This window comes from Amycolatopsis iheyensis, assembly GCF_024703995.1.
GTDB lineage: Bacteria > Actinomycetota > Actinomycetes > Mycobacteriales > Pseudonocardiaceae > Amycolatopsis > Amycolatopsis iheyensis.
In genome coordinates, this window is record NZ_JAMXQV010000014.1 from 224,764 (window position 1) to 272,942 (window position 48,179).

At 71.3% G+C, this 48,179-nt stretch carries 47 protein-coding genes (1 of these 47 running past the window's edge); 29 read left to right on the plus strand and 18 right to left on the minus strand.

From position 1 onward, the window contains the following. A protein-coding gene (locus tag M8542_RS26405) for an AfsR/SARP family transcriptional regulator (protein ID WP_257922925.1) crosses the window boundary here: on the minus strand, positions 1-2,607 show its 5' portion. It extends 483 nt beyond the left edge of the window; only the first 2,607 of its 3,090 coding nucleotides appear in the window; the start codon lies at positions 2,605-2,607; the stop codon falls past the left edge of the window. Between the two features lie 127 nt (positions 2,608-2,734). On the opposite strand from M8542_RS26405, the gene M8542_RS26410 reads away from it, so the two are divergent. The 4 genes from M8542_RS26410 to M8542_RS26425 are packed head-to-tail and all read left to right on the plus strand — an operon-like array spanning position 2,735 to position 6,659. Further along, positions 2,735-3,868 carry a DegT/DnrJ/EryC1/StrS family aminotransferase gene (locus tag M8542_RS26410; protein WP_257922926.1) on the plus strand — a complete coding sequence of 378 codons (1,134 nt, stop codon included), beginning with the start codon at positions 2,735-2,737 and terminating at the stop codon, positions 3,866-3,868. Positions 3,869-3,890: 22 nt separating this feature from the next. Beyond that, positions 3,891-4,820: an NAD-dependent epimerase/dehydratase family protein gene (locus tag M8542_RS26415; RefSeq protein WP_257922927.1), complete on the plus strand. Its 930-nt coding sequence runs from the start codon at positions 3,891-3,893 to the stop codon at positions 4,818-4,820. 32 nt (positions 4,821-4,852) lie between these two features. After that, positions 4,853-6,049 carry a glycosyltransferase family 4 protein gene (locus M8542_RS26420; protein WP_257922982.1) on the plus strand — a complete coding sequence of 399 codons (1,197 nt, stop codon included), beginning with the start codon at positions 4,853-4,855 and terminating at the stop codon, positions 6,047-6,049. Beyond that, positions 6,036-6,659 carry an acyltransferase gene (locus tag M8542_RS26425; RefSeq protein ID WP_257922928.1) on the plus strand — a complete coding sequence of 208 codons (624 nt, stop codon included), beginning with the start codon at positions 6,036-6,038 and terminating at the stop codon, positions 6,657-6,659. Before M8542_RS26420 ends, M8542_RS26425 begins: the two co-directional genes overlap by 14 nt. A gap of 1 nt (position 6,660) precedes the next feature. On the opposite strand, the gene M8542_RS26430 is transcribed toward M8542_RS26425, so the two are convergent. Beyond that, entirely contained in the window at positions 6,661-7,257 is a 597-nt protein-coding gene (locus M8542_RS26430; protein WP_257922929.1) for a hypothetical protein, read from the minus strand. Between the two features lie 2 nt (positions 7,258-7,259). Then, a complete protein-coding gene (locus M8542_RS26435) occupies positions 7,260-7,853 on the minus strand; it encodes a hypothetical protein (RefSeq protein WP_257922930.1) in 594 nt (197 codons plus the stop codon). 141 nt (positions 7,854-7,994) lie between these two features. Here M8542_RS26435 and M8542_RS26440 point away from each other — a divergent pair, with 141 nt between their 5' ends. The 3 genes from M8542_RS26440 to M8542_RS26450 are packed head-to-tail and all read left to right on the plus strand — an operon-like array spanning position 7,995 to position 10,640. Further along, the gene (locus tag M8542_RS26440; protein ID WP_257922931.1) at positions 7,995-8,501 is read left to right on the plus strand and encodes a SigE family RNA polymerase sigma factor; all 507 of its coding nucleotides are present in this window, start codon (positions 7,995-7,997) and stop codon (positions 8,499-8,501) included. Continuing rightward, positions 8,498-9,208: a hypothetical protein gene (locus M8542_RS26445; protein WP_257922932.1), complete on the plus strand. Its 711-nt coding sequence runs from the start codon at positions 8,498-8,500 to the stop codon at positions 9,206-9,208. The genes M8542_RS26440 and M8542_RS26445 overlap by 4 nt, the downstream gene beginning before the upstream one ends. Positions 9,209-9,248: 40 nt before the next feature. After that, positions 9,249-10,640: a M20/M25/M40 family metallo-hydrolase gene (locus tag M8542_RS26450; protein ID WP_257922933.1), complete on the plus strand. Its 1,392-nt coding sequence runs from the start codon at positions 9,249-9,251 to the stop codon at positions 10,638-10,640. Here M8542_RS26450 and M8542_RS26455 read toward each other — a convergent pair. Continuing rightward, complete coding sequence (locus M8542_RS26455; RefSeq protein ID WP_257922934.1) at positions 10,637-11,593, minus strand: Gfo/Idh/MocA family protein; 957 nt, start codon at positions 11,591-11,593, stop codon at positions 10,637-10,639. The genes M8542_RS26450 and M8542_RS26455 overlap by 4 nt on opposite strands. Further along, positions 11,590-12,696 (minus strand): DegT/DnrJ/EryC1/StrS family aminotransferase, encoded by a 1,107-nt coding sequence (locus M8542_RS26460; RefSeq protein WP_257922935.1) that lies wholly within the window; start codon positions 12,694-12,696, stop codon positions 11,590-11,592. The genes M8542_RS26455 and M8542_RS26460 overlap by 4 nt, the downstream gene beginning before the upstream one ends. A gap of 149 nt (positions 12,697-12,845) precedes the next feature. On the opposite strand from M8542_RS26460, the gene M8542_RS26465 reads away from it, so the two are divergent. From M8542_RS26465 to M8542_RS26495, 7 genes are read left to right on the plus strand one after another with little or no spacing between them, the layout of a single operon-like run. Then, positions 12,846-13,565 carry an acyl-ACP--UDP-N-acetylglucosamine O-acyltransferase family protein gene (locus M8542_RS26465; protein ID WP_257922936.1) on the plus strand — a complete coding sequence of 240 codons (720 nt, stop codon included), beginning with the start codon at positions 12,846-12,848 and terminating at the stop codon, positions 13,563-13,565. A gap of 11 nt (positions 13,566-13,576) precedes the next feature. Beyond that, positions 13,577-13,819 (plus strand): acyl carrier protein, encoded by a 243-nt coding sequence (locus M8542_RS26470; RefSeq protein ID WP_257922937.1) that lies wholly within the window; start codon positions 13,577-13,579, stop codon positions 13,817-13,819. Further along, positions 13,812-14,543 (plus strand): SDR family NAD(P)-dependent oxidoreductase, encoded by a 732-nt coding sequence (locus tag M8542_RS26475; protein WP_257922938.1) that lies wholly within the window; start codon positions 13,812-13,814, stop codon positions 14,541-14,543. The genes M8542_RS26470 and M8542_RS26475 overlap by 8 nt, the downstream gene beginning before the upstream one ends. Continuing rightward, entirely contained in the window at positions 14,540-15,934 is a 1,395-nt protein-coding gene (locus M8542_RS26480; RefSeq protein ID WP_257922939.1) for an AMP-binding protein, read from the plus strand. Before M8542_RS26475 ends, M8542_RS26480 begins: the two co-directional genes overlap by 4 nt. Continuing rightward, positions 15,931-16,983, plus strand: a complete 1,053-nt coding sequence (locus tag M8542_RS26485) for a LuxE/PaaK family acyltransferase (RefSeq protein ID WP_257922940.1) — start codon at positions 15,931-15,933, stop codon at positions 16,981-16,983. The genes M8542_RS26480 and M8542_RS26485 overlap by 4 nt, the downstream gene beginning before the upstream one ends. After that, the gene (locus M8542_RS26490) at positions 16,980-18,224 is read left to right on the plus strand and encodes an acyl-CoA reductase (protein WP_257922941.1); all 1,245 of its coding nucleotides are present in this window, start codon (positions 16,980-16,982) and stop codon (positions 18,222-18,224) included. The genes M8542_RS26485 and M8542_RS26490 overlap by 4 nt, the downstream gene beginning before the upstream one ends. 12 nt (positions 18,225-18,236) lie before the next feature. Further along, positions 18,237-19,193, plus strand: coding sequence for a lysylphosphatidylglycerol synthase transmembrane domain-containing protein (locus M8542_RS26495; RefSeq protein ID WP_257922942.1), 957 nt, complete (start codon positions 18,237-18,239; stop codon positions 19,191-19,193). A gap of 84 nt (positions 19,194-19,277) precedes the next feature. Here M8542_RS26495 and M8542_RS26500 read toward each other — a convergent pair whose 3' ends face one another. Next, positions 19,278-21,152, minus strand: a complete 1,875-nt coding sequence (locus M8542_RS26500) for a DUF6541 family protein (protein ID WP_257922943.1) — start codon at positions 21,150-21,152, stop codon at positions 19,278-19,280. A 162-nt stretch (positions 21,153-21,314) separates the two neighbouring features. Between M8542_RS26500 and M8542_RS26505 the strand changes: the two genes are divergently transcribed. From M8542_RS26505 to M8542_RS26515, 3 genes are all read left to right on the plus strand, one after another. Next, positions 21,315-22,979, plus strand: a complete 1,665-nt coding sequence (locus M8542_RS26505) for a DUF8728 domain-containing protein (RefSeq protein ID WP_257922944.1) — start codon at positions 21,315-21,317, stop codon at positions 22,977-22,979. Then, positions 22,976-24,412: a glycan biosynthesis hexose transferase WsfD gene (gene wsfD / locus M8542_RS26510; RefSeq protein WP_257922945.1), complete on the plus strand. Its 1,437-nt coding sequence runs from the start codon at positions 22,976-22,978 to the stop codon at positions 24,410-24,412. The genes M8542_RS26505 and wsfD overlap by 4 nt, the downstream gene beginning before the upstream one ends. Before the next feature lie 70 nt (positions 24,413-24,482). After that, positions 24,483-25,211 carry a lysophospholipid acyltransferase family protein gene (locus tag M8542_RS26515; RefSeq protein WP_257922946.1) on the plus strand — a complete coding sequence of 243 codons (729 nt, stop codon included), beginning with the start codon at positions 24,483-24,485 and terminating at the stop codon, positions 25,209-25,211. Here M8542_RS26515 and M8542_RS26520 read toward each other — a convergent pair. Continuing rightward, complete coding sequence (locus tag M8542_RS26520; protein ID WP_257922983.1) at positions 25,208-26,005, minus strand: HAD family hydrolase; 798 nt, start codon at positions 26,003-26,005, stop codon at positions 25,208-25,210. The two genes, M8542_RS26515 and M8542_RS26520, sit on opposite strands and share 4 nt — an antisense overlap. A gap of 96 nt (positions 26,006-26,101) precedes the next feature. Here M8542_RS26520 and M8542_RS26525 point away from each other — a divergent pair, with 96 nt between their 5' ends. Beyond that, positions 26,102-26,983: an LLM class flavin-dependent oxidoreductase gene (locus M8542_RS26525; RefSeq protein WP_257922947.1), complete on the plus strand. Its 882-nt coding sequence runs from the start codon at positions 26,102-26,104 to the stop codon at positions 26,981-26,983. 150 nt (positions 26,984-27,133) lie between these two features. Here M8542_RS26525 and M8542_RS26530 read toward each other — a convergent pair whose 3' ends face one another. Next, positions 27,134-29,149, minus strand: a complete 2,016-nt coding sequence (locus M8542_RS26530) for a DUF6541 family protein (protein WP_257922948.1) — start codon at positions 29,147-29,149, stop codon at positions 27,134-27,136. Positions 29,150-29,228: 79 nt separating this feature from the next. On the opposite strand from M8542_RS26530, the gene glf reads away from it, so the two are divergent. The 5 genes from glf to M8542_RS26555 all read left to right on the plus strand — a co-directional run bounded on the left by glf (position 29,229) and on the right by M8542_RS26555 (position 34,442). Continuing rightward, positions 29,229-30,452, plus strand: a complete 1,224-nt coding sequence (gene glf, locus M8542_RS26535; protein ID WP_257922949.1) for a UDP-galactopyranose mutase — start codon at positions 29,229-29,231, stop codon at positions 30,450-30,452. Continuing rightward, positions 30,445-30,963, plus strand: a complete 519-nt coding sequence (locus M8542_RS26540) for a phosphatase PAP2 family protein (protein WP_257922950.1) — start codon at positions 30,445-30,447, stop codon at positions 30,961-30,963. Before glf ends, M8542_RS26540 begins: the two co-directional genes overlap by 8 nt. Continuing rightward, positions 30,960-31,946 (plus strand): decaprenyl-phosphate phosphoribosyltransferase, encoded by a 987-nt coding sequence (locus tag M8542_RS26545; protein ID WP_257922951.1) that lies wholly within the window; start codon positions 30,960-30,962, stop codon positions 31,944-31,946. Before M8542_RS26540 ends, M8542_RS26545 begins: the two co-directional genes overlap by 4 nt. Before the next feature lie 110 nt (positions 31,947-32,056). Next, the gene (locus M8542_RS26550) at positions 32,057-32,842 is read left to right on the plus strand and encodes a hypothetical protein (protein WP_257922952.1); all 786 of its coding nucleotides are present in this window, start codon (positions 32,057-32,059) and stop codon (positions 32,840-32,842) included. 73 nt (positions 32,843-32,915) lie between these two features. Then, a complete protein-coding gene (locus tag M8542_RS26555) occupies positions 32,916-34,442 on the plus strand; it encodes a hypothetical protein (protein ID WP_257922953.1) in 1,527 nt (508 codons plus the stop codon). Here M8542_RS26555 and M8542_RS26560 read toward each other — a convergent pair. The 9 genes from M8542_RS26560 to dprE1 all read right to left on the minus strand — a co-directional run bounded on the left by M8542_RS26560 (position 34,423) and on the right by dprE1 (position 41,715). Next, positions 34,423-34,929 carry a YceI family protein gene (locus M8542_RS26560; RefSeq protein WP_257922954.1) on the minus strand — a complete coding sequence of 169 codons (507 nt, stop codon included), beginning with the start codon at positions 34,927-34,929 and terminating at the stop codon, positions 34,423-34,425. The genes M8542_RS26555 and M8542_RS26560 overlap by 20 nt on opposite strands. Beyond that, positions 34,926-35,537, minus strand: a complete 612-nt coding sequence (locus M8542_RS26565) for a VC0807 family protein (RefSeq protein WP_257922955.1) — start codon at positions 35,535-35,537, stop codon at positions 34,926-34,928. Before M8542_RS26565 ends, M8542_RS26560 begins: the two co-directional genes overlap by 4 nt. A gap of 51 nt (positions 35,538-35,588) precedes the next feature. Next, complete coding sequence (locus tag M8542_RS26570; RefSeq protein ID WP_257922956.1) at positions 35,589-36,209, minus strand: VC0807 family protein; 621 nt, start codon at positions 36,207-36,209, stop codon at positions 35,589-35,591. 70 nt (positions 36,210-36,279) lie between these two features. Beyond that, positions 36,280-36,879 carry a hypothetical protein gene (locus M8542_RS26575; RefSeq protein ID WP_257922957.1) on the minus strand — a complete coding sequence of 200 codons (600 nt, stop codon included), beginning with the start codon at positions 36,877-36,879 and terminating at the stop codon, positions 36,280-36,282. Next, the gene (locus M8542_RS26580) at positions 36,876-37,571 is read right to left on the minus strand and encodes a hypothetical protein (RefSeq protein ID WP_257922958.1); all 696 of its coding nucleotides are present in this window, start codon (positions 37,569-37,571) and stop codon (positions 36,876-36,878) included. Before M8542_RS26580 ends, M8542_RS26575 begins: the two co-directional genes overlap by 4 nt. Then, a complete protein-coding gene (locus M8542_RS26585; RefSeq protein WP_257922959.1) occupies positions 37,568-39,049 on the minus strand; it encodes a WXG100 family type VII secretion target in 1,482 nt (493 codons plus the stop codon). The genes M8542_RS26580 and M8542_RS26585 overlap by 4 nt, the downstream gene beginning before the upstream one ends. Beyond that, positions 39,046-39,531: a YbaB/EbfC family nucleoid-associated protein gene (locus M8542_RS26590; protein ID WP_257922960.1), complete on the minus strand. Its 486-nt coding sequence runs from the start codon at positions 39,529-39,531 to the stop codon at positions 39,046-39,048. Before M8542_RS26590 ends, M8542_RS26585 begins: the two co-directional genes overlap by 4 nt. A gap of 61 nt (positions 39,532-39,592) precedes the next feature. Then, entirely contained in the window at positions 39,593-40,348 is a 756-nt protein-coding gene (gene dprE2 / locus M8542_RS26595) for a decaprenylphospho-beta-D-erythro-pentofuranosid-2-ulose 2-reductase (protein WP_257922961.1), read from the minus strand. Further along, on the minus strand, positions 40,345-41,715 hold the full coding sequence (gene dprE1, locus M8542_RS26600; RefSeq protein WP_257922962.1) for a decaprenylphosphoryl-beta-D-ribose oxidase: 1,371 nt from the start codon (positions 41,713-41,715) through the stop codon (positions 40,345-40,347). Before dprE1 ends, dprE2 begins: the two co-directional genes overlap by 4 nt. A gap of 125 nt (positions 41,716-41,840) precedes the next feature. Here dprE1 and M8542_RS26605 point away from each other — a divergent pair, with 125 nt between their 5' ends. Beyond that, the gene (locus tag M8542_RS26605; protein WP_257922963.1) at positions 41,841-42,311 is read left to right on the plus strand and encodes a GtrA family protein; all 471 of its coding nucleotides are present in this window, start codon (positions 41,841-41,843) and stop codon (positions 42,309-42,311) included. An 8-nt stretch (positions 42,312-42,319) separates the two neighbouring features. Then, positions 42,320-44,239 (plus strand): glycosyltransferase, encoded by a 1,920-nt coding sequence (locus M8542_RS26610; protein ID WP_257922964.1) that lies wholly within the window; start codon positions 42,320-42,322, stop codon positions 44,237-44,239. Between the two features lie 349 nt (positions 44,240-44,588). Here M8542_RS26610 and M8542_RS26615 read toward each other — a convergent pair whose 3' ends face one another. Then, positions 44,589-44,834, minus strand: coding sequence for a hypothetical protein (locus M8542_RS26615; protein ID WP_257922965.1), 246 nt, complete (start codon positions 44,832-44,834; stop codon positions 44,589-44,591). A 134-nt stretch (positions 44,835-44,968) separates the two neighbouring features. Between M8542_RS26615 and M8542_RS26620 the strand changes: the two genes are divergently transcribed. From M8542_RS26620 to M8542_RS26635, 4 genes are all read left to right on the plus strand, one after another. Further along, positions 44,969-45,736 (plus strand): ESX secretion-associated protein EspG, encoded by a 768-nt coding sequence (locus M8542_RS26620; protein WP_257922966.1) that lies wholly within the window; start codon positions 44,969-44,971, stop codon positions 45,734-45,736. Positions 45,737-45,861: 125 nt separating this feature from the next. After that, entirely contained in the window at positions 45,862-46,311 is a 450-nt protein-coding gene (locus tag M8542_RS26625) for a hypothetical protein (RefSeq protein ID WP_257922967.1), read from the plus strand. A gap of 4 nt (positions 46,312-46,315) precedes the next feature. Next, complete coding sequence (locus tag M8542_RS26630) at positions 46,316-46,885, plus strand: DUF3558 domain-containing protein (RefSeq protein ID WP_257922968.1); 570 nt, start codon at positions 46,316-46,318, stop codon at positions 46,883-46,885. A gap of 10 nt (positions 46,886-46,895) precedes the next feature. After that, positions 46,896-48,179, plus strand: a 1,284-nt coding sequence (locus M8542_RS26635; protein ID WP_257922969.1) for a hypothetical protein, incomplete at its 3' end; no start/stop codon positions are given.

Consider the following 48,179-nt stretch of genomic DNA (forward strand, 5'->3'; position numbering starts at 1 on the left):
CTCCGGCATGCCGGACCGGCGGGCCGTCGACGCCGCCAGCTCGTAGTCCGCGCGGGCGCCCGCGTGGTCGCCCGCCAGCAGCCGGGTCCAGGCGCGGCGGCAGATGAGGTCCGCCGCGTCGTCCGTCGCGCCGATCTCGGACATCAGGCCGAGCGCCTCGTCCATCAACGGCACCGCGGCGTCGTGCTCGCCGCGCCAGGTGAGCAGCTGGGACAGGTGGTCCAAGGCCATCGACAGGCCCCACCGCTCGCCCAGTGCGCGGAACTGCGCCGCCCCTTCGCGAAGCCCTTCTTCGGCGCCGGTCAGGTCGCCCGACATCATCGCGCGCAGGCCGATGCCCGTCGGCAGCAGCGCCCAGCCCCACGCGTCGCCCTGGGCCAGCAGGCCCTCGCCGCGCCCGGCCAGCTCTTCGTCGTCGGCCGGCGGGCCGATCACCACGCCCAGCAGCATCACCAGCATCGGGTTCCGCGGCACCCAGTTCCCGTCCGCGGCGTAGCGCCGGACCAGCGGCAGGTACTGCTCCAGCGACTCCTGCGGCGGGCCCGACATCGCGCCGAGGACGCACACCAGGAACTCCTCGACGTACTCCTCGCGCAGCTCCGGCGTACACCGCGAGACGACGGCCAGCGACAGCCCCGCGCCCTCGAACCGCCGCCCACGCATCCACCAGTACATCGCGAGCAGCGGCACCAGCCGCAGCGCGAGCACGACGTCGTGCTCGGTCGCCCAGCGCAGCGCGGCCAGCAGGTTGTCGTACTCGGCGTCGAGCCGGTCGAGCCACTCCAGCTGCGCGGCCGTCCGCAGCATCGGGTCGGCGTCCTCGGCGAAGCGCAGGAAGTACTCGGCGTGCGCCCGGTGCAATGCCGCCGTCTCGCCCGCTTCGGCGAGCTTCTCGGCGCCGAACGCGCGGATCGTCTCCAGCATCCGGAACCGCCCGCCGACGGCTTCGACCAGCGACTTGTCCGCCAGCTCGAGCAGCAGGTCGGCGTCCGCGCCGCAGACCTCGGCCGCGGCGGCGAGCGTCGCGCCACCGGGGAACACGGTGAGCCGCCGGGCGAGCTCGCGCTCGTCGTCGCCGAGCAGGTCCCAGCTCCACTCGACGACGCCGCGCAGCGAGCGGTGCCGCGCCTCCGCGGTCCGGCTGCCCCGGCCGAGCAGGCGGAACCGGTCGTCGAGCCGGGTCGCGATCTCGCCGAGCTCCAGGGCGCGGACCCGCGCCGCGGCCAGCTCCACGGCCAGCGGCAGGCCGTCGAGGGCCGCGCAGATGTGCTGGACGTCGCCGATCGTCGAGTCGTCGACGGCGAACGCGGGATCGCTCGCGGCCGCGCGGTCGGCGAACAGCCGGATCGCCGGGTACGCCAGCGCCGCCGCCGCGGGCGTCCCGGGCGGCGGGACGGCCAGCCGCGGCACCGGCGCCAGCTGCTCGCCGGTGATGCCGAGCGGCTCGCGGCTGGTGGCCAGCACCCGCAGGCCGGGGCACGCGGCGAGCAGCCGCGCGGCCAGCCGCGCCGCGACGTCGACGACGTGCTCGCAGTTGTCGAGCACGAGCAGCGCCGCCCGGTCGCGCAACGCCGAGATCAGCCGGTCGGCCGGGTCCTGCGGCCCGCCGCGCGAGCTCTCACGCAGGCCGAGCGCGCCCAGCACGGCGCCCGCGACGCCGTCGCCGCTGTGCGGGGCGAGCTCGACGAACGCGACCGGCCCGGCTTCGGCGCCGGCGACCTCGACCGCCAGGCGTGTCTTGCCCGTGCCGCCCGGCCCGGTCAGCGTCACGAGCCGGCTGCGGTCCAGCAGCCCGGCCACCTGCCGCAGCTCGTCGGCCCGGCCGACGAAGCTGCTCAGCTGCGCCGGCAACGCCGGGATCGCCGGCTGCTCGGTCTCGCCGCGCAGCACGGCGAGGTGGGCCTCGGCGAGGTCTGGACCAGGGTCGGCGCCGAGCTCGTCGGCCAGTGTGCGGCGGGCGGCTTCGAACGCGGCCAGCGCGTCGGCCGGGCGGCCGGCGGCGGCGAGTGCCCGGACCAGCTGCGCGCGCGGCCGTTCCCGCAGCGGCTGCGCGGCGACGGTCTCCCGCAGCTCCGCGAGGACGTCTTCGGCGCGTCCCAGCGCCAGCCGGGCCTCGACGTGGTCGTCGGCCGCGTCGGCCCGCAGCTGGTCGAGCCGGGTGGCCTGGGCCGCGGCGAACGGCGCGTCGGCCAGGTCGCTGAACGCCGCCCCGCGCCACAGCGCCAGCGCTTCGCCCAATGTGGACGCCGCGCGGCCGTGCTCGCCGTTCTTCAGCAGCGTCCGGCCTTCGCGTGCCAGGCTTTCGAAGGCGTGGACGTCCACTTCGCCCGGTTCGACGACCAGCCGGTACCCGGCGGCGGTGAACTCGACCGGCGCCAGCTCCTTCAACGCCGTCCGCAGCCGGGACACCTGGGACTGGAGCGCGTTGGCCGCGCCGTCCGGCGGGTTCTCGCCGTACATGCCGTCGATCAGCCGCTCGGCCGGGACGAACCGGCCGGCCTCCAGGGCGAGCAACGTCAGCAGCGTCCGCGACCTCGGGCCGCCGACCGTCACTTGCGTGCCGTCGTCCGCCCACGCGGCGACCGCCCCCAGCACCCCGAATCGCATGCGCCCAGCGTAAGAGGTTCTTCGCCCCCAGGTGGGCGTCACTCGAAAGTGGTCTTCGGCGTGGTCCTGTGAATCACCTGAGAGCGCGTCTATACACTTCGGCGGGTCCCCACGCAATGGGAGAGGTATGTCGTCAGACAGCATCGTCCTCGGTCAGCCGACCGTCGGAGAAGAAGAGCTCGCCGCGGTAGCCGAGGTCTTCAAGTCCGGCTGGCTGGCCGGCGCCGGCCCCGCGTGCCGCCGTTTCGAAGAGCGGTTCGCCCAGGTCACCGGCACGGCCCACGCGTTGACGACCGCGAACTGCGGTTCGGCGCTCTTCCTCGGCCTCAAGGTCCTCGGCGTCAAGCCGGGTGACGAGGTCATCGTCGGCGACTACACGTTCCCCGCCACCGGCCACGCCGTCGTGCAGGCCGGCGCGAAGCCGGTGTTCGCCGACATCCGCCCGGACGTCTTCAGCGCCGACCCGGCCCACGTCGAGTCCCTGATCACGCCGAAGACCGTCGGCATCCTCGCCGTCGACGTCGCGGGCCAGCCCGGTGACTTCGACGAGTACCGCGCGATCGCCGACAAGCACGGCCTCTGGCTCTTCGAAGACGCCGCGTGCGCCGCGGGCGCCACGTACAAGACGCGCCCGGCCGGCAGCCTCGCCGACCTCGCCGCGTTCTCCTTCCACGGCCGCAAGGGCATCACCGCCGGCGAAGGCGGCGCGCTGGTCTCCGACCGCGAAGACCTCATCGCCCGCGCCCGCAAGCTGCACACCTACGGCATCGAGCCGGCCATCAGCCGCGAGGGCTCGGACACGCTGCCGATCCCGGAGTTCCACGAGCTCGGTTACAACTTCCGCATGTCGGACGTGCAGGCCGCGATCATGAACGTCCAGCTCGACCGGCTGCCGGACCTCCTCGCCGCCCGCCGCTCGGTCGCGAAGCGCTACCACGAAGCCTTCGAGGACGTCGAAGCGCTGACCGTCCCGGTCGAACTGTCCGATCGGGAGCACCCGTGGCAGGCCTACCTGCTCACGGTCGCGCCGGAGGTCAGCCGCGACGCGCTCGCGCTGCGCGTCCGCGCCCAGGGCGTCCAGTGCAACTTCGGCACCTACGCCTCGCACCTGCAGCCCATCTACGGTCCCCAGGCGCCGCTGCCCGTCTCGGCCGACGCGTTCGCGCGCCAGCTCGCCGTCCCCATGCACGCCAACCTCACCGACGCCGAAGTCACGCGGGTCGGCGAGGTCGTGCGCGAAGCCGTGCAGTCCCTGTCCTGAAGTGCCGATCGAGGAGAATTTGGTGTCCGACAAGAAGGTGCTCTTCACCGGGGGCGGTGGCTTCATCGCCGCGCACGTCATCCCGCTGCTGATCGAGGGTGGCTACACGGTCCGCGTCCTGGACAACATGACCCGCGGCGACCGCGCGCGCGTCAACGAGTTCGTCGCGACCGGCAAGGTGGAGCTCGTCGAGAAGGACGTCCGCTACGGCGGCGCGGTGCGCGAGGCGATGCGCGGCTGCACGCACGTCATCCACTTCGCGACGGTGTCGATCAACAAGTCGATCGCCGACCCGCACGAGTCGATCGACATCAACATGATCGGCAACCACAACGTGTTCGCCGCGGCCGCGGACGAAGGCGTCGAGCGCCTGGTGTTCGCCTCGACCGCGTCGGTCTACGGCGAGCCGAAGCGGCTGCCGATGCACGAGGACGACGAGCTCAAGCCGCTCACGCCGTACTGCATCTCGAAGCGCGCGGGCGAGGACCTGCTGGGCTTCTACGAGCGCCAGAAGGGCCTGTCCTGGAACGCGCTGCGGTTCTTCAACGTGTACGGGCCCGGCCAGAAGATCGAGGCCTACTACACGTCGGTGATCAACCACTTCATCCAGCGCCTGCGCGCCGGCCAGCCGCCGATCATCGACGGCCGCGGCGACCAGTCGATGGACTTCGTGCACGTTTCCGACCTCGCGAAGGCCGTCGTCGCGGCGCTCGAGTCGGAGCGGGCGAACCTGCCGATCAACATCGGCACCGGCATCGACACCTCGATCGCCGCGCTGGCGAAGATCCTCATCGAGGCCGTCGGCGTCGACGTCGAGCCGCTGTTCAACGAGCGTGACGTGCTGGTGTCGCGGCGCGCCGCCGACATCAGCCGCGCCCGCGAGGTGCTGGGCTGGGAGCCGCGGATCACCGTCGAAGACGGCATGCGGGAACTGGTCAAGGAAACCGAGTGACTGCGACAGCGGGGCCGGCCAGGGGACGCGCCATGCGCATCGCGGTGGTGAACAACTTCTTCCCGCCCCGCGTCGGCGGCAGCGCGCACATGTCGGCGTCGCTGGCGGCGCAGTTCGTCGAGGCGGGGCACGAAGTCCTGGCCATCACGGCCGCGTACGCCGACGCCCCGGCCGAGGAGGAGCGCGACGGCTACCGTGTCGTGCGCCTCCCGGCGGTGAAGATGCCGCAGGTCGGCCTGTCGATCGACTTCGACATGAGCTTCGCGTCGCTGCGGCCGGGCAACTGGCGGCGGCTGTGGAAGCTCCTGGACGAGTTCAAGCCGGACGCGATCCACCTGCACGGCCAGTTCTTCGACCTGTCCTGGCTGGCCGGCATCTGGGCACGCCGCCACGACGTGCCGGTGCTGCTGACCATCCACACCCTGCTGATCAGCGACAACAAGCTGTACGGCGGGGTGTTCCGGGTGCTCGACTCGGTGCTGGTGAAGCCGATCCTCGCCTACATCCGGCCGCGTTACGTCATCCTCGACAAGCTCGGTGTCGACTACTGCGTCGAGCGCTACGGCACCAGCGACGCGAACTCGGAGTACTTCCCGATCGCGGTCGACACCGGGCACTTCGCGAAGCCGGTCACGAAGGACGTCCGCGCGGAGCACGAAATCGGGGACGCGCCGCTGATCGTCTCGCTCGGACACGTCATCCCGCTGCGCAACCGGCTGCCGCTGATCGAGGCACTGCCGTCCATTTTGGACAAGCACCCGGGCGTCCGCGTGGTCATCGTCGGCCGCGTCTACCACGACGCGTTCCTCAAACGGGCCGCGGAACTGGGCGTCTCCGACGCGCTGGTGGTGACGGGCGCGGTGCCGAAGGCGGACGTCCCGGCGTACTTCGCGGCGGCGGACATCGTCACGCACGACCTCAACGGCGGCTGCGGCACGGCGTCGCTGGAGGCGATGCTCTCCGGCACGGCGACGATCGCGTCGGTCACCGAGGACAACTACCCGGGCATCGAGCTGCGCAACGGCGAAAACGTGCTGCTCGTGCGCCCGGACGACGCGGAAGCCGTCGCGCGCACGGTGATCGAGCTGCTCGACGACCCGGCGAAGCGGGCGCTGATCGCGCAGCGCGAGAGCGACATGGTGCGGTCGAACTTCGGCCTCGACGTCGTCGCGGAAGAGCACCTGCGCACCTTCGAGAAGCTGGTGTCGGAAGCCGATGTTCTTCGATGACGAGCGCAGCCACCGGCTGCGCCCGCAGATCCTGACCGACCTCGTCTCGCAGTACATGAACGACGCCGAGCGGGCGGCGTTCTACGGCCTGCCTTCGACGTGCCGCATGCGTGAGCGCGCGAAGATCATCAGCCCCGAGAACCTGAAGATGGGCGAGCACTGCTGGATCGGCGAGGGCGCGGCCCTCGACGCGAGCGGTGGCCTGGAGATCGGCGAGCACACCAGCATCGGCCTGAACACACTGATCTTCACGCACTCGAGCTGGCTGGCGAACATGACGCTGCAGAACCATTCGGGCAGCGACCTGATCGAGCGCAAGCCGGTGAAGATCGGCAAGGGCTGCTTCATCGGCGGCCTGGTGGTGATCATGGCCGGCGTGACGATCGGCGACTTCGCCACGGTGCAGCCGAACTCGGTGGTGGCCAAGGACGTCCCGCCGAGGACGCTGGTGGCCGGCAACCCGGCGCGCGTGTTCCAGCGTTACGACGAGGAGTACATCCAGTCCGAAGCAGACCGGGTGCGCGCGGAGAACGCGCGCCGCCGCGAGATCGCGGAGCAGCGCGGGGACACCCCGGGCTGGGGCGCGCCGGCGGGCGACTTCTCGGCGTAGCTCAGAGCCGGTCGGCGACGAGCTTGGCGAGCGCCGAGTACACCTCGGTGTGCGTGGTCATGATGAACCGCAGCTGCGCGACGCGGGTTTCGCCGTGGCTCGTGCGGGCGGTCGTCACCAGGACCTTGGCCTGGCCCGGCGGGCAGAACCACGCGGCTTCTCCCACTCCCGGCAGTGGAGTGGCCGGTGTGTCGCACTCGCCCTCCAGGGTCTTCGTGATGACCGCCGCGGGCAGCCGCCGCGGCGTCACCGAGATGTCGAGGGTGATGACCGTGTTGTCCGGGTAGGAGCCGGTCGAGTAGGCGCAGCGGAAGGCGCTGAGCCCGCGGCCCTTCGGCCCCGGCTGTTCCTTGCCGCTGTAGGTGTCGGCGCCGGCGATGGTCTTGGTGATCTCTTCGCCGCTCAGGAACGGGCAGGCGGCGCTCACCTTCTCCGGCGAGGCGGCCGGGGTGAAGGCCGGCGCCGTCGGGGTCGGCTTCGGCTTGCTCGCCGACGTGGACGCCGATGCCGACGCTGACGTGGTCGCCGGTGGCGGTGCCGGCGAGGGAGCACACGCGGCCACGAAGACGACCAGTACGCAGGCGACCACGCGGCTCATCGCTACAGCCGGTCGCCGAGCAGCTTCGCCAGCGAGACGTACACGTCGTCGCGGTTCGACGGGGTGTAGAACTGCGCGAACCGGCTCTGGCCGTGGCCGCGTTTGCCGACGGCGATCATCTCTTCGCCGTCGGGGAACTTGCAGTGCGTGGCGTATTCGCCCGCGCCCGGGACGGGCTTCGCGGGCTCCTTGCACTCCTTGTCGAGCCGGCCGATGGTCGCCGAGGGGCTTTGCGCGCCCGGGATCGCCACGACCACCAGTTCGCCGTTCAACCCGTACTGGCAGTGGTAGGCGGTGCCGGGGTTCATCGCCTCGGAGGCGGCTTCGGTGCCCTCGCCCGTTTCGCCGGGGCGGCCGGTGAGCGCCCGGACCTCGGACCCACCCAGGAACGGGCAGGCCGCCGTCACCTTGGCCGGCGACACGACCGCCGCGAAGGTCGGCGTGGGTGCCGCGGTGGTCGGCTTCGGCTTGCTCGCCGACGTGGATGACGGCGGCGCCGACGTGGTTGCCGGCGCCGCCGTCGTGGCGCCGCCCGAACAAGCTGCGACGCAGGTCAGCAGGCATGCGGCGGCGAAGAATCCCCCTGTGAAGCGCACGCAAGACAATCTAGCGCTCCGTAACCGAATGCAGGATTGCGGTTACGCAACGTTTTCGGGGACAAGCGTACGCTCAACCAGGTCGAGAGCAACCTTTCCGCGGCCCAACCGTCGCTGGGGGACGAGGGAACGAGGTGACGGATGGCGCGCGGCGACGACGAGTTCGCGGACTTCGTGCGTGCCTCCTCCGCCCGGCTCACCCACGCCGCCTTCCTGCTCACCGGCGATCGCCACCAGGCCGAGGACGCCGCGCAGACCGCCTTCACCCGCACCTACGCCGCGTGGGCGCGGGTGCGGCACAAGGACGCCTACGGCTACGCCCGCACCGTCCTGATGAACCACGTCATCGACGGCTGGCGGCGCCCGATCCGCGAGTACGCCACCGAGGCGATGCCCGACCGGCAGGACCGCTCCGACGTCGACCAGGCCGTCACGCAGCGCGCGTGGCTCACCGCGGTGCTGAAGACGCTGACCGACCGCGAACGCGCCGTCGTCGTCTTACGGCACTTCTTCGACCTGCCCGAGGCCGACGTGGCCCGTGAGCTCGGCGTTTCGCTGGGTACCGTGAAGAGCACGAACTCACGGGCGCTGGCCAAGCTGCGCGTCGAGGCCGGCGAGGACACGCTGATCGGAGGGAGCGGCCGATGAACGACCTCGACGACTTCCGCGCCGCGCTCCGGCAGCCGCCCGCCGAGCCGTTCGCCGAACCCGACCTGGCCAGGATCATGGCCGACGGCACGCGCATCCGGCGTCGGCGGCGGGTGCTCACCAGCACGGCGGGGGTCGCCGCCGCGGCGGCCGTCGTCCTGGTCGTCGTGTTCGCGCTCCAGCTGCGGCAGCCCGCGCCCGCGCCGGTCGCGCAGCCGCCGTCGCCGGTCACCACCACCTCGACGACGCCCCCCGGGCCCGCCGCGGACCAGCCGATGGGGGAAGTGATCGGGACCGGGATCCGGACCGGTCGCGGCGAGATCGTCTTCTTCGCGCGGGCGGTCGAGCTGCCGCAGCTGCCGGACATCCACTTCGGTCTGGTGGCCGGGTTCCGCTCCGGGGACACCCTGCAGTCCGTGCTGATGACGAACGAGTTCCGCGGCTCCGACCGGTCGTTCGGCTTCCACGCCACCGACGGCGGCGAGCTGTCCGGCACCGAGGTCATCCCGGTGTTCGGCTACTTCGCCGGGCAGGCGGCGCGGATCACGACCACGGTGCACGGCAAGACCGTCGAGGCCAGCCTGGCGAAGTGGACCGCGGACCCGAACGTGGTCGTGTTCTGGTTCGACCCGGTCGCCGTGCCGAACTCCGCGGTGCTGACCCCGCTGATCGCCTACGACGCCGACGGCAAGCGGCTCACCAAGTAGGCGGTACCCGCCGGGGCGGCGCGGGCGTAAGAACCCCACCGTGACCTCTCGACGAGTGTTCCTCACCGCTTCGGCCGCGACGGTGGCGGCGTCGGCGATCGGCGTCCCGGCGGGCGCCGCCGAACTCGGCGACCGCGGGCCCGGCGGCCCGGTCCGGCCGCAACGGCCCGGCCCCGAGCTGCGCGCGCTGCTGCGGCAGGTCGACGAGCGCCGGATCGAAGCCACCGTGCGGCGGCTGGCCGCGTTCGGCACCCGGCACACGCTGTCGGCGCAGGACGACCCGGTCCGCGGCATCGGCGCCGCGCGCGACTGGCTGTTCGCGCAGTACCAGCAGATCGCGGCCGCGTCCGGGGGCCGGCTGACCGTCGCGCTGCAGTCGTACGTCCAGCCGCCCGCCGACCGGATCCCGGTGCCGACGACGATCACCAACGTCGTCGCGACGCTGCACGGCGCCACCGAGCCCGGCCGCGTGTACGTCGTGTCGGGGCACTACGACTCGCGCTGCAGCGACGTCATGAACGCCACCGGCGACGCGCCGGGCGCCGACGACGACGCGTCCGGGGTCGCCGTGGCCCTGGAGCTGGCGCGGGTCCTCTCGACCCGGCAGCCGGCCGCGACGATCGTGTTCGCCGCCGTCGCGGGTGAAGAACAGGGCCTCTACGGCGCCCGGTTCATGGCCCGGCAGTTCAAGGCGGCCGGCACCGACGTCCAGGCGATGTTCACCGACGACATCGTCGGCTCCAGCCGCGCCGACGACGGCACGCGCGACCCGGTCACGATCCGCTTGTTCGCCGAGGGGGTCCCGACGGCGGAGACGCCGGCCGAGGCGAACCTGCGCCGCAGCATCGGCGGCGAGAACGACTCCCCGCCGCGGCAGCTCGCCCGGTTCGTGAAGTCGGTGGCGGAGAACGACGCCACCGGCATGACGGTCCGGGTGATCTACCGCCGCGACCGCTACCTGCGCGGCGGCGACCACATCGGCTTCCTGGAGCAGGGCTACCCGGCGGCTCGGTTCACCGAGCCCGCCGAGGACTTCGCCCACCAGCACCAGGACGTCCGGGTGGAGAACGGCGTCCAGATCGGGGATCTGCCGCAGTTCTGCGACTTCCCGTTCACCGCCCGGGTCGCGCGGGTCAACGGCGCCGCGCTGTGGTCACTGGCGACCGCGCCGGGCACCCCGAAGGGCGTGAAGATCCGCACTTCGGCCCTGACGAACGACTCGGAGCTGCTCTGGGACGCGACGCCGGGCGCGGCGGGCTACGAAGTCCTCTGGCGCGAGACGACCGCGCCGGACTGGACGCACGCGCTCGACGTCGGCCCGGCGCTGACGGCGAAGATCGACCTGTCGAAGGACAACGTCTTCTTCGCCGTCCGCGCGGTGGGTCCGGACGGCCGCCGAAGCCCGGCAGCCTTCCCGGCTCCGGTGAGCTAGGCCGCGGCCTGCGTCAGGACCTGCTCGACGACGTGGTGCGAAGGCAGGATCAGGTCACGCTCGGCGTCGGCGTCCACCTTGCCCTCGAGCAGGTCGCAGAAGCGGTCCAGCTGCGTCGCGAGCGGCTCGCGCGCGGTGACGAGCTCCGGGATCTCGATGACCGTCTGCTGCCGGTAGCCGAGGCCGTCCGGGGTGACGGAGTCGTGCGAGACGTGCCGGTAGATCGTGACGTCGCGGCGCAGCAGGTCGATCTCGATCAGCCGGTCCAGCTCCGAGACGACCAGCGAGCGGACCTTCTTCTGGCCCAGCCGCGAAGCCGACACGGTGGCCAGGCCGGTCGGGAAGGACAGCACCGTCTCGATGGTGTCTTCGGCGCCGTCGACCGACGACGGGTGGAAGTACCCCGCGCCGGACGTCACGCGCGAAGGCGTCGCGCCGCCGAAGAACTGGATCGCCAGGTCGACGTCGTGCACCAGCAGGTCCCACGCGACGCCCGTCTTGATGCGCGGCGCGTACGGGCCGTGGCGGCGCGCCATCAGGTGCACCGGCTCGTTGACCAGCGCCCGCGCGGTCATCACGGCCGGGTTGTAGCGCTCCAGCAGCCCGCACATCAGCGGGATGTCGTTCTTCGCCGCCAGCGAAACGATTTCCTGCGACTTCTCGAAGCTGTTGCACACCGGCTTTTCGACCAGCATCGGCTTGCCCTGGCCGAGGATCTCCTGCGCCAGGTCGTAGTGCGCCTCGGTGGCCGAGGCGAGCACCACGGCGTCCACATCGGACAGTTCGCCGATCTCCGGCGTCCACTGGGTTTCGTACCGGTCGGCGACGGCCTTGCCGGCTTCCTCGCGCGGATCGATCACGCGGACCAGGTCGACGCGTTCGTTGCCGGCGAGCACGCGGGCGTGCAGCGAGCCCATGTTGCCGGTCCCGACAAGAGCGATCCGATGCGTCATGCGCCCAGTACCTCGCGAACGGTCTCGATGATGGTGTCCAGCTGGGACTCGGTCAGGTGCGGGTGCACCGGCAGCGAAAGCGCCTGCGCGGCAACCGCCTGCGCCACCGGGAAGTCCTCGACGCGCGCGCCCGGGATCAGGTCGTGACCCGCGTAGCAGTCGTAGTCGAAGACGATCTTGGGGTAGTAGATGCCGTTGCCGATGCCGCGCTCGGTGAGCGCCGCGGCCAGCTCGTCACGCGAGAGGAACGCGTGCGGCCCGACCAGCACCGTGTACTGGTGCCACACGTGCTCGCGGCCCGGCAGCACCTGCGGGACGTCCAGGCCCGGGGTGCCGGCGAGGCCCTCCGACAGCCGCTTCGCGTTCGCCTGGCGGGCGGCGGTCAGCTGGTCGAGCTTCGCCAGCTGCGGGATGCCGACGGCGGCGTGCAGGTCGGTCATCCGGTAGTTGTGGCCGGCGACCTCGTACTGGTACCGGGCACGCATGCCCTGGTTGCGCAGCACACGCAGCTTGTCGGCCAGCGCGTCGTCGTCCGTCGTGATGACGCCGCCCTCGGCGGTGGTGATGTTCTTCGTCGCGTACAGCGAGAAGCAGCCGATGCCGAACGAGCCGGCCGGCTTGCCCTCGAACGACGCGCCGACGGCCTGCGCGGAGTCCTCGATCACCTGGAGGCCGTGCTCGGCCGCCAGCGGGGCGAGCTTGCCCATGTCCGCCGTCTGGCCGTAGAGGTGCACCGGCATCAGCACCTTGGTGCGGTCGGTCACCGCCTTGGCGACGGCGTCGGGGTCGATCGCGAAGTCGTCGCGCCGGATGTCGGCGAAGCGGACGGTCGCACCGGCTTCCAGGATCGCGTTCAGCGTCGCGACGAAGGTGAACGGCGACGTGATGACCTCGTCACCCGGCTTCAGGTCCAGGACCTGGAGCGCGGCGACCAGCGCGGTCGTCCCGTTGTTGACCGCGATCGCGTGCTTCGTCCCGGAGACCGCCGCGAAGGCGTCTTCGAAGCGCTTGACCATCGGTCCCTGTGCGATGGCGCCGGAGCGCAGCACCTCGACGACGAGGTCCTCCGCGTCGCGGACGTCGACCACAGTGATGGGGATCATGGGCAGTCTCTCTCGGCAGGCGATTTCGGCGCGTCCGGTACAGTGAGCCGCCGGTTCTGCGCCCGGCCGCCCTGCAACAACGCGGGCCACACGTTACCGGGCGCGGTAGCACGCCCAGAACCCAGCCGCCGACGAACGGACGACCACCCGTGGCCAACCGCATCCACCCGACCGCTGTCATCGGCGAAGGCGTCGAACTCGGCGACGACAACGTGATCGGGCCGTACGCGGTGATCGTCGGGCCGGCCCGGATCGGCGACGGCAACTGGATCGGCCCGCACGTGACGATCGGCACGCCCGGCGAGGACCGCGGCCGCCCCCACCCGGACGCCTGGACCGAGGCGCCGGTGGGTGACCCGGATCACGACGGTCACGGCGTCGTCATCGGCAGCCGCAACCGGATCCGCGAGTACGTGAGCGTCCACCAGGGCACCTGGCGGACCACGACGATCGGCAGCGACGGCTACTTCCTGCGCAACTCGCACATCGCGCACGACTGCCTGGTCGGCGACGCCGTGACGGTCGCCTCCAACGCGGTGACGGGTGGCCACTGCCACATCTGGGACGGCGCGAACCTCGGTATGGGCGCGATCCTGCACCAGAAGGTCGTGATCGGTCCCGGCGCGATGATCGGCATGGGCTCGGCGGTCCGCCGTGAGATCGGCGCGTTCACCATCGCCGTCGGCAACCCGGCCCGGGTCACCGGCGTCAACGTCGTGGGCCTGTCCCGACGCGGCCTGGACGAGGCCTTGATCGAGGCGCTCGGGCCCTGGCTGAAGGGCAAGGAGCCGCTCCCGGACGTCACGCTGCCCGGAGACCTCTCTACCTTGGTAAAGGCGTGGGACGCCCGCCCGCGCGAAGAGCACTAGGAGTCATGAGCATGTCTGTCGCCCCCAAGCTGCGTGAGGTCTTCGTCGAGGCGCTGGACCTCGACGGCGACGTGGACGTCGAGAACCTGAAGTACCGCGACATCGAGGCGTGGGACTCCGTCGGCCACATGGCGCTGGTCGCGGCCATCGAGGACGAGTTCGACGTCGAGTTCGACACCGACCAGGTGATCGACATGTCGAGCTTCAAGGTCGCCGTGGACATGGTCACCGAGCTCCAGTCGAAGAATGCCTGATCTGACCGGTCGCGTCGCGCTCGTCACCGGCGGGACGCGGGGGATCGGCCTGGCCACCGTGCGTGCCTTGGTGGAAGCGGGCGCGACGGTGGTGCTCACCGGCCGCGACGAGGCCCGCGCCAAGGAAGCTGCTTCCGCCGCGGGCGCCGCGGCCGGGCTCGCCTTGGACGTCACCGACGCCAAAGCGGTGTCCTCGCTGGTCAGGGCGGTCGCGAAGGAGCACGGCAAGCTCGACGTCGTCGTCGCGAACGCCGGGATCATGGAGGACGCGCTCCTCGGGATGATCAAGGAAGAGCTGGTCGACACGACGCTGAGCACGAACGTCGCCGGCACGCTGCACACCGTCCAGGCCGCGGCCCGGGCGATGATGCGGAAGAAGACCGGCGCGATCGTCGTGCTCGCCTCGATCGTCGGCGAGCACGGAAGCGCTGGTCAGACGGTGTATGCGGCGTCGAAGGCGGCGGTGGCGAACATCGCGCGGTCGGCGGCGAAGGAGCTCGGCCGCTCGGGCATCCGCGTCAACGCGGTCGCGCCGGGCGTGATCGAGACCGACCTGACCGCGGGCCTGAGCGAGGACGCGAAGGCGGACAACGCCGGCAAGACGCCGCTGGGGCGTCTCGGCCGGCCCGAAGAAGTCGCGAACGCGATCCGGTTCCTGGTGAGTGATGAAGCGTCCTTCATCACCGGGCAGGTGCTGGGCATCGACGGAGGCTTGGTGCTGTGACGTTGCTGGGTGCGGGAGCTCGGCTGGTGGACGTGGCCGGGGGCCGCACGCTGGCGGGCGCGGAACTGTCGGCCGAGGTCGGCCGCTCGATCGAAGCGCTCGCGGCGCTGCCCACCGGCGTCGTCTTCGCGCGGATGTCGATCGACCTGCCGAGCGTGCTGACCTACCTCGGCGCGATCGAATCCGGGCGGGCGATCGCGCTGATCGACCCGGCGCTCGACGCCGACGTGCTGGCCGGGCTGGTCGCGCGCTTCCGCCCGGCCGCGGTGCTGGCGGCTTCGGGCGACGCTCCCGACGGCTACGAGACGCGGGGTGCCGACTGGGTGCGCTCTTCGGCCGAAGGTGTGCCGCCGCACCCCGACCTCGCCGTGCTGCTGCCGACCAGCGGGTCGACCGGCAACCCCAAGCTGGTCCGGCTCTCGCGGCAGGGGCTGCTGGCCAACGCCGACGCCATCGCCCAGGTGCTGCACATCGACGCCGACGAGGTCGCGCCGACCTGCCTGCCGCTGCACTACAGCTACGGCCTGTCGGTGCTGAACTCGCACCTGGTGCGGGACGCGACCGTCGTCATCGAGCCGTCCGGCGTGCTCGGCCGCGGGTTCTGGGACGCGGTGAACACCTACGGCGTCACGTCCCTTTCGGGCGTTCCGTACCACTACGAAATGCTGCGGCGGCTCAAGTTCGACCCCGCGAAGTACCCGACGCTGCGCACGCTGACGCAGGCCGGCGGGAAGCTGCGCGACGAGCTGATCGCCGAGTTCAACGCGAAGATGGTCGCCGTCGGCGGCCGGATGTACGTCATGTACGGCCAGACCGAGGCGTCGCCGCGGATGACGACGGTGCCGGCCGAGCGGCTGGCCGAAAAGCTCGGTTCCGCCGGGCCGGCGCTGCCGGGCGGCAAGTTCGCGGTCCGCCGTGACGACGGGTCGGAGACCACGCACCCGAAAATTGTCGGTGAGGTCGTCTACCGTGGGCCCAATGTGATGCTGGGCTACGCCGACGACGAGTCCGGCCTGGCCAAGGGCGACGAATACGGCGGCGTGCTGGCCACCGGTGACCTCGGGTACCTCGACGAAGAGGGGTACCTGTTCATCACCGGGCGGCTCAAGCGCATCGGCAAGGTGTTCGGCAACCGCGTCAGCCTCGACGACCTCGAGCACGCCGTGCGCACGGCGGCGGTGGGGATCGACGTGGTGGCTGCGGTGCCCGCGGGCGACAAGGTCGTCCTGTTCGCCGAAGGCGCGGACAAGGACATCTGCAAGGACGCTTCGCGGGCGCTGTCCGAGCGACTGCACCTGCACGTCAGCGGGTTCGACGTCCGCCCGATCGACACCGTGCCGCTGCTGGCCAGCGGCAAGATCGACTACCGGTCATTGGAGGCGCAGGTATGAGTGTGTTCACTCGGTCGCAGGCCGACCGGGAGGCCTTGCTGCTGCCCGAGCTGGCTTCGCTGACGTCCCACCATCGGGCGAATTCCGAAGGCTATGACCGGATCCTGTCTTCGCTGGGAATCGCGCCGGACACGTCGTTTGCCACGATCGCGGACCTGCCGTGGCTGCCGGTGCGGATGTTCAAGACGCACGACCTGAAGTCGGTGCCGGACAGCGAGGTCTTCAAGACCCTCACGTCGTCGGGCACCACCGGCGCCGGCGCGTCGCGGATCTACCTGGACAAGGAGTCGGCGGGCGCGCAGACCAAGCAGCTCGGCGCGACCCTGCAGGAGGTCCTCGGCAGCGAGCGGCTGCCGATGCTGATGGTCGACACGATCGGCATCATCAAGAACCGCCGGTCGTTCTCCGCGCGGGGGGCTGGGGTGCTGGGCATGGCGAACTTCGGCCGCAAGCACACGTACGTGCTCGACGAGAACGACAAGCCGGACGTCGAGGCGGTCAAGAAGTTCCTGGCCGAGTACGGCGACAAGCCGTTCCTGATCTTCGGCTTCACCTTCATGGTGTGGCTGTACCTGTACGAAGTCGCGCGGGACAACGGCCTCGACCTCTCGAACGGCATCCTCATCCACAGCGGTGGCTGGAAGAAGCTGATCGACCGCGCGGTCGACAACACCGAGTTCCGGCGGCGGTTCAAAGAGGACACCGGGCTCACCCGGATCCACAACTACTACGGGATGATCGAGCAGATCGGCACGGTGTTCCTCGAGGGCCCGTCCGGGAACTCGCTGTACTGCCCGGACTTCGCCGACGTCGTGATCCGGAACCCGGAGACGTGGGAAGAGCAGCCGGTCGGCGAGCCGGGTGTGATCGAGGTCGTCTCCACGCTGCCGACGTCGTACCCGGGGCACGTGCTGCTGACCGAAGACCTGGGTGTCTACAACGGCATCGACGACGGCGACTGGCCGGGCAAGCACTTCTCCGTGCTCGGCCGGCTGCCCAAGGCCGAGGCCCGCGGGTGCTCGGACACGTTCTCCGGAGCGGCGGCATGACTTCCCTGACGCAGCGGTTCCCCGCTGATTCCGGCATCGAGGTCGGCGAGCTGGTCTCCCGGTTGCGCGAGGAGCCGCCGGGTGGCCGGCTGCGCGTGGGCGACCCACGCGTCGTCGAGTTCATCACGAAGTTCGCGCGCAAGCTGCTCGCGCCGGCCACCGCGCGCCGGTTCCCGGAGCTGGCGTCGCTCGGCTTCTTCCTGCGCAAGGGCGAGATCGCCAAGGCGTTGTCCACTTTGGACACCTCGGGCAGCGTGCTGCGGTTCCCGCGCGGGCTGGTGTTCCACGTGCCGCCGGCGAACGTCGACACGATCTTCGTCTACTCGTGGGCGCTGTCGGCGCTGGCGGGCAACCACAACGTCGTGCGGGTGTCTTCGCGCTCGGCCGGGGCCGCGGAAGCGGTGCTGGAGGCGCTGAACGCGGCGCTGTCCGAAGTGGACTCTTCGGTCGCGGACGCGATCCGGGCGACCCAGCGCATGGTGACCTACGACCGCAGCGACGAGGTGAGCGGCGCGCTGTCGCTGGCCGCGGACCTGCGCGTCATCTGGGGCGGCGACGGCTCGGTCGCGGCCCTGCGGAAGTACCCGCTGGCGCCGCACGCGCGTGACCTGACGTTCCCGGACCGCTCGTCGTTCGCCGTCGCTTCGGTGGCGGGCTGGCAGCGCGCGTCCGCGGAAGAGCGTCGCGCGGCCGCCGAGGGCTTCTACAACGACTCGTACTGGTTCGACCAGGCGGCGTGCTCGTCGCCCCGGGCGGTGTTCTGGGTCGGCGACGAAGCCGGTGCGGCCGCGGCCGGGCAGGAGTTCCGCGCGCTGCTGTCGTCGGTGCTGGCGGCGAAGCAGCACGTCACCGAGCCGGCGATGGCGGTCCAGAAGCGCGTCTCGGCGTACGGCGCGGCGGTCGACGGCCTGGTCAAGGAGATCGAGTTCCAGGGCAACGGGCTGGCCACGTTGGAGCTGACCGACCCGGCGATCCTCCCGCGCGAGTGGCTCGGCGCGGGCACGTTCGCGAACGCGCGAGTGTCCACTTTGTCCGACCTGGTGCCGATCGTCCTCCGGAAGGACCAGACGGTCAGCCAGTTCGGCTTTACCACCGACGAGCTGACGGCGTTCGCGCACGAGCTGGCGGGTCGCGGAGTCGACCGGATCGTGCCGTTCGGCTCGGCCCTGACGTTCTCGGCGGTCTGGGACGGTTACGATCTGCTCTCCGAGTTCAGCCGCCTGGTCACGGTCCAGGCCTGAGGAGTTGCGTCGATGACGACCGTTGAGGACTTGCCGGCGGCCGGCAAGCAGCCGAAGTCCGCCAAGGCGAAGATCCTCGACGTCGTCCGGTGGGTCGCGATCCTGCTGGTCATCGGGTTCGCGGCGAAGCAGCTGGCCTCGAACTGGGGCGAGTTCTGGCACACCCTGCGTGATGTCGCCTGGCAGTCGTCGCTGCTGAGCCTGGTGGCCCTGGTGGCGGCGATCATGGTGTCCACCTGGGGCTGGCAGGTGATGGTCGACGACCTCGGCAAGCCGATCGGCTACGCCAGGGGAGCGCAGATCTGCCTGGTCGGCTCGCTCGGCAAGTACGTGCCGGGCTCGGTGTGGGCGTACCTGCTGCAGATGGAGCTGGGCCGCAAGGCGGGCCTCGCCCGGGCCCGGATCTTCACGGGCTCGCTGATCCAGCTGGGCGTGGGCGTGGTGTCGGCGCTGGTCGTGTCGCTCCTGGCGGCGCCGGCGGTGTTCAGCAACAGCCCGCGCGCGCTCTGGCTGTTCGTGCTCATCCCGCTCGGCCTGGCGATGCTGCACCCGAGGATCCTGACCTGGGGCACGTCGCTGGTCCTGCGCATCCTCCGCCGCCCGCCGCTGGCGCACCCACTGGGCTGGGCGGTGGTGGGCAAGGTCTTCGGCGCCTCGACGGCGGCGTGGTGCCTGCAGGGCATCCACCTCTGGCTGCTGGCGAACTCGGTGGGAACGCCGGGCTTCAGCGGCTTCGTGCTGTGCGTGGGCGCGATGGCGGTGGCGATGACGGTGGGCACGTTCGCGTTCATCCTCCCGAGCGGAGTGGGTGTCCGCGAGGTGGCCCAGGTGGCGGTGCTGACGGCCAGCGGCCTGACGGTCGGCCAGGCCACGGCGTTCGCGGTGGCATCCCGGGTGATGTTCACGGTGGCCGACCTGCTGACGGCCGGCCTGGCGGCGATCGCGGCCCGCTCGACCCGCTCGGCCTGACGGCTACCGGTCCCGAGCAGGTAGTCCACCGGTTGTACCCAAGTTGTCCACAGGGCTTACGCACATGTGGACAACTCCGTCACGTCAGGACACCAGCCGGTAGATCACCGCGTCCGAATTGCGGTACGCCTCCCGCAGGAAAGGCTCCCCGGCCAACCCGATCAACCCCGGCTGATAAGGCTTCCCGGGCTGCGTCGAAGGCTTCCCCAAAATCACCCAATGAATGTTCAACCGCCGAACCGCCGCGCGCACCGCCGGATCCGTCGGGTAATCGCGAAACCGCGCGGCCAGCAGCAGCGCGTCCTTCGGCAGCAATGTCTCGTCGAAATGCCCGGCCACCGTTCGGACGCCCGACAGCGCGTACGTCCACGCCGTTCCGTCGAAGCGGTCGTTCATCGCCCACTCGCCCGGGGCCGCCAGCCTGCCCAGCTCCACCATGGCCGTCTCCTCGCCCGGCGTCACGCGCTGCGCCCCCTGGTACCCCTGCGCCACGCGGGCGCCGTTCGACCTGAAATACAGCCCGTTCGACAGCAGCACGAACCCCAGTAGCACCACGACGGCGACCGCGGCCGCCGGCACCCGTGCAGGCAGCCGGTCGCGTAACCACGCCTGTGTCGACGCCAAGCCGTGTGCCGCCAGGACGCACAGCGGGATTGCCGCCATCGAAAAGAACCGGTACGGGTCGTCCCACCACGGGCGGGACAGCGCCATCACCAGCGGGGCGTTCGACGACGCCACCGCCATGTACGCCAGGCCCGTCACCGCCGCCGTCAGGCCGATCCAGCGCAACGCCCCCGCCCGCGCGAAGAACACGATCCCCAGGAACAACGCCACCGACAGCCACACCTGCGGGTGCGCCTCGTAGTGCTGGAAGCCCAGCAGCGCACCCAGCGCCGTCGACGCACGCCACTCGCTCGGCCAGCCGTAGTACGGGACGTCGCCCGACGCCAGGCCCAGTGCGCCGAACAACTGCAGCCACGCCACCAGCAGTGACGCCACCGCGATCGGCAGCAGCGCCAGCAGGTCCCGGCCGATCCGCCGCCACGAAGACAGCCACCGCTGCACCAGCAGCGGCCCGGCGAACAGGAGCCCGCCGAACAAGGTCGACGAATGGACGCACAGCAGGCCGACCGCGGCCAGCACCAGCACCAGGCCCGTGTCCGGCGCGACCCGCTCCAGGTAGCGCCGCAACGCCACCGCCGCCAACGGCGTCAGCGTCACCCCCAGCGCGAACGGCAGCAGCGGCCCGCGGTCCATCGACTCGTAGACGCCCATCACCGGCGCCACCGCGGTCAGCGCCACCGCACCCGCCAGCACCGCGCGGCCGCGGAACTCGCGCACCAGCGTCACCAGCGAAAGCGCCAGCAAACCCGGCAGCAGCACGGTGTTCGCGTCCAGTGTGGCCGGGATCGACGCGCCGCTCAGCCGGTACGTCATCGCCGCCAGCAGGTGGTAGGCGTTGGGGTAGAACACCGGCGCCGCGTCGCCGTACCAGTTCACGTGGCTCGTGCCGAACAGGCTGCCGTCGCCGGTGTCGGCGATGTAGCGCACCGCGTTCCCGTGGTAGACCGCGTCGAATCCCTGCGGCAGCGCGCCGATCGTCCCCAACCCGCGCACTGTCGCATAAAAACCGACCGCCGACGCGAACAGCAAACACGCCACCACGCACAGGTGGCCGTTCCGCGCCCACAGTCCGGGCTCCGGCTCCGGAGGCAGGCGCCGCAGCGTCAGTTTCCGGACACCGTAAGCGATCGCGGCGAACACCGCGGTCGACACCGCGTACGTCACGGGTGTGAACGACCAGCCGAGCGCCGCGGTCCACGGCCCGGTCAGGCCGCCGATGGCGTAGCTCAGCAGCGGGGCCAGCCCGGCCAGGGCCCACCCACGCAAACCCACGGCCAGGCCGGTCACCAGCCCGGGTAAGGCGATGACGAGAATGGCTACGCTGACGGAAAGCACGGTGGAGACTAAGCCGCCGAAGAGCCGTCACCCGTTCCGGGGATGGAGTCCGAACGGGACAAATAGCGAATGTCCCTTCACGATACCCGAACGGGTTATATTGACGAGTACGTTTCCCTGCTTGACTGACGCCGGGCGGAGCGATCTTCACGAGGGGGCCGGGTGGTCTACGCGGTCGTGGTGGCGTGGCTGGTCCTCGCCGCGATCGTGGTGCTGACCTGGGGCCGGCTCGACACCGATCGCGGCTGGCGCGGTCTCGTCCTCGCGCTCACCCTCGGCCTTTCCCTGCTCCACCAGCTGCTGTTTTCCACCGTCACCGAGGACGCGCTGGTTTCGTTCCGCTACGCCCAGAACATCGCCGACGGCAACGGCCCGGTCTTCAACCCCGGTGAACGCGTCGAGGGCTACACGAACTTCTTCTGGCTGGTGCTGATCGCCCTGCCGCGCGCCGCGTTCGGCGCCGACGTCGAGACCGCCGCCGTCGTCTTCGGCGTGGTGGCCGTGCTCGGCTGCGTGCTGCTGGCGTACTTCGTGGTCAACCGGATCGCGGCGGCGGCGGTGCCGGCCGGCGCCGAGCCGCGGCCGGCGATCGGCGTCGCGGCCGCGGTGCTGACCGCCGCGGCCGGCGGCCTCGCCGTCTACGGGCCCTCCGGCTCCGAGGTGCCGCTGTTCGTGCTCCTCATCCTCGCTGTGGGTTACTCGCTCGTGGCGCGCCGCCCGGTGGTCGCCGGCGTGCTCGTCGCCTTCGCCGTGATGACGAGCCCGCAGGGCCTGGTCATCGCCGTGCTGGGCGGGCTCTGGCTGGTCGGCGCCGCGGTGCGGAAGAAGCACAGCTGGTGGGCGCCGGTGGGGTACCTGCTGGGCGCGCTGGTGTTCCTGATCCCGCGGCTGGCCTGGCGGCTGACGTTCTACCACCACTACCTGCCCGCGCCGCTGGCCGCGCGGCTCGGCGGCTCGGTGGGCTCGCAGGTCGCCATCGGCTGGCCGTACCTGTCCGGGTTCGCACTGGCGCACCAGGGTTTCCTGCTGCTCGGCCTGGTCGCCGCCGTGGCGTTGCTGCTGCGCCGCGCGAACGGTGTCGCGCTCGAGGCTCGCGCCCTGATCTGGCTGCTGTTCGCGACGGCCGCCGGGCTCGCCGCCTCGGCGGTGCTGGCCGGCGGCGACCCCGGCCCGTCGTGGCGGCTGCTGGCCCCGGTGCCGCCGCTGCTCGCCGTCGGGTCCGTGGCCGCGTACGGCGTGCTCACCGCCGACGTCGAAGGCAAGCCGTCGCCGGGGCCGCGGGCGTGGCCGGCCGCGACGCGGCTGGTCCCGGTGACCGCGTGCGGGCTCGCCGGCATCGCCGTGCTCGTCTCGGTCTTCAGCCCGGAAATGCTCGACCGCGTGCGTGACTGGCGCGCGCACGGCACCGAGCTCGCCGAGATCGGCGGCTGGCTCGGCGAGTACCTGCCGCCCGGTTCGGTGGTCAGCGCCGCCGCGCCCGGCGCGCTCGCGGCCCACGGCGGGCAGCTGCTCATCGTCGACGTCCTCGGCCGCACCGACGACCACATCGCTCGCGAGGGACGGCACGACGGCGGCGTCGCGACCGACTACGACTACGTGGTCAACGGCCGCCGCCCGACCGTCGCGGTGCCGGCCGACGGCGGGTACGCCGACCGCCAGCGCTGCACGATCGACCCGGTCTACGCGGGCAAGTACGAGGTGGCGACCTTCCGCCGCGTCGGCACGCCCTTCTGGGTTTCGGTGTACCCGCGCACGGAACAGGCGGAGACCGTGGTCAGCGACCTCGACAAGGGCCCGGACTTCCGCTACGTACCCTGTCCTTCGTGAAGCTCGAGGTCGCGAAACGCCGGTTGGGCGCGGAGGCGCGGCTCGGGCTCGGGACGTTCGGGGTCGTGTTCGCGCTGTTCGCCGTGCGCTTCCTCGTGCCGCGGCCGATCGCGATGTCCAACAACGGCGACGGCGGCCGGGTGCTGTGCGGGGCCGGGATCACCTGGAAGGGCCTGCCCGAGGCGTTCATCCACCTCGCCTACACCCCGGCGCCGGGCGCGCCGCCGTGCCGGCCGACCTACCTGCTCACGCAGAGCTGGCTCGCCGAGCTGGCCGTCCGGATCGGCGGGCTGCTCGGCCTGCACGGGACGCTCAGCCTGGTCATCCTCGGCCTGCTGAGCAGCGTCGTCGCCGCGGCCGCGGTCGCCGCGATCGTGCTGGGCCTGCCGTACGCGCGCCGCACGCGGCTGGCCGTGGCGGCGGGGCTGCTGCTGGTCGTCGCGGACTCGGCGTTCTTCGGGTACTTCGCCGCGGTGCTCGGCGAAGGCGCGGCGTTCCTGGGCCTGCTGCTGGTCGTCGGCGGCCTGCTGCTCACCGCCCGCGAAGGCCGGTGGAGCTACGCGGGCCTGGCGGTGACGCTTGTCGGCGGGGTGCTGACGGTGAACGCCAAGGTCCAGACGTTGACGATCCTGCCGATCCTCGCGCTGGCGATCCTGCTGGTCCGGCCGGGCACGCTGCGTGGGCTCCGGCGCTGGACGGCGGCGGCGCTGGTCATCGCCGCGCTCGGCGCGATCACGCTGTTCGCGCAGCAGAGCGTCGACCCGGCCCGCGCCCCCGACGGCACCTACTCCGGGTTCCCGGGCGACGACTCGCGTGAGATCAACATCTTCAACTCGATCTTCCTGAACATCGTCGACGGCGAGCACGACACCCAGGCCGACCTCGCCGCCCTCGGGCTGCCGCCGTCGTTCGCGCAGTACGCGGGCAACGGCTGGTGGCACCCGCACCCGGCGACCACGGACCCGCAGTACCCGAGCTACCGCGACCGGATGAGCCGCGAGAACGTCATGCACTACTTCGCCACCCACCCCGGCCGGACGCTGGCGGTGCTGGACCGGGCCGCGACCGACCAGCTCACCGCCCGCCCGGACTACCTCGGCAGCTTCGACCGGGAAGCCGGCTTCGCGCCGCACGCGCAGGAGCACCGGGTGCCGGTGGTGTCGTGGCTGACCGGCCTGATCGCGCCGCTGGGCCTGTTCGCCCTGCTGCCGATCTGGCTGTTCGTGCTGGTCCGGGCGTGGCTGCGGCGGCGGGACGCGCTCGGGGTCGTGCTGGCGTTCCTGTTCACGGTCTCGGTGACGCAGTTCGCCACGGCGGCGCTGGGCGACGGCATCGAGGGCGTCAAGCACCAGTCCGTCGCGCTGTTCACGATCCTGCTGGCCGTGGTCCTGGCGATCCCGGTCCGGCGCCGCGACGACGTTCAACCCGTGTGAGCTTCGCCCGGTTTGTGGTCTTCGCCGCTTGAACGGCCGCCAAGAACCTACGGTCCCGTAACCTGGCGCGATGGCTGACCTGGTGTACCCGCCCGTGATCGCGGCGGCCCGGACGATGTTCCGGGTACTCGACAACCGCATCCGGGTCGAGGGCGCGGAACACATCCCGCGCCGCGGCGGCGCGGTCATCGCGTGCAACCACGTGAGCTACCTCGACTTCATCTTCTGCGGCCTCGGCGCGCGCCCGGCCAAGCGGCTGACGCGCTTCATGGCGAAGAAGGAGATCTTCGACAACAAGATCGCCGGGCCGCTGATGCGGGGGATGCACCACATCTCCGTCGACCGCGACGCCGGCCTCGCCTCCTACCGCGAAGCCCTCGCGAAACTGCAGGCCGGCGAGGTGGTCGGGGTCTTCCCGGAGGCGACGATCAGCCGGTCGTTCACCGTCAAGGAGATCAAGTCCGGCGCCGTCCGGATGGCCGCGGCGGCCAACGTCCCGGTCGTGCCCATGGCGCTGTGGGGGACCCAGCGGCTCTGGACGAAGGGCCGTCCGAAGGACCTGACCCGCCGGCACGTGCCGATCTCGATCCTCATCGGCGAGCCGATGCACCCGGCGAAGGGTGACGACTGGGACGTCGTGACGAAGGAGCTGCGCGCCCGGATGAGCGCGCTCGTCGACCGCGCCCAGGCCGAGTACCCGGAGCAGCCCGCGTCCGAGGACGAGCGCTGGTGGCAGCCCGCCCACCTGGGCGGGACCGCCCCCACCGCGGAAGAAGCGGCCGAGCTGGACCGCCGCTAGAACCAGCGCTCCAGCACCTGCGAAACGCCGTCGTCGGCGGCCGGGCCGGTGATCTCGTCGGCCACGTCGTGCACGGCCGGGTGCCCGTTCTCCATCGCGACGCCGTGGCCGGCCCAGCGGAGCATCTCGACGTCGTTGGGCATGTCGCCGAACGCGATCACCCGCTCGGCGTCGACGCCCAGGCGCTCGGCGACGTCGGCCAGGCCGGTCGCCTTGGTGATCCCGTGCGCGGACAGCTCGACCAGCCCGCCCGAGGACGAGTAGGTGGCGTCGACCTCGCGCTCGAACAGGGACCGCACCGCTTCGGCCATCTCGTCCGATGACATGCCGCGGTGGCTGACCAGCAGCTTGATCGCCGGGTGCCCGACGACCTCGGCCCGCGGCGCGGTGCGGCCTTCGCCGTCGCCCCACGGGTTGTGGTAGTCCGGCTCGATCACGAAGCTGCGCATCTCGTGGTCGGCGTCGGTGCTGACGCGCTCGGCGGCCAGCCGGCAGCCCGGGAGGGCCTTGTCGAGCGCGCTGGCGATGTCGCCGAGCAGCTCGGGCCGCAGCAGGCCGTGCACCGCGACGACCTCCTCGCGGCCGCAGTCGTACAGGACCGCGCCGTTCGCGCACACGGCGTACCCGGTGAGCTCGAGCGGCTTGGCCACGGGCGCGATCCAGCGCGGCGGCCGGCCGCTGGCCAGCACGAACGGCACACCCGCCTCGATCGCCCGGCGGACGGTCCCGATGGTGCGCGCGCTGAGGGATTCGGAGGGGCCGAGCAGGGTGCCGTCCACGTCGGACGCGATCAACAGAGGTCTCTCCACCACCCCATTGTCCCTGACACGTTCGGGTGGCCTCGTCCCCGTCCGTGCGACTGTCGGTGGTTGCCGATAACGTCCGGCAGTGTGCGAGTAGGCATCGTCATTCTTCCGGAAGATCGTTGGTGGGCCGCCGAGCCGAAGTGGCGGGCCGCCGAGGAGTACGGCTTCGACCACGCTTGGACCTATGACCACCTCGGGTGGAAGAACCTGGTCGACGGGCCGTGGTTCTCGGCCGTCCCGACCCTGACCGCGGCGGCCATGGTGACCTCCCGCATCCGGCTGGGCACGTTCGTGGCCTCCCCGGTCGCGCGGCACCCGGTGCCGTTCATGCGGGAGCTGACCACCCTCGACGACATCTCCGACGGCCGGTTCGTCCTGGGTGTCGGCGCGGGCGTCGACCACCACCACTACGACGGCGCGGTGCTCGGCGCGCCCGAGTTGTCGGTCAAGCAGCGCGCCGACCGCTTCACCGAGTTCGTCGAGGCGCTCGACGGGCTGCTGATGACCGACAAGTTCGACTTCGACGGCGAGTACTACCGGGCCCGCGCGGCCCGCAACCTGCCGGGCCCGGTCCAGCGGCCCCGGCTGCCGTTCGTCGTGGCGGCCAACGGCCCCCGCACGATGACCCTGGCCGCCCGCTTCGGCGCCGGCTGGGTCACCACCGGCAAGGGCGGCGCGACCGAGGCTGAGTGGTGGGCCGGCATCAAGCAGCTCACCGAGGTCTTCGACCAGCGCCTCGACGCGGTCGGCCGCGAGCGGGCGAGCATCCAGCGGCACCTGAGCCTCGACTCGTCGCCGGTGTTCTCGCTGAGCAGCGTTGAGGCCTTCCGCGACGCCGCCGGGCGCGCGGGCGAGCTGGGCTTCACCGACGTGATCGCCCACTGGCCGCGGTCGTCGTCGCCCTACGAAGGGCGCGAGGCCGTGCTGGAGCAGGTGGCCAGCGACGTCCTGCCGGAGCTGCACTAGTCCGAACGAGTGACATCCGGCTGATCGGGAAACCGATTGCCGTCCCTCAGGCGTCCTTGTGAACAGACGTCAGAGATCACCCCGGGGGTGGTTGGGGGACGGAGGGCCCTCGTGGCCGCGGCACGGGGCGCCGCGGCCACGAGGGCTTTGTCATGGCTGCTTGGTGATCCGGTAGATGACCGCGCCCGGGTTCCGGTAGACGACCCGCAGGAAGTCGTGGCCGTCCAGGTGCCGCAGGCCGCGCGCGATCGGGGTGTCGCGGCGGATCGTGCCGCTGCCGACCAGCACGTAGTGGATCTTCAGCCGCTGCGTCGCGGCGCGCACCCGCGGGTCGCTGTCGTAGTCCGCGAAGTGCTCCGCCAGGTAGGTCGCGTCCGGGGGTGCCACGCCGGCGTCGTAGTGGCCCGCCACCGGGTGGACGCCGGTCAGGGCGTACATCCAGGCCGTGCCGTCGAGGCGGTCGTTGAGCACCTTCTCGTCGGCCGGGATGCCCAGCGTGCCGAGCTTCTCCATCGCGTCGATCTCGTCCGCGCTCACCGGCGGGACGACCTCGCCGGGCAGGCCGTTGTAGTAGAGCAGCGACACCGTCTTGGCGTTGGCCGCGCGGTAGAACCCGCCGGTCAGCACGCCCATCGCGACGACCAGCAGCACCGCCGACGCCAGCCCGACCCGGCCGGTCAGCCACGGCCGCGCGCGCACCCACGCGCGCCCGCTCGCCACCTTCGCCAGCCACCGCTGGGCCTCGCTCATGCCGTGCGCGGCGAGCAGGCACATCGGGATCGCGGCCAGCGCCATCAGCCGGAACCGGTCGTTCCACCAGGGCCGCGACAGGCTGATCACCCAGTCCTCGCCGCCGAAGCAGGCGACGACGACGAACAGCGCCGACAGCCCGATCGCCGAGAGCACCACCCAGCGCATCCGTCGCAGCGCCACCAGCGTGAGCACGCCCAGGGCCAGGAACACCGTCAGCCAGATCTGCGGCACCGGCAGCACCTGCTTGAACGTCGCCAGCATCGCCAGGGCCTTCCACACCGGCATGTGCGAGCCCCACGGGTGGTACGGGTACGACCCGGACGTGAAGGTGAGCGCGCCGAGGATCATCGGCGCGGCCAGCACCCCGGCCGCCACCATCACCGGCACCATCCGCAGGACGTCGCCGCCGACGACCCGCCAGGCCGCTTTGCCGGGCGCGACGCCGTCGAGGCGCTTGCCACGCAGCGCCCGGTACCAGCGCTGCACGACCAGCGGGAACGCGAACAGCAGCGCCCCGAACAACGCGCTCGAGTGCGCGGCGAGCAGGCCGGTCGCGCTCAGCGCCAGCACCGCGCCGGTGTCGACGCCCGGCCGCACGACGAACCGCTGCAGCGCGACCACGGCCAGCGGCGTCAGCACGATGCCCAGCGCGAACGGCAGCAGCCCGCTCGACACCGACTCGTACGCCCCGGTCGTCGCGCCGCCCGCGACCAGCGCCACGCTGCCGGCGAACACCGCGCGGCCGCCGAGCTGGCGGACCAGCGCGACCATGGCCAGCGCGAACAGCCCGGCGATCGGCATCGTGACGGCGTTCAGCGTGACCGGGATCGACGTCCCGGACAGCTGGTAGACCAGGGCGCCGACCAGGTGGTACGCGTTCGGGTAGAACGAGCCGTCGGGGTACCAGTTGATGGTGCCCATGCCGGTCAGCGAGCCGTCGCCGGTCTCGGCGATGTAGCGGATGCCGTTCGCGTGGAAGACGGTGTCCCAGCGCTGGAACACCGCGGTCGTCCCGCCGCGGCCGGAGACCACGACGGCGATCGACACGGCGGTCGCGATCGCGACGCAGGCGCCGACGGCCAGGTGTGCCCGGCGGGTCCACGGCGTCGGCGGCTCCTCGGCGCCCGGCGTGAGCCAGCCGCGGGCGACGGCGAACCGGCGCAGGCCGAACAGCACGGCGGCGAGCAGCAGGGTGATCGCGGCGACGCTCAGCGGGCCGTACGGCACGTGCGCGATCGCCAGCCACGGGCCGGCCAGGCCGGTGATGGCGTAGCTGAGCAGCGGCGCGAGCCCGGCCAGGGCCCAGCCGCGCAGGCCGGCGGCCCACCCGACGACGCCGCCGGGCACCGCCAGAACGGCCAGGTAGGTGGCCACGGCGGTGAAGTAGCTCCAGAAGTCCTCGGGTGCAGGCACTGCTTTCCAGGTGTGTCGTAAGCCGAAATGTGATAGTCGGGTGCGGGCCGGGTCAGCGGCCCCCGTACCCTCGACGCCCGTGAGCGCGCACACGAACCCCGCACAGATTACTGAAGACGATTTCGCAGGTTACGACCTCGTCATCGTCGGGTCCGGTTTCTTCGGCCTGACCGTCGCCGAACGGGCCGCGGCCGAGCTGGGCAAGAAGGTCCTCGTCCTCGAGCGGCGCAGCCACATCGGCGGCAACGCGTACTCCGAGGCCGAGCCCGAGACCGGGATCGAGGTGCACAAGTACGGCGCGCACCTGTTCCACACCTCGAACAAGCGCGTCTGGGAGTACGTGAACCGCTTCACCGAGTTCACGAACTACCAGCACCGCGTGTTCGCGCGGGTCAAGGACCAGGTCTACTCGTTCCCGATGAACCTGGGCCTGATCAACCAGTTCTTCGGCAAGTCCCACACGCCGGACGAGGCCCGTGAGCTGATCGCCAAGCAGTCGTCCGAGTTCGAGACGGCCGATGCGCAGAACCTCGAGGAGAAGGCGATCTCGCTGATCGGCCGTCCCCTCTACGAGGCGTTCATCAAGGGTTACACCGCGAAGCAGTGGGAGAACGACCCCAAGAACCTGGGCGAAAACATCATCACGCGCCTGCCGGTCCGCTACAACTTCGACAACCGGTACTTCAACGACACCTACGAGGGCCTGCCCGTCAACGGGTACACCGCGTGGCTCGAGAAGATGGCCGAGCACGAGAACATCGACATCCGGCTGAACGTCGACTACTTCGACGTCCGCGAGCACATCCCGGCCGGCACCCCGACCGTCTACACCGGGCCGCTGGACCGCTACTTCGGCTACTCCGAGGGCCGGTTCACCTGGCGCACCGTGGACTTCGAGTCCGAGGTCGCCGAGACCGGCGACTTCCAGGGCACCTCGGTCGTCAACTACAACGACCAGGAAGTCCCGTACACCCGGATCATCGAGTTCCGCCACTTCCACCCGGAGCGGGACTACCCGAAGGACAAGACGGTCATCTTCCGCGAGTACTCCCGCTTCGCGGGCGAGGAAGACGAGCCGTACTACCCGATCAACACCCCGGACAACCGCGAGAAGCTCGAGGCCTACCGCGAGCTGGCCAAGGTCGAGGCGCGCGAGAAGAACGTGCTGTTCGGCGGCCGCCTCGGCACGTACAAGTACCTCGACATGCACATGGCCATCGGCTCGGCGCTGTCGGCGTTCGACAACAAGATCGCCCCGCACCTGACCGACGGCGCGCCGCTCGACGGGTCCCTCGATGCTTGAGAAGGGGAGCCCGACGGGCGAGGTCGCGGTTCTTTCGAAGGCGCAGGGCTTTCTGAAGAGTGAAGCTTCGGTGAAGGCTGCTCGCGGCATGTCCCACTTCGGTGAGCACGCGATCGGCTGGTTCGGCCTGGGTGTTCTCGGGGCCGTGGTCGACAAGAAGCGGCGCAAGGACTGGCTGATCGCCTCGGCCGGGGTCGTGGGTGCGCACGCCGCGTCCATCGCGGTGAAACGCGTGGTCAGGCGGCCCCGACCGGACCACCCGAGCGTCGAGGTACTGGTCGGCACGCCGAGCAAGCTGAGCTTCCCGTCGTCGCACGCGACGTCCACGACGGCGGCGGCGGTGCTCTACTCCGGATTGACCGGGCGTAACCTGGTGCCCGCCCTGGTACCGCCGATGCTGGCCTCGAGGCTCGTGCTCGGCGTTCACTATCCGACAGACGTTTTGGCCGGTGCAGCTCTCGGGGGGCTCGTCGGTGGTCTGATACGACGGAAGCTGAAGAAGAACCCATGAGCGAGACGACCGAGCAGCGCAACAGCGACGAAGCGGCCGTGACTCCCGAGACACCGGAGACACCGGTGACGGCGGAGGCAGCGACGGAGACCGCCGCACGCGGCCCGTTCGGCCTGGTCGGCGGCGTCATCAAGACGGCACGCCCCCGGCAGTGGGTGAAGAACGTCCTGGTCTTCGCGGCCCCGTTCTTCGCGTTCTCGAAGTCGACCGACCGCACGGGCCTCCTGCTCGACGCGATCGTCGCCTTCGTGGCGTTTTCGCTGGTGGCGAGCTCGGTCTACCTCATCAACGACGCGATCGACGTCGAGGCCGACCGGGCCCACCCGACCAAGCGCAACCGGCCGATCGCGGCCGGCATCGTGCCGGTCCCCGTCGCGTACGGGGCCGCGGTCGTGTTCTTCCTGGCCGGCCTCGGCGTGTCGTTCGCGGCGAGCTGGCAGCTCGCCGTGGTGCTGGCGGTCTACGAGGCCGTGCAGCTCGGCTACTGCTTCGGCCTGAAGCACCAGCCGGTGGTCGACCTGGCCATCGTCGGCTCGGGCTTCCTGATGCGCTCGATCGCCGGCGGTGTCGCGGGCGGCATCGCGCTTTCGCAGTGGTTCCTGCTGGTCACGGCGTTCGGCTCGCTGTTCATGGTGGCCGGCAAGCGCTACGCGGAGATCATGCTGTTCGAGCGCACCGGCGCGAAGATCCGCTCGTCGCTGAAGAAGTATTCGGCCAGCTACCTGCGGTTCGTCTGGGCGACGTCGGCGGCCATCCTGATCATGTCGTACTGCCTGTGGGCGTTCGAGATCCGCCAGACCGAGCACAACTCGGTGTGGGCGCTCATCTCGATGGTCCCGTTCGTGGTGGCGGTGCTGCGCTACGCGGTCGACGTCGACGGCGGCATCGCGGGCGAGCCCGAGGAGATCGCGCTCAAGGACCGCATCCTGCAGGTGCTCGGCGCGACCTGGGTGATCACCCTGTTCCTGGCGTTCTACCTGTGACTTCTCATGGCGGATCGACAGGTTCGCTTCAGGTTCAGCACAGCTGAGCGGCGCACCCTGAGGTGGTGGGGGCGGGCAGTGCGCCCGTCCCCGTGACCACAGGAGCGACGATGAACGACCAGCCGCGCGAGGAGAAGGCCCCGGCGGGGGCCGACCAACCGACCGTCGAGCAGCCGGCCACCGCGGCCGGGCAGCCGACCACGCAACAACCCGCGGCACCGGCCGGGCAGCCGACCACGCAGGCCACCTCCGCCGCGCCGCAGCAGCCCGCGGCGCCGGCCACGCAGGAGCCCGCCGCCGCGCAGGCGACCACGCCGGGCGCCGCGGTCCCGGCTGAGCCGCACTCCGCCGCTGCCCAAGCCGCGCAGCAACCCGCCGCCACGCAGGCCACTCCGGCCGCCGCCCCGGCTGAGCCGCAGCCGGCCGGCGCGCAAGCCACTCCGGCCGCCGCCCCGGCTGAGCCGCAACCGGCCGCAGCCCAGGCCACACCGGGCGCCGAAGCACCGGCTGAGCCGCAACCGGCCGCCGCCCATGGCCAGCTGCCGCCACCCGTGCCGCCGACCCCGCAGCTCTCGCAGCCCGGACCTGGCCAGACCTACGGCGCCTGGGCCCCGCCCCCGGCCAACGCCCCCCGCCGGCCCGGCGGCTTCCGGCGCTTCGTCGGACACCGGGCCACCCAGCTCGTCGGCGTCGGCGTGCTCGGCGTCCTCATCGGCGGGGGTGTCGTCGGCGGGATCGCCATCGCGGCGTCGCACCACGGCCCCCGCGACGGCCGGCCCGGCATCCACCGCCAGTACAACGGCCCCGACCAGGGCTTCGACGGCCGCGGCTTCCCCGGCCGAGGCGGCGGGAACTCCGGCAACTCGGGCAACTCCGGCACCGGCGACGGCATCTGAGCCGGCTGTGGTCTGAGCCACCGACCCCGGGCTCAGATCACAGAAGCATCACGGACGGGGTACGGTGTCCGTGATGCGAAGCGCCTCCGCAGAACTCCGCGAGGCCGCCGGTGCGCTGCCGGCGGCTTGGCCGAGCACCCGTGCCTGGGCCCTCCCGGCGGCGGCCGCGGCGGCTTCCGCGCTCGTGTTCACACTGGTCAGCAGCCATCTCATCGATGACACCTACATCACGCTGTCCTACGCGAAGAACCTCGCCTTCCACGCCCACTGGGGCCTGATCGAGCAGGGCACGGCCAACACCGCCACCTCGCCGCTGAACGTCCTGGCCCTCGGCGCGGTCACCTTCTTCGTGCGCGACGCCGTGCTGGCCGCCGGGATCGTGTTCGTCGCCGCGCAGGTCGTCATGGTCCTCGGCCTGCGGCGGCTCGGTGAGCGCACCGGGCTGCCGCCCGCCTTCGCGCCGCTGGCCTTCGCCGTGCTGCTGGTCAACCCGCTGCTCCTGTCGTCCGTCGGGCTGGAGGTCACGCTCGGCGCCGCCGGGGTCGTCTGGACGCTCGTCTACGCGGGGGAGCGCAGGGCGGGCCGGCTCGGGGTCGTCATCGGGCTGCTCGCGCTCGTCCGGATCGACCTGCTGCTCATCGCCGCCGTGCTGTTCGCCGCCCGCCGCGAGTTCTGGACCGGCATCTGGCAGACGGCCTTCGCCGCTCTCGCCGTGACGCTGCCGTGGTTCGGGTTCAGCTGGCTCGTGCTCGGCTCGGCCGTGCCCGACACGCTGGTCATCAAGATCAGCCAGCAGTCGTGGGGCCCGTTCAGCTTCACCAACGGCCCGCTCCTCTACTGGCGCAACTTCCCGGCCGAGGCCGCCCTCTCGTTCCTTCCGCTGGCCGTCGCCGGCGTGGTCGGCGTGAGCTGGATCGTCCAGTACCGCCGCGGGTCCGAAACCGCCCGCCGCCTGACGCCGTTCGCGGCGCTCGCCGTGGCCGGCGCCCTGCACTACGTGGCCTACAGCCGGCTCGGCGTGCCGCCCTACCACTGGTACTACGCGCCCAGCATCATCGGCGCGACGATCTTCCTGGTCGCCTGCGCCTGCGCGGTGCCTGAGCGGATCCGCCGCGGCGCGCTGACGGCGACCGGCGCGGTGCTCGCGGCGAGCGTCGCGGTCTACGCGCTGCCGGGTCTCCCGCGCCAGTTCGCGCCGATCTCCAGCAACCACGCGTCGACGACGGAGTACCGCGAGATCGGCGCGCAGCTGGCGGCCCTCGCCCACGGCCGCAAGGTCGAGACGGCGGGCGAGGTCGGCGCCCTGGCGTACGCGTGCGACTGCGAGCTGGTGGACGAGTTCTCCGACCGCGGCGCGGTCGACCCGGCGATCGCGGAGACGAAACGCCGCAGCGGCGACATCGGCCGCGCGCTGCTGGAGGCGAACTTCCACAACTTCGACCACAGCGTCGCCCCGATCAGCCCGGACCTGGTGCTGACCGCGACCCGCCGCCCGCCGCCGCCGACCGCGCTGGCGACCTGGCACATCGACTCGCCGTGGACGGGCGCCCAGAACCTCTACCTGATGCCCGCCCAGGTGCTCAGCGCCGCACCGCGGTGACGTCCAGGGTCAGCGTGAACTCGCGCCCGCCCAGGCGCTTGCCGTAGGTCAGGCCGAACGCGAACCGGTCGACGACCGTCGCCGCCCGGGCCGTGAACCCGTCGGCCGACAACGTCACCGCGTCGATCGCGCAGCGGACCCGGCCCGCCGTGCCGCGGACCGTGACCACGCCGTCGAGCAGCCAGCGGGGGCCGTCCGGCACCGGGTGGCCGTCGGTGAACGTGATCAGCGGGTGCTCGCGGCCGTGCAGGAAGCGGCGCGACTGGAGTTCGGTGTCCCGCAGGCGTTCCCCCGTGGTCAGCCCGGTCGCGTCGACCTCCGCCGTCACGACCGACGCGGTCACCGGGTCGGCCACGACGATCCGGCCGCCGGCCACCGGGAACGTGCCGTCCACAGTGGACACCCCGAAGAGGTGGGTGCCCGAAACGCCGATCCGGCAGCGCGCCGGGTCCAGCCGGTACTCGCCCGGCGGCGGGATCTCGATCATCGGCGTGCCCACATCCGGTTCATCGTGCCCTCCCGCGCGAGCAGCACCTGGGTGACCACCTGGAGCACCACGAAGCTCGCGATCGACAGCACCGTATCGAGCCCCGGCACGACGTCCACCGGCAGCGTGTACGCCAGCACGATGCTGAACGCGCTGTGCACGAGCCCGCCGAGGCCCCAGACCACCGCCAGCACCCGCCACACGCGCCGGAACGACGGCGTGTCCGCCCAGCGGTCCTCCAGCTCCGCGGCCCGGCGGGGCACCAGCGCCAGCGTGGCCTGGTAGGTCGTCGGCCGTCGGCCGATCCGCAGGCTCGCCAGCATCCAGAGGCCGATCAGCACGCTGAACCACGCGCCGCGGACCAGCTGCAGCCGCGCGTCGCCGGTGGCCAGCGTCGTCACCAGCCCGACCGCGACGATCAGCAGCACGAAGATCCCCATGCCGTCGACCCGCCGGTGCCGGGCCGCCAGGTAGAGCACCCGCAGCGCCGGCGGCAGGCCACCGAGCGTCAGCGCCCAGACCGGCGCGACATCGAACGCCCGCAGCAGGTAGTAGCCGCCGACCGGCGCGGCGATGTCACAGAGCAGCGTGACCAGCGATTTCCCCATGCCTTCGAGCATCGGGGACACGCACCGCCGCGACCATCGGCGACCCGGTTCCTACGCATCCACCGTCCGGTTGATGCCGGCCGTCAACCGCTGCTTGGTGAGCTTCGCGCCGAGCACCACGCAGCCGGCGGTCAGCACGGTGTCGAGGATCGGCACGATGTCCACCGGCAGCGTGAACGCCATGACCACGACCGCGCAGGCGAGCAGGACGAGCCCGGCGCCCCACCAGAGCGTCAGCGAACGCCACCGCTCCCGGAACCCGCGGGACAGGCCCCACAGCTGTTCCAGCTCGCCGGCGCGGGCGGGCTGGAAGGCGCACACCAGCCGGAAGAACAGCGGCCGCCGCCCGATCACCAGGCTGGCCAGCATCACCACGCCGAGCGGCAGCGTGAGCCAGGCACCGCGGATGAGCAGCAGCCGGGCATCCCCGGAGAAGACCGCCACCGCGGCGTTCACCAGCAGCAGGGCGAGCACGAACGCGCTGATCGGGTCGAGCCGGCGGTGCCGCGCCAGTACGTAGCCGGACCGCACCACCGGCGGCACGGCGCTGACCAGCAGCGCCCACAGCGCGGCGACTTCGAAGGAACGCAGGACGTAGTAGAGGGCCATCGGGAGGACGACGTCGCGCAGGAGCAGCGTCAGGCCGTCGCGCTTGCCGGTCGGAGTCATCATGGTGACCAGTCTGTTTTCGCGCGTGCGTCACCACATCGGTTCGCGGACCGGGTCCGGATGGACTTCCGGCTCAACCCCGGGGTGGAGACAGCGCGCGCGAGACCTTCATCGGCGCGAGCGCGTCCCGCAGGAACACCGCCGAGCCGTCGGCGAACCCGAAGCGGATCGTCGGCGACGGCGGGAAGCTCTGCCCGCCGAGCACGGCGTCCAGCCGGACGACGACCCGCGCGTCGAACTCCTCCGCCGTGGTGAACGGCCCGCCTTCGCCACCCTCCAGCCGACTGGTCGGGTAGACGACGGCGAGCCGCTGGTTCGTCCAGGTCAGCCGGGCGTGGCCGACGCCGCCGGCGAAGTGGTCGGCGAGCCGGACGGCGACCTGACCCGGGTCGGTCGCGGTGGCCCAGTAGCCGAGCGCCGGGTCGTCGGTCCAGTCCTCGTCCGCGACGACGTCGCTGGGCAGTGGCCAGCGCCCCGGCCCGCCGGTCACCTTCGGCACTTCGCGCTCGGGCACGTACGGCGCGTGCCGGGCGTCGCCGAGCCGCAGCCCGACGTGCGCGTGGTACGGCGGGCAGCCCAGCCGCAGCACCTCGCCGCGGCGGAGCCAGTGCGAGCCCAGCTCGCGTTCGATGATCTTGTCGACCTTGGTCGCGGTCGTGACCTCGAGGTTCACCGCGCTCCGTTCGTCCGGGCCAGCAGCCAGTCGAAGTGGTCGTCGGCGTCGAACCGGAAGTCGAGCCCGGAACCGTCCACAAGGGACATCCGCAGCACCGGTTTCCGGCCTCGCTTGGCGACGTCCACCCGCGCGACGCGGTCGCGGGGGAGTTCCGCCGCCGGCCCGAAGCCGCGCAGGGCGATCGGTTCGCCCTCGCGGTTGTCGCCGTAGGTCTTCGTGCGGTCGGTGAGGATCGCGGCGACGTCCCGGCCGAAGCCGATCGCCTTGCCCAGGAACGACTTCTGGGGCTCCGGTGCCGGCGCGGGCACGTGCTCGTCGAGCACCAGCAGCCGCTGCGGCGTCAGCACCCACAGCCGCCGCACCGCCGCGCGGACCGGGAGCGGGCGCAGCAGCTCGTGCGCGAGCACCCCCGCCCGCTCGCCGAACGCGACGACCTGCGGGGGCGGCGGCTTGTCGGAGCCGCTGTCGCCCTCACCGCCGGCGATCGCCTCGAACACGAAGTCGCCCGCGAACCCGGCCACGCCCGACCCGACCTTGCGCAGCAACCCCTTGGCGGGCTGCCCGTCCGGCGTCAGGCCGCGGATGTCGAACGCGAAGCCCCGGCCGTACGCCGCCCACCGCAGTGCTTCGCCGGGGCGCAGGTACGGCCGGGCCTGGGTGGCCGCGCCGAGCGGGTCGGAGAGGTTCATTCTTCGAGGGTGAACCCGCGGTCGGTGGCGGCGCGGCGCTCTTCGTCGGACGACGGGTCCTGGGACTCGTTGTAGCCGTACTTCACGCCCTGCTCCACGCCCTGTTCGACGACGTTGCCGGCACTGCCTCGCCAGGCCGCCTTGCCGACGCTGGTCGTGCCGCTCAGCCCGGCCGCGCGCAGCCCGGCCTCGGTGAGGTTCGTGGTCAGCGCGTCGGCGCCCTCGCCGTCGACGCCGAACCGGCCGGCGAACTTGTTGCCGGTCTTCGACGCGCCGGTCACCGGGTTCGCCTTGGTCAGGATCTTCGCCAGCGGGTGCTTGTCGATCTGGTCGGCCAGCCGCTTCTCGAGGAAGTTGCCGTTGCGCAGGCCCTCCGCCCGCTCGACGACCTTCTTCAGCGGCCCGGTGCGCAGCTTCTCCAACATTTTCTCCAGCTGCTGGATCAGCGGCTTCAGCTTGCCGAGCAGCTCCTTGACCTTCATCCCGAGCCGGCCGCCGGTGAGCGCGACCTCGCCCTCGGTGGCCGCCGTCGCCGCGCCCACCGACGCCCCGGCCGTGATCCACGAGGCGGCCAGCGCGGCCAGCCACTCGATGATCAGGCCCATCACCAGTTCCTGGAGGATGTCGATGACGATCTCCACGAACGCGTCGAACAGGTCGGCCGCGATCTCCAGGATCTGCTGCAGCCCGCGGACCTCGCTCGCGAACGCCTTCGCGCCGCCCGCGAACTCGGTCATCTGCGTGCGGAACGCGTCGCCGGCGTCGCCCTTCCAGGGCTCCTTGGTGAGGTCGGCGCGCTTCTGTTCGTGCTCGGCGGTGCCGTCGAGCCACTTCGCGACCTGCTCCCAGCCCTTCGCCGTGCTGCGCATCTGCTCGGGGTCGCCGATGGCCGGTTCGAGGACGAACTCGACGAGCGGGCTGATCACGATGCCGATCAGGAAGCCCAGGCCGTTGTCCATGAACGACTGGCCGGGGCTGGTGATCAGCTGCAGCTGCTCCATGCGCGCGTGCACGGTGGCGATGGCGACGTCGGGCGGGCTGCTCGCCTGCGACACCTCGGACGACGTCGAGAGCCAGCTGCTGCCGTAGCCGCCGTTCTGCTCCCAGTAGCCCTTGCGGTCGCCGTCACCGGCGTGGTTGACGTCGCCCAGGCTGCCCGGGCCGCTGCCGCCGTCGGCGAGCCCGGCGATGGCCGCCGTCGTGCCGCTCTCGTGCTCGGCGTAGGCCTTCGCGGCCAGCGTCGTCTTCTCGGAGATCTGGTCGAGGAACGACTTGGCCTGGTTCGCCAGGTCCTGGCACTCCTGCAGCGAGTCGAAGTACTTGTAGGCCATCAGCTCGCCGAGCGGGCCGAAGCAGTCGTCGCTGACCCGGGCCTGCTGGAGCAGCCCGGCGAGGCTGCCGAAGTGGCCGGCGGCCTCCTTCGACCCGGCGGCGTGCGCGGTCAGCGCCGCCGGCTGGACGTCGTACCCGGTGCTCAAAACCGCTCCCGGCGCAGGATCGGGCCACCGAAGTCGTCGTCTTCGGCGGGCGGCGGGGCCGGGCGGGTGCGCGGCGGCTCCTGGCGCACCGGCACCGGTGCCGTGGCCAGCGTCTCCGCGGGTGGCGGCGTGCTCGGGCCGAGCGGCTCGACGTGCGCGTTGAACGCCTCGCGGAACTGCTCCGCGCGCTCACCGAGCACCGGCTCGACGGTCTGGTTCAGCGCCGCCGACGCCTGCTTCGTGGCGTCCCGGATCGCGGTCAGGATCTCCTGCTGCAACGCCGTGTGCGAGCGCCGCATCGCCTGCGGGCCCAGCTGCAGCCCCAGCACGGCGCCGGACGGCGCGACCGTCACGGTCACCGAGCCGTCGGCGTTGCGGGCGCTGCCGCGCAGCCCCGCGATCCGTTCCTTGAGTTCGGCGGCCTTCGCCGCCCGCTCCTGGAACGACCGCAGGGCGGCGTCCAGTTTGGTCCCCAGGTCCATCTTGCTCCCTCGCGTCGCGGTTGCCCCGTTTGGACGATTCCGCGGACGCGAGGGTTCCCGATCAGACCGGAAGCTTGCGGAAGATCGGCCGCGGGACGTGCCGCAGCACCGACATCACCAGGCGGAACGGCGCGGGCGCCCAGATCAGCTCCTTGCCCGCGCGCGCCGCGGCGACGGCCTGCTCGGCCACCTGGTCGGCGTTCTGGGTCAGCGGGGCGTCCTTCAGGCCGTCGGTCATCTTCGTCCGGACCTGGCCCGAGCGGACGACCGTCACCTTGACGCCGTGCGGCTTGAGGGCCTCGCCGAGGCCCAGGTAGAAGCCGTCGAAGCCGGCCTTGGTCGAGCCGTAGACGAAGTTCGAGCGGCGGACGCGCTCGCCGGCCACCGACGACAGCGCGATCACCGTGCCGTGGCCCTGGACCTTGAGCTTCTCCGACAGCGCGACGCCGACGGACACCGCGGCGGTGTAGTTCACCGTCGCCGCCTCGACCGCCTTCGCGTGGTCCTGCCACAGCTCCTCGGGGTCACCGAGCAGGCCGAACGCCACGACCGCGACGTCGATGTCGCCGCCTTCGAACGCCTTGTCCAGCACGCCCGGGTGCGACGCCAGGTCCTTCGCGTCGAAGTCGACGGTCGCGACCTCGGCGCCCTTGTCCTTCAGGCGCTGCGCGGCCGCGTCGAGCCGCGGCGACGGGCGGGCCGCGAGCACGACCCGCAGCGGCTTCTCGGCCAGGTACTTCTCGGCGATCGCCAGCGCGATGTCGGACGTGCCGCCGAGCAGCAGCAGGGACTGGGGGTTGCCAACAGCGTCGATCACAGCTCGAGCCTCCGGCTCATGTCAGAGGCGAAAACGCCTTCGGGGTCCACGGCGGCGCGCACCTTGCGCCACTCTTCGAGGCGCGGGTACATCTGCGCGAACGTCTCGGGCGAGGTGCGCGAGTCCTTCGCGGTGTACAGCCGGCCGCCGAGCTCGAGGACGTCGTCGTCGAGCTCCTGGCAGAACCGGCCCAGGCCGGCCTTGATCGGGAAGTCGACGCAGACCATCCAGCCCGGGTGCGGGAACGACAGCGGCGCCGCGTTGCCCTCGCCCATCCGCTTGAACACGTTGAGGAAGGAGACGTGCCCCGATTCGGCGATCTTCGTGACGATCTTCCGGAGCGGCTCGTGCGCGTTCAGCGGCGTCGAGAACTGGTACTGCAGGAAGCCCTTGGAGCCGTAGGCGCGGTTCCACTCGCCGAACATGTCGAGCGGGTGGTAGAAGGCCGTGAGGTTCTGGACCACGCCGCGGGCTTCCTTAGGCGTCTTCCGGTAGTACAGCTCGCCGATGCCGCCGAAGGTCAGCTTGTTGGCCAGGCCGTTCGGGAAGACGTCCGGCAGGGTCGCCAGCTGCGGGGCGTCGAACTTGAGCGGGTCCGCGCGCAGCTTGGGCGGCAGCTCGTCGAGCTTCGCGAGCGAGCCGCGGCCGAAGGCGGCGCGGCCCATCTTGGCGCCGGTGGAGATGGTGTCGAACCACGCCGACGAGTAGGTGTACTTGTCGTCGGAGCCGTTGCTGACCAGCTCGAGGGTCTCGTCGAGGTTGTCCGTGCGCTCGTTGTCCGCGAGGAAGTACGCGGTCTCCGTCTTGGTCATCCGGATCGTCGCGCGGACGATGATGCCGGTGAGGCCGATGCCGGCGACGGTCGCCCAGAACAGCTCGGCGTCCGGGCCCTCCGGGGTCAGCGTGCGGATCTGCCCGTCGGCGGTGATCAGGTCCATCGACACGACGTGGTTGCCGAAGCTGCCCGCGCTGTGGTGGTTCTTGCCGTGGATGTCGTTGGCGATCGCGCCGCCGATCGTCACCTGGCGCGTGCCCGGCAGCACCGGGACCCACAGGCCGTACGGCAGCGCCTCGCGCATCAGCTGGTCGAGGCTGACGCCGGCGTCGAGGTCGACCAGCGCGCTGTCCGGGTCGATCGAGTGGATCCGGTTCAGCGGGGTCATGTCGACGACGAGGCCGCCGGCGTTCTGCGCCGGGTCGCCGTAGGAGCGGCCGAGGCCGCGCGCGATGACACCGCGCTCGCCGGCCCGGGTCACGGCCTTCGCGATGGCTTCGACGTCTGCGGTGCTCAGGACGTCGGCGGTGGTCGGGGCCGTCCGCGCCCAGCCCGTGAGCGTGCGTCGCTGTGTCTCGGGTACATGGGTCACCCGACCAGGGTAGCCACGCCGAACGACGCCCGGAACGTGACCCTGAAGTGCTCGCTTCTACACTTTGCGCATCAAGGCACAAGCGCCCGCGCGGGTGACCATGACTCAGGCAACGAGGTAATGCAGTGGTGGCGACCGATCCGCAAGCCGAACTGGCAGCTGCTCAGCCGTCCTCTCCCGGACTGCTCGGGCAGCTCATCCGCTTCGCCCTGATCGGCGGCTTCTGCGCGCTGGTCGACCTGGGCACGTACACCCTGCTGACGCAGGTGGCCGGGATGGCCACTTCACCGTGGGTCGACGTCGCTCGCGCTATCAGTTTCATCGTGGGCACGACCACGGCGTTCTTCCTGAACCGGAAGTTCACCTTCGCCGGCGGGCGCAAGGACGGCAAGGCCCAGGTCGGCTCGTTCGTCCTGCTCTACACCGTGACGTTCTTCGTCGCGGTCGGGGTGAACCAGCTGATGCTGCAGGTTCTGCCGGAGTCGGCGTGGCAGCACACACTGTGCTGGGCCGTGTCGCAGGCCACCGCCACGGTGATCAACTTCGTGATGCTCAAGTGGGTCGTGTTCCGCGAGCCGTCGACTGAGGAGAACTGAGGAACTTCATGCCCGGTAAAACAGCAACCCCGGCGCCGACCACTCAAGCCGGCGCGGCCGCCGAGACGCGGTTCACCGAGCACACTCCGCAGGGTCGCCTGACGGCGCAGCGCGGGCTCTACGCCGGCCCCGCGCCGATCGTCAGCAAGGACCTGTACGCCGAGCTCGAGTGGGGCTCGGCCGTGCGGGAACGTGCGGCGCTCACCCTCGAGCCCGCCTCCAAGGTGTCGGGCAACACGTACTTCGGCCGCTTCCCGGCCAGCTACTGGCAGCGCTGGACGAACGTCGGCGAGGTCTCGGTCGAGGCCGTCGTCACCGGCACCGGCCTGCTGTCGATGGGCGCCTCGGACGTCGAGGGCGAGCCGCGCGTGGTCGACGCCGAGCAGGTCACCGACGCCAAGCAGCTGAAGGTCACGCTGACCGGCAAGCTCGACAAGTTCTACGACGGCGGCGCGCTCTGGCTCGACCTCGAGACCGAGGGTGGCCAGACGCTGCGCGTCGAGCAGGTCCGCTGGACGGTCGAGGCGCCGGAGAAGATCCGCCCGACCGCGGTGACCATCTGCACGATGAACCGCGCCGACGACTGCCTCAAGAACCTGCAGGCCCTGGCCGCGGACGTGTCGTCGCTGGAGACCCTGGACGCGATCTACGTCGCCGACCAGGGCACCGACCTCGTCGAGTCGCGTGACGGCTTCGAGCAGGTCGCGAAGGACCTCGCCGACAAGCTGCACTACATCAAGCAGCCGAACCTCGGCGGCGCCGGCGGCTTCACCCGCGGCCTGTTCGAGGTCGCCGGGCACACCGCCACCGAGCACGCGAACGTCCTGTTCATGGACGACGACGTCCTGCTCGAGCCGGACCTGGTGATCCGGATGACGGCGTTCTCCAACCGCGCGGCCGACCCGATCATCGTCGGCGGCCAGATGCTGAACCTGTTCCACCCGAACCAGCTGCACGTCGGCGCCGAGTACGCGAGGTTGAACACGCTCGAGCCCGGCCAGCCGGTCGAGCACTCCCTGACGACGGCCGACCTGCTCGGCGTCGACGAGGAGACGCTGAAGCCGAACCGCCAGGAGCGCCGCCTCGACGCCGGCTACAACGGCTGGTGGTCGTGCCTGATCCCCTACGAGGTCGTCAAGGCGACGGGCTACCCGCTGCCGTTCTTCTTCCAGTGGGACGACGCCGAGTACTCCTACCGGGCCCGCGCGCACGGCTTCCCGACGGTGACGTTGCCGGGTGCGGGCGTGTGGCACGCGGACTTCCACATGAAGGACTGGGACGAGTGGCACCGGTACTTCAACCTGCGCAACTCGATCATCACGGCGGCGCTGCACTCGCCGTTCAACCTCAACCTGCTCTCGCGGGTGCTGCTCGCGCAGCTGGTGCGCTACCTGCTGGGCATGCAGTACGGCCTGTCGGCCACGCTGATCAAGGCCGTCGAGGACTTCCTCGAGGGCCCGGAGATCCTGCGTGACGGCGGCGTCGAGGCGATGAAGGAGATCCGCCGCATCCGCGACGAGTACCCGGAGACGAAGCGCCACAAGGCGACCGACGTCCCGGGCATCGCGTCCAACGACATCGGCATCATCAACAGCGCCCCGCGGCCCAGCATGCAGCGCCTGGTGCTGATCAAGCGCGTGCTGGACCGGGTGCTCGGCCGCAGCCGCTTCGGCCTCGGCGCGGTCCCGATCGACGAGGCGAACTGGTGGCACATCGCCCTGTTCGACAAGGCGGTCGTGACGGACGCGAACCAGGAAGGCGTCCGCGTCCGCGCCTACGACAAGGTCAAGATGTTCGACCTGGCCAAGCGCGGCGCGAAGGTGGTCCAGCGGCTGCGCAAGGAAGGCGCGGCGGTGCAGGAGCAGTACAAGCGCGCCATGCCGGAGCTCACCTCGCGCGAGAACTGGAAGCGCCTGTACAAGCTCTGATTTTCAGCCCGCCGAAGGCCGTCTCACGTCCCGCGTGAGGCGGCCTTCGCGCGTTTCGCGGGCTGCGGCATCGACCGAGCGCCTCCGCGCCCTGGCTCGGCGGCTGCCCGGTTTCCGGCCTCGACCTGGCCGATTTCTCGGCCGGTGTGCCCGTCGCCGGTCGGTGGACCCGCCGGTGGCTGGTCCACGAAGCGACCTTCCTGCCGGTCGCGGCCGAGCACCCGGTGGGCAGGACGGCTGCCGCGTGTAACGGCCTTCGCGCGTTTCGCGGGGCTGCGGCATCGGCCCAACGCCTTCGCGCCCTGGCTCGGCGGCTGCCCGTCTCCCGCGTGAGGCGGCCTTCGCCGCGTCAGGGGTGCAGGCCGAAGACCCGGTTCTTGCGGTTCAGGTCGTCGACGTACGCGGCCGCCACGTGGGCGAAGTTGATCGCCACCACCGAGTCGTCCTTCGTCGTCACCGGTTCGACCGCGCCGGACTTCACCAGCTGGGTGAGCCGGCTTGCCAGCTTTCCGGACTCTTCGGTGGTCAGCGCGAACAGCAGCGGCTCGCCGCCGCCGGCGAGGTGGAGCACCAGTGCGGGTTTTTCGTCAGCCATGCCTCCATCGGACCAGCGGCGATCTTGGCCGGGCAAGCGAGTTCGCTGAGGGCGCAGCATCCGCCTGCGGACCCCGCACCGCGTGGACTACCGTTTCCCGAAGGCCCGATGGAACCTGCGGGGGGATGGAAGCGATGCCTCACTCGTTCTCGCTGTCGCTGGCAGCGGTGGACATCCTGCTCGAGCAGCTCGGGCTGGGCCGCGCGCCGACGCCGTTCGAGGTCCCGCACGTCGGCACCACCGTCGAGCAGCGGGCGATGATCCGCGACGCCGTCGTCCGCGACCTGACCGGCCGGGGGCTGTGGAGCCGCGGCCGGCTCGACCCGGACGCCGAGCTGGCGCTGGCCACCTTCGTCCGCGGCAGCGTGGTCATCAGCGCGGCCGCCGAGCTGGGGGACCGCCACCTGTTCGCCCGCGTCGCCACCGACGGCCAGTTCGGGGTGCTCGCCCGCCAGGACGAGAACCTGATCGTCTTCGAGGAGGTCCGCCCGACCGGCATCGTGCCGGCGATCGTCGACCTCCTCCCGCTGACCCCGGCCGCGCCGGGCCAGTCGGTCACCATCTCCCGCCCGGCGGACAAGCCCCGCCAGCAGCGCCGCGACGACGTCTACGACCCGTTCGCGGGGGTCACCGGCCCGCGAGGGCAGAGCGGCGGTGGTGGCGGCCCGCAGCTCCGGATGATCGAGCGCGTCTTCCAGGAGCCGAAGAAGCGCGTGGGCCAGTTCACCGCCCAGACCCGCGGCGGCACGTTCCCCCCGCTGGCCTGGTTCGACACCCCGTCGGGTCGCTGGCTGATGTCGTCGCGCGCGGCCGCCGACGGCCAGCGCTGGATCACCTACGCGCCGGCGGACAACGCCCGGCTGGCCCAGCAGCTCTACGCCCAGCTCGAAGGTCAGTTCTGAGGGGAACCGCAGGCCGCGCGGCTGCGTCCCAGGTGAAGATCGGTGAACGGCGGTTGCACAGGGTGCCCGGCTAGTAGACTCCCGGGTGCACACGTATGGGCGAAGCGATTCGGGGTGGAACAGCGATGCAGATAGCTGACGGCGGGGGCGGCGGCTCGATCGCGAACATCATGAACCCGCTCTCCTCCGGCGCCATGGGTGCGGCGGTGCAGAGCGTTTCGGCGGAGACGCAGAAGCTGATCTCGGCGGCCAAGAGCGGCGGCTTCAAGATCACCCCCGAAGGTGTGAAGCCCATCCGCGACGCGCTGACGGCGCTCGTCACCGACCTCGACAGCCTCGGTTTCAAGACCTACGCCCTGGACCAGGCGCCCCAGCTCGGCAGCCACCCGTACGGGCAGACCGTCGCCACGCACGACCAGAAGAGCGCCACCGAGGCCCAGGGCTCGGCCCGGGCGGTGCTGAACCAGCTCAAGCAGGTCGCCCAGCAGGCTGATGAGGCGCTGGCCAGAGCAGCGGGCCAGTACAAGGAAACCGAAAACCAAGCCTTCTCCGCGCTCCAGACCAAGCAGGCCTGAGGTAATGACGAAACTCCTTGTTCGTGTCGTTCTCCCGCTCGTCGCCGGTGGCGCCCTGCTGACCGGGTGCACCAGCACCCAGGGGGGCACGGCCTCACCCGCGCAGTCGCCGTCGGCCAGCGCACCGGCAACCTCGGAGAGCAGTTCCACGGGCGGGGCGGGTACCGAGTCGATCACCGATCCCTGTTCTCTCCTCGAAGCGGGCGATCTGAGCAGCTACGGCGAGTTCAACCCGCCGGAGAACGGCACGCTCGGCGGCGCCCGGGTGTGCAGCTACCAGAAGAAGATCGCCTCGGCCAGTGACAAGGGCATGGTGGCCGGCGTGAGCGTGCGTGACGACGCCACGGTCGACCAGGTCCGGGACACCGGTCGCGGGGTGGTCGACAAAGAGGTCAACGGCCGGAAGGCCAAGGAGTCACCGGACGGCGCCGCGCCTGGGTGCACGCTCGGGCTGGCGGTGGGCGACTCGTCCCGAGTGGACGTGGCGGTGACAGCGGTCCAATCGTCGGACGAGGCCTGCCAAATCGCCGAAGCGGTCGCGAAGACCGTCGAACCTCGGTTGCCGAAGGGATAGGGGAACCCAGATGACGACGCAGAAGCCGCCGCCACCGCCCAAGACGCCCGAGCAGGTCGCGGACATGGCTCCGGCCGAACGCGACGCCTACCTGCAGGCCAAAGCCGAAGCGGGGGTCGACCAGAACGACCCGTTGTTCGGCTGGGTGCAGCGGTTCCTCGCCACGAGCCAGGCACAGAACCAGTCCCAGGAAATCGGCGACAAGAACGAAGCCGCGGCCACCAAGGGCCGGGACGTCGAGTACGTCGCGGGCCTGCACGCCCCGAACGCCGACTACAAGGGCACCGACCACACCCAGCTCCAGGCGTTCCTCCAGAGCAACCTGAACGTCGAGCAGGTTTCCGACGTTTCGACGGCCTACCACCAGGTGCACCAGGTCTTCGACAAGTTCGCGCAGTCGATGAACACCGCGGTCAACGCGTCGAAGGGCACCTGGGAAGGCGCTGCGGCCGAGAACGCCCAGCAGTACTTCACGAGCCTCGGAAAGTGGTCCGACGCCAACTCGCAGAACGCGAAGCTGGCCTCCGAGACCATCTACGACCAGGGCCAAGCCGCCTCGACGGCGAAGAACGCCATGCCGGCGCCGATCCCGTTCAGCTGGACCGAAGAGTTCAAGAACATCGCGACGTCGAACCCGTTCAGCATGCCGGACAACGTCGACAAGGCCCTCCAGAAGCAGAAGGACAGCCAGGCGGCGCACGACCAGGCCGCCGGCGTCATGGCGACCTACGACAAGAACCTCTACGAGTCCGCCTCGAAGCAGCCCGCCTTCGCGCCGCCGCCCAGCTTCAGCACCGGTGGTGGCAGCGACGACCCCAACGGCGACGGCGGCAAGGACGGCATCAACATCCCGTCCAGTGTGGACACGCCCGGCTCGCACGGGGTGAACACGCCGGGCGGCAACAACAACTTCACCACCGGCAACATCCCCGGCGGCACCACCGGCACGCCGCACGTCAACCTGCCCGGGCCCGGCTCGACCACCGGGACCGGGCTCGTGCCGGCCGGCACCACCACGCCGTCCGGCTTCACGCCCGGTTCGATCCCCGGCGGCTCGACGCCGAACCCGAACCAGTCGTTCGGCGGCATGCCGCCGATGAGCCCGATGCCGATGGGTGGCATGAACTTCGGCGGCGACGAGGCCTACAACTCGAAGGTCGGCGGGGGCGGCGGTGGCAGCGGCCGCGGCGGCTTCGGGCCCGGTGGTGGCGCGGGCGCCGGCAGCGGCAGCTCGACGGGCGCCGGCTCCGCCTCGGGCGCGGCCCGCCCGGGTGGCATCGGCGCGGCCGAAGCG

Bases quoted from the DNA above. Each gene is read 5' to 3' on its own strand.
- M8542_RS26410 (WP_257922926.1), top strand. From the start codon at position 2,735: ATGTCGTCAGACAGCATCGTCCTCGGTCAGCCGACCGTCGGAGAAGAA.
- M8542_RS26420 (WP_257922982.1), top strand. From the start codon at position 4,853: ATGCGCATCGCGGTGGTGAACAACTTCTTCCCGCCCCGCGTCGGCGGC.
- M8542_RS26425 (WP_257922928.1), top strand. From the start codon at position 6,036: ATGTTCTTCGATGACGAGCGCAGCCACCGGCTGCGCCCGCAGATCCTG.
- M8542_RS26430 (WP_257922929.1), bottom strand. From the start codon at position 7,257: ATGAGCCGCGTGGTCGCCTGCGTACTGGTCGTCTTCGTGGCCGCGTGT.
- M8542_RS26440 (WP_257922931.1), top strand. From the start codon at position 7,995: ATGGCGCGCGGCGACGACGAGTTCGCGGACTTCGTGCGTGCCTCCTCC.
- M8542_RS26445 (WP_257922932.1), top strand. From the start codon at position 8,498: ATGAACGACCTCGACGACTTCCGCGCCGCGCTCCGGCAGCCGCCCGCC.
- M8542_RS26455 (WP_257922934.1), bottom strand. From the start codon at position 11,593: ATGACGCATCGGATCGCTCTTGTCGGGACCGGCAACATGGGCTCGCTG.
- M8542_RS26460 (WP_257922935.1), bottom strand. From the start codon at position 12,696: ATGATCCCCATCACTGTGGTCGACGTCCGCGACGCGGAGGACCTCGTC.
- M8542_RS26470 (WP_257922937.1), top strand. From the start codon at position 13,577: ATGTCTGTCGCCCCCAAGCTGCGTGAGGTCTTCGTCGAGGCGCTGGAC.
- M8542_RS26475 (WP_257922938.1), top strand. From the start codon at position 13,812: ATGCCTGATCTGACCGGTCGCGTCGCGCTCGTCACCGGCGGGACGCGG.
- M8542_RS26485 (WP_257922940.1), top strand. From the start codon at position 15,931: ATGAGTGTGTTCACTCGGTCGCAGGCCGACCGGGAGGCCTTGCTGCTG.
- M8542_RS26490 (WP_257922941.1), top strand. From the start codon at position 16,980: ATGACTTCCCTGACGCAGCGGTTCCCCGCTGATTCCGGCATCGAGGTC.
- M8542_RS26495 (WP_257922942.1), top strand. From the start codon at position 18,237: ATGACGACCGTTGAGGACTTGCCGGCGGCCGGCAAGCAGCCGAAGTCC.
- M8542_RS26515 (WP_257922946.1), top strand. From the start codon at position 24,483: ATGGCTGACCTGGTGTACCCGCCCGTGATCGCGGCGGCCCGGACGATG.
- M8542_RS26540 (WP_257922950.1), top strand. From the start codon at position 30,445: ATGCTTGAGAAGGGGAGCCCGACGGGCGAGGTCGCGGTTCTTTCGAAG.
- M8542_RS26545 (WP_257922951.1), top strand. From the start codon at position 30,960: ATGAGCGAGACGACCGAGCAGCGCAACAGCGACGAAGCGGCCGTGACT.
- M8542_RS26550 (WP_257922952.1), top strand. From the start codon at position 32,057: ATGAACGACCAGCCGCGCGAGGAGAAGGCCCCGGCGGGGGCCGACCAA.
- M8542_RS26555 (WP_257922953.1), top strand. From the start codon at position 32,916: ATGCGAAGCGCCTCCGCAGAACTCCGCGAGGCCGCCGGTGCGCTGCCG.
- M8542_RS26560 (WP_257922954.1), bottom strand. From the start codon at position 34,929: ATGATCGAGATCCCGCCGCCGGGCGAGTACCGGCTGGACCCGGCGCGC.
- M8542_RS26565 (WP_257922955.1), bottom strand. From the start codon at position 35,537: ATGGGGAAATCGCTGGTCACGCTGCTCTGTGACATCGCCGCGCCGGTC.
- M8542_RS26570 (WP_257922956.1), bottom strand. From the start codon at position 36,209: ATGATGACTCCGACCGGCAAGCGCGACGGCCTGACGCTGCTCCTGCGC.
- M8542_RS26580 (WP_257922958.1), bottom strand. From the start codon at position 37,571: ATGAACCTCTCCGACCCGCTCGGCGCGGCCACCCAGGCCCGGCCGTAC.
- M8542_RS26590 (WP_257922960.1), bottom strand. From the start codon at position 39,531: ATGGACCTGGGGACCAAACTGGACGCCGCCCTGCGGTCGTTCCAGGAG.
- M8542_RS26610 (WP_257922964.1), top strand. From the start codon at position 42,320: ATGCCCGGTAAAACAGCAACCCCGGCGCCGACCACTCAAGCCGGCGCG.
- M8542_RS26615 (WP_257922965.1), bottom strand. From the start codon at position 44,834: ATGGCTGACGAAAAACCCGCACTGGTGCTCCACCTCGCCGGCGGCGGC.
- M8542_RS26620 (WP_257922966.1), top strand. From the start codon at position 44,969: ATGCCTCACTCGTTCTCGCTGTCGCTGGCAGCGGTGGACATCCTGCTC.
- M8542_RS26625 (WP_257922967.1), top strand. From the start codon at position 45,862: ATGCAGATAGCTGACGGCGGGGGCGGCGGCTCGATCGCGAACATCATG.
- M8542_RS26630 (WP_257922968.1), top strand. From the start codon at position 46,316: ATGACGAAACTCCTTGTTCGTGTCGTTCTCCCGCTCGTCGCCGGTGGC.